General features: G+C 71.5%; 52 protein-coding genes (1 of these 52 cut by a window edge). 30 read left to right on the top strand and 22 right to left on the bottom strand.

Going from position 1 to position 56,129, the window contains the following annotated elements:
- Nucleotides 1-157 precede the first annotated feature (157 nt).
- Nucleotides 158-934 (top strand): DsbA family protein, encoded by a 777-nt coding sequence (locus JK359_RS31670; RefSeq protein WP_236678727.1) that lies wholly within the window; start codon nucleotides 158-160, stop codon nucleotides 932-934.
- 93 nt (nucleotides 935-1,027) lie between these two features.
- Here JK359_RS31670 and JK359_RS31665 read toward each other — a convergent pair whose 3' ends face one another.
- The 3 genes from JK359_RS31665 to JK359_RS31655 form a co-directional block, all read right to left on the bottom strand.
- Nucleotides 1,028-3,310 carry an ABC transporter permease gene (locus JK359_RS31665; RefSeq protein ID WP_201842918.1) on the bottom strand — a complete coding sequence of 761 codons (2,283 nt, stop codon included), beginning with the start codon at nucleotides 3,308-3,310 and terminating at the stop codon, nucleotides 1,028-1,030.
- A gap of 322 nt (nucleotides 3,311-3,632) precedes the next feature.
- On the bottom strand, nucleotides 3,633-4,385 hold the full coding sequence (locus tag JK359_RS31660; protein ID WP_201842916.1) for an ABC transporter ATP-binding protein: 753 nt from the start codon (nucleotides 4,383-4,385) through the stop codon (nucleotides 3,633-3,635).
- Complete coding sequence (locus tag JK359_RS31655) at nucleotides 4,382-4,897, bottom strand: PadR family transcriptional regulator (protein WP_201842914.1); 516 nt, start codon at nucleotides 4,895-4,897, stop codon at nucleotides 4,382-4,384. Before JK359_RS31655 ends, JK359_RS31660 begins: the two co-directional genes overlap by 4 nt.
- A gap of 134 nt (nucleotides 4,898-5,031) precedes the next feature.
- Between JK359_RS31655 and JK359_RS31650 the strand changes: the two genes are divergently transcribed.
- The 5 genes from JK359_RS31650 (at nucleotide 5,032) to JK359_RS31630 (ending at nucleotide 11,639) form a co-directional block, all read left to right on the top strand.
- The gene (locus tag JK359_RS31650; RefSeq protein WP_201842912.1) at nucleotides 5,032-6,303 is read left to right on the top strand and encodes an ABC transporter substrate-binding protein; all 1,272 of its coding nucleotides are present in this window, start codon (nucleotides 5,032-5,034) and stop codon (nucleotides 6,301-6,303) included.
- Nucleotides 6,304-6,434: 131 nt separating this feature from the next.
- Nucleotides 6,435-8,081, top strand: coding sequence for a glycoside hydrolase family 13 protein (locus tag JK359_RS31645; protein WP_236678726.1), 1,647 nt, complete (start codon nucleotides 6,435-6,437; stop codon nucleotides 8,079-8,081).
- 41 nt (nucleotides 8,082-8,122) lie between these two features.
- Entirely contained in the window at nucleotides 8,123-9,448 is a 1,326-nt protein-coding gene (locus JK359_RS31640) for an ABC transporter substrate-binding protein (protein WP_201842907.1), read from the top strand.
- Nucleotides 9,449-9,459: 11 nt separating this feature from the next.
- Nucleotides 9,460-10,803 carry an ABC transporter permease subunit gene (locus JK359_RS31635; RefSeq protein ID WP_201842905.1) on the top strand — a complete coding sequence of 448 codons (1,344 nt, stop codon included), beginning with the start codon at nucleotides 9,460-9,462 and terminating at the stop codon, nucleotides 10,801-10,803.
- Entirely contained in the window at nucleotides 10,800-11,639 is an 840-nt protein-coding gene (locus JK359_RS31630; RefSeq protein ID WP_201842897.1) for a carbohydrate ABC transporter permease, read from the top strand. Before JK359_RS31635 ends, JK359_RS31630 begins: the two co-directional genes overlap by 4 nt.
- Nucleotides 11,640-11,691: 52 nt before the next feature.
- Here JK359_RS31630 and JK359_RS31625 read toward each other — a convergent pair whose 3' ends face one another.
- The 6 genes from JK359_RS31625 to tkt form a co-directional block, all read right to left on the bottom strand.
- Nucleotides 11,692-12,183, bottom strand: coding sequence for a lamin tail domain-containing protein (locus JK359_RS31625; RefSeq protein WP_201842895.1), 492 nt, complete (start codon nucleotides 12,181-12,183; stop codon nucleotides 11,692-11,694).
- 183 nt (nucleotides 12,184-12,366) lie between these two features.
- Nucleotides 12,367-13,149, bottom strand: coding sequence for a 6-phosphogluconolactonase (pgl, locus tag JK359_RS31620; protein ID WP_201842893.1), 783 nt, complete (start codon nucleotides 13,147-13,149; stop codon nucleotides 12,367-12,369).
- A complete protein-coding gene (gene opcA / locus JK359_RS31615) occupies nucleotides 13,146-14,237 on the bottom strand; it encodes a glucose-6-phosphate dehydrogenase assembly protein OpcA (RefSeq protein WP_201842884.1) in 1,092 nt (363 codons plus the stop codon). The genes pgl and opcA overlap by 4 nt, the downstream gene beginning before the upstream one ends.
- Complete coding sequence (gene zwf / locus JK359_RS31610) at nucleotides 14,234-15,772, bottom strand: glucose-6-phosphate dehydrogenase (RefSeq protein WP_201842882.1); 1,539 nt, start codon at nucleotides 15,770-15,772, stop codon at nucleotides 14,234-14,236. Before zwf ends, opcA begins: the two co-directional genes overlap by 4 nt.
- A gap of 1 nt (nucleotide 15,773) precedes the next feature.
- Nucleotides 15,774-16,892 (bottom strand): transaldolase, encoded by a 1,119-nt coding sequence (gene tal / locus JK359_RS31605; RefSeq protein WP_201842873.1) that lies wholly within the window; start codon nucleotides 16,890-16,892, stop codon nucleotides 15,774-15,776.
- Between the two features lie 33 nt (nucleotides 16,893-16,925).
- A complete protein-coding gene (tkt, locus tag JK359_RS31600; protein ID WP_201842866.1) occupies nucleotides 16,926-19,013 on the bottom strand; it encodes a transketolase in 2,088 nt (695 codons plus the stop codon).
- Nucleotides 19,014-19,400: 387 nt separating this feature from the next.
- On the opposite strand from tkt, the gene JK359_RS31595 reads away from it, so the two are divergent.
- The 4 genes from JK359_RS31595 (at nucleotide 19,401) to JK359_RS31580 (ending at nucleotide 22,880) form a co-directional block, all read left to right on the top strand.
- Nucleotides 19,401-20,393, top strand: coding sequence for a heme o synthase (locus JK359_RS31595; protein ID WP_372445509.1), 993 nt, complete (start codon nucleotides 19,401-19,403; stop codon nucleotides 20,391-20,393).
- Between the two features lie 90 nt (nucleotides 20,394-20,483).
- Nucleotides 20,484-20,804, top strand: coding sequence for a hypothetical protein (locus tag JK359_RS31590; protein WP_201842858.1), 321 nt, complete (start codon nucleotides 20,484-20,486; stop codon nucleotides 20,802-20,804).
- Between the two features lie 172 nt (nucleotides 20,805-20,976).
- Nucleotides 20,977-22,098 (top strand): amidohydrolase family protein, encoded by a 1,122-nt coding sequence (locus tag JK359_RS31585; RefSeq protein ID WP_201842856.1) that lies wholly within the window; start codon nucleotides 20,977-20,979, stop codon nucleotides 22,096-22,098.
- A 44-nt stretch (nucleotides 22,099-22,142) separates the two neighbouring features.
- Complete coding sequence (locus tag JK359_RS31580) at nucleotides 22,143-22,880, top strand: nucleotidyltransferase domain-containing protein (protein WP_201842854.1); 738 nt, start codon at nucleotides 22,143-22,145, stop codon at nucleotides 22,878-22,880.
- 1 nt (nucleotide 22,881) lies between these two features.
- On the opposite strand, the gene JK359_RS31575 is transcribed toward JK359_RS31580, so the two are convergent.
- From JK359_RS31575 to JK359_RS31560, 4 genes are all read right to left on the bottom strand, one after another.
- Entirely contained in the window at nucleotides 22,882-23,892 is a 1,011-nt protein-coding gene (locus tag JK359_RS31575; protein ID WP_201842852.1) for a COX15/CtaA family protein, read from the bottom strand.
- Between the two features lie 92 nt (nucleotides 23,893-23,984).
- Entirely contained in the window at nucleotides 23,985-24,701 is a 717-nt protein-coding gene (locus JK359_RS31570; RefSeq protein ID WP_236678756.1) for an ABC transporter permease, read from the bottom strand.
- A 234-nt stretch (nucleotides 24,702-24,935) separates the two neighbouring features.
- Nucleotides 24,936-25,859: an ABC transporter ATP-binding protein gene (locus tag JK359_RS31565; protein ID WP_201842848.1), complete on the bottom strand. Its 924-nt coding sequence runs from the start codon at nucleotides 25,857-25,859 to the stop codon at nucleotides 24,936-24,938.
- A 31-nt stretch (nucleotides 25,860-25,890) separates the two neighbouring features.
- A complete protein-coding gene (locus JK359_RS31560; protein WP_201842846.1) occupies nucleotides 25,891-26,742 on the bottom strand; it encodes an AAC(3) family N-acetyltransferase in 852 nt (283 codons plus the stop codon).
- A 184-nt stretch (nucleotides 26,743-26,926) separates the two neighbouring features.
- Here JK359_RS31560 and JK359_RS31555 point away from each other — a divergent pair, with 184 nt between their 5' ends.
- The 8 genes from JK359_RS31555 to JK359_RS31520 are packed head-to-tail and all read left to right on the top strand — an operon-like array spanning nucleotide 26,927 to nucleotide 33,528.
- Nucleotides 26,927-27,661 carry a helix-turn-helix transcriptional regulator gene (locus JK359_RS31555; RefSeq protein WP_201842844.1) on the top strand — a complete coding sequence of 245 codons (735 nt, stop codon included), beginning with the start codon at nucleotides 26,927-26,929 and terminating at the stop codon, nucleotides 27,659-27,661.
- Nucleotides 27,658-29,079, top strand: coding sequence for a Fe-S cluster assembly protein SufB (sufB, locus tag JK359_RS31550; protein ID WP_201842842.1), 1,422 nt, complete (start codon nucleotides 27,658-27,660; stop codon nucleotides 29,077-29,079). Before JK359_RS31555 ends, sufB begins: the two co-directional genes overlap by 4 nt.
- Before the next feature lie 56 nt (nucleotides 29,080-29,135).
- Nucleotides 29,136-30,356 carry a Fe-S cluster assembly protein SufD gene (gene sufD, locus JK359_RS31545; protein WP_201842840.1) on the top strand — a complete coding sequence of 407 codons (1,221 nt, stop codon included), beginning with the start codon at nucleotides 29,136-29,138 and terminating at the stop codon, nucleotides 30,354-30,356.
- On the top strand, nucleotides 30,353-30,688 hold the full coding sequence (locus JK359_RS31540; protein ID WP_201842838.1) for a non-heme iron oxygenase ferredoxin subunit: 336 nt from the start codon (nucleotides 30,353-30,355) through the stop codon (nucleotides 30,686-30,688). The genes sufD and JK359_RS31540 overlap by 4 nt, the downstream gene beginning before the upstream one ends.
- A gap of 7 nt (nucleotides 30,689-30,695) precedes the next feature.
- Nucleotides 30,696-31,460: a Fe-S cluster assembly ATPase SufC gene (sufC, locus tag JK359_RS31535; RefSeq protein ID WP_201842836.1), complete on the top strand. Its 765-nt coding sequence runs from the start codon at nucleotides 30,696-30,698 to the stop codon at nucleotides 31,458-31,460.
- The gene (locus tag JK359_RS31530) at nucleotides 31,457-32,713 is read left to right on the top strand and encodes a cysteine desulfurase (RefSeq protein ID WP_201842834.1); all 1,257 of its coding nucleotides are present in this window, start codon (nucleotides 31,457-31,459) and stop codon (nucleotides 32,711-32,713) included. Before sufC ends, JK359_RS31530 begins: the two co-directional genes overlap by 4 nt.
- An 18-nt stretch (nucleotides 32,714-32,731) precedes the next feature.
- Nucleotides 32,732-33,199 carry a Fe-S cluster assembly sulfur transfer protein SufU gene (gene sufU / locus JK359_RS31525; protein ID WP_201842832.1) on the top strand — a complete coding sequence of 156 codons (468 nt, stop codon included), beginning with the start codon at nucleotides 32,732-32,734 and terminating at the stop codon, nucleotides 33,197-33,199.
- Nucleotides 33,196-33,528, top strand: a complete 333-nt coding sequence (locus JK359_RS31520) for a metal-sulfur cluster assembly factor (protein ID WP_031166063.1) — start codon at nucleotides 33,196-33,198, stop codon at nucleotides 33,526-33,528. Before sufU ends, JK359_RS31520 begins: the two co-directional genes overlap by 4 nt.
- Nucleotides 33,529-33,583: 55 nt before the next feature.
- Here JK359_RS31520 and JK359_RS31515 read toward each other — a convergent pair whose 3' ends face one another.
- Nucleotides 33,584-34,438, bottom strand: a complete 855-nt coding sequence (locus tag JK359_RS31515) for an AbfB domain-containing protein (RefSeq protein WP_201842830.1) — start codon at nucleotides 34,436-34,438, stop codon at nucleotides 33,584-33,586.
- A gap of 190 nt (nucleotides 34,439-34,628) precedes the next feature.
- On the opposite strand from JK359_RS31515, the gene JK359_RS31510 reads away from it, so the two are divergent.
- From JK359_RS31510 to JK359_RS31495, 4 genes are all read left to right on the top strand, one after another.
- Nucleotides 34,629-34,952: a DMT family transporter gene (locus JK359_RS31510; protein WP_201842823.1), complete on the top strand. Its 324-nt coding sequence runs from the start codon at nucleotides 34,629-34,631 to the stop codon at nucleotides 34,950-34,952.
- On the top strand, nucleotides 34,952-35,485 hold the full coding sequence (locus JK359_RS31505) for a TetR/AcrR family transcriptional regulator (protein ID WP_201842821.1): 534 nt from the start codon (nucleotides 34,952-34,954) through the stop codon (nucleotides 35,483-35,485). Before JK359_RS31510 ends, JK359_RS31505 begins: the two co-directional genes overlap by 1 nt.
- Before the next feature lie 63 nt (nucleotides 35,486-35,548).
- Nucleotides 35,549-36,535 carry a 2,3,4,5-tetrahydropyridine-2,6-dicarboxylate N-succinyltransferase gene (gene dapD / locus JK359_RS31500; RefSeq protein WP_201842819.1) on the top strand — a complete coding sequence of 329 codons (987 nt, stop codon included), beginning with the start codon at nucleotides 35,549-35,551 and terminating at the stop codon, nucleotides 36,533-36,535.
- 292 nt (nucleotides 36,536-36,827) lie between these two features.
- Entirely contained in the window at nucleotides 36,828-37,505 is a 678-nt protein-coding gene (locus JK359_RS31495; RefSeq protein ID WP_201842817.1) for an HNH endonuclease family protein, read from the top strand.
- Between the two features lie 184 nt (nucleotides 37,506-37,689).
- Here JK359_RS31495 and JK359_RS31490 read toward each other — a convergent pair whose 3' ends face one another.
- Nucleotides 37,690-38,196 (bottom strand): HAD domain-containing protein, encoded by a 507-nt coding sequence (locus JK359_RS31490; RefSeq protein WP_201842815.1) that lies wholly within the window; start codon nucleotides 38,194-38,196, stop codon nucleotides 37,690-37,692.
- A 138-nt stretch (nucleotides 38,197-38,334) separates the two neighbouring features.
- Between JK359_RS31490 and JK359_RS31485 the strand changes: the two genes are divergently transcribed.
- Together JK359_RS31485 and JK359_RS31480 are read left to right on the top strand one after the other, a co-directional pair.
- A complete protein-coding gene (locus tag JK359_RS31485; protein ID WP_201842813.1) occupies nucleotides 38,335-38,886 on the top strand; it encodes a SigE family RNA polymerase sigma factor in 552 nt (183 codons plus the stop codon).
- A complete protein-coding gene (locus tag JK359_RS31480; protein WP_201842811.1) occupies nucleotides 38,883-40,127 on the top strand; it encodes a YncE family protein in 1,245 nt (414 codons plus the stop codon). Before JK359_RS31485 ends, JK359_RS31480 begins: the two co-directional genes overlap by 4 nt.
- A gap of 108 nt (nucleotides 40,128-40,235) precedes the next feature.
- Here the strand turns inward: JK359_RS31480 and dapA are convergent, their stop codons facing one another.
- On the bottom strand, nucleotides 40,236-41,135 hold the full coding sequence (gene dapA / locus JK359_RS31475) for a 4-hydroxy-tetrahydrodipicolinate synthase (protein WP_201842809.1): 900 nt from the start codon (nucleotides 41,133-41,135) through the stop codon (nucleotides 40,236-40,238).
- Nucleotides 41,136-41,624: 489 nt separating this feature from the next.
- On the opposite strand from dapA, the gene JK359_RS31470 reads away from it, so the two are divergent.
- Complete coding sequence (locus JK359_RS31470; RefSeq protein WP_201842807.1) at nucleotides 41,625-42,044, top strand: phage holin family protein; 420 nt, start codon at nucleotides 41,625-41,627, stop codon at nucleotides 42,042-42,044.
- Complete coding sequence (locus JK359_RS31465; RefSeq protein WP_201842806.1) at nucleotides 42,041-42,574, top strand: DUF3618 domain-containing protein; 534 nt, start codon at nucleotides 42,041-42,043, stop codon at nucleotides 42,572-42,574. Before JK359_RS31470 ends, JK359_RS31465 begins: the two co-directional genes overlap by 4 nt.
- A gap of 54 nt (nucleotides 42,575-42,628) precedes the next feature.
- On the opposite strand, the gene JK359_RS31460 is transcribed toward JK359_RS31465, so the two are convergent.
- Nucleotides 42,629-44,455 carry a DUF8508 domain-containing protein gene (locus JK359_RS31460; protein ID WP_201842805.1) on the bottom strand — a complete coding sequence of 609 codons (1,827 nt, stop codon included), beginning with the start codon at nucleotides 44,453-44,455 and terminating at the stop codon, nucleotides 42,629-42,631.
- A 265-nt stretch (nucleotides 44,456-44,720) separates the two neighbouring features.
- Here JK359_RS31460 and JK359_RS31455 point away from each other — a divergent pair, with 265 nt between their 5' ends.
- The 4 genes from JK359_RS31455 (at nucleotide 44,721) to JK359_RS31440 (ending at nucleotide 50,753) form a co-directional block, all read left to right on the top strand.
- Nucleotides 44,721-46,148, top strand: coding sequence for a hypothetical protein (locus JK359_RS31455; protein ID WP_201842804.1), 1,428 nt, complete (start codon nucleotides 44,721-44,723; stop codon nucleotides 46,146-46,148).
- Between the two features lie 316 nt (nucleotides 46,149-46,464).
- Nucleotides 46,465-47,922, top strand: coding sequence for an alkaline phosphatase PhoX (locus tag JK359_RS31450; RefSeq protein ID WP_201842803.1), 1,458 nt, complete (start codon nucleotides 46,465-46,467; stop codon nucleotides 47,920-47,922).
- Nucleotides 47,923-48,429: 507 nt separating this feature from the next.
- Nucleotides 48,430-50,010 (top strand): TROVE domain-containing protein, encoded by a 1,581-nt coding sequence (locus JK359_RS31445; protein ID WP_201842802.1) that lies wholly within the window; start codon nucleotides 48,430-48,432, stop codon nucleotides 50,008-50,010.
- A 173-nt stretch (nucleotides 50,011-50,183) separates the two neighbouring features.
- A complete protein-coding gene (locus tag JK359_RS31440; RefSeq protein ID WP_201842800.1) occupies nucleotides 50,184-50,753 on the top strand; it encodes a TetR/AcrR family transcriptional regulator in 570 nt (189 codons plus the stop codon).
- 185 nt (nucleotides 50,754-50,938) lie between these two features.
- Here JK359_RS31440 and JK359_RS31435 read toward each other — a convergent pair whose 3' ends face one another.
- From JK359_RS31435 to JK359_RS31415, 5 genes are all read right to left on the bottom strand, one after another.
- Nucleotides 50,939-52,141 (bottom strand): TerD family protein, encoded by a 1,203-nt coding sequence (locus JK359_RS31435; protein WP_201842797.1) that lies wholly within the window; start codon nucleotides 52,139-52,141, stop codon nucleotides 50,939-50,941.
- A gap of 72 nt (nucleotides 52,142-52,213) precedes the next feature.
- Nucleotides 52,214-53,203, bottom strand: a complete 990-nt coding sequence (locus tag JK359_RS31430) for a zinc-dependent alcohol dehydrogenase family protein (protein ID WP_201842793.1) — start codon at nucleotides 53,201-53,203, stop codon at nucleotides 52,214-52,216.
- On the bottom strand, nucleotides 53,200-54,045 hold the full coding sequence (locus JK359_RS31425) for a carbohydrate ABC transporter permease (RefSeq protein WP_201842792.1): 846 nt from the start codon (nucleotides 54,043-54,045) through the stop codon (nucleotides 53,200-53,202). The genes JK359_RS31430 and JK359_RS31425 overlap by 4 nt, the downstream gene beginning before the upstream one ends.
- Entirely contained in the window at nucleotides 54,042-54,977 is a 936-nt protein-coding gene (locus tag JK359_RS31420) for a carbohydrate ABC transporter permease (protein ID WP_201842791.1), read from the bottom strand. The genes JK359_RS31425 and JK359_RS31420 overlap by 4 nt, the downstream gene beginning before the upstream one ends.
- On the bottom strand, nucleotides 54,974-56,129 hold the 3' portion of the coding sequence (locus tag JK359_RS31415) for an ABC transporter substrate-binding protein (protein WP_201842790.1). Its footprint extends 215 nt past the window's final position; the window shows 1,156 of its 1,371 coding nt (coding positions 216-1,371); the start codon falls outside the window, past its right edge; its stop codon occupies nucleotides 54,974-54,976. Before JK359_RS31415 ends, JK359_RS31420 begins: the two co-directional genes overlap by 4 nt.

The following is a 56,129-nucleotide window of genomic DNA, read 5'->3' as shown; positions in this document are numbered from 1 at the left end:
AGGTGCCCGGCCTGGACGCGTCGACGAAGGCGCTGGTCGCGAAGTACCGGGAGCTGCGCGGTCGTAGCTGAACCGTGCCGGGCCGCCGCGGCGGATCCCCTGTGCGATTTCCGTGCCGATCACCTAGGGTGCCCCCTGATCAGGGGAGGAAGCACGGATGATGCGCAGGGGGTTCGCCGCGGTCGTGGCGGTGGCCGTGGTGGGGATGCCGGCGGCGGGCTGCGGAGGCAGGGACCAGTCGCCGCACGAGGCGAAGGACGGCGGTCCGGCGGCGACGGCCAGGGCCGTGCGGGCTTACGCCGGACTGGCGGACGCGCCGGAGCGGCTGGGGAACGACGGCACGACCATCATGGTCGGGGACCCGGCCGCCCCGGTGACCGTGCATCTGTACGAGGATCCGCGGTGCCCGGTGTGCGAGGAGTTCGAGAGCACCGGGGGCGGCCCGGAGCTGCGCGCGGCGACGCTCCGGCGGGAGGCGAAGGCCCAGTACACCCTGGCCTCCTTCCTGGACGGCCGGCTCGGCGGCGCGGGGTCCGTGAAGGCGGTCAACGCCCTGCGGGCCGCGCTGGACGAGGGCAAGTTCGCCGAGTACCACGAGGTGCTCTACGCCAACCAGCCGGAGGAGAGCGTCGACGGGTTCACCGACGCGCGCCTGCTCGAGCTGGCGAAGCGGGTTCCCGGTCTGCGCGGACACGCTTTCGACTCGGCGGTGCGGACCATGAAGTACCGCTCGTTCGTCGCCTTGTCCGAGGAGGCGTACGAGGACGCGGGCGGGGCGCAGAACCCCAGAGGACCCGGCACCCCCACCGCAGAGATCAACGACGTCCGCATCCCGGCCCAGTACAACGGCGTGCTGTTCGACCGGAAGACTTTCGGTGGCCTGCTCACGGAGATCCGCAAGGACCCGGAGACCTGGCGGGCCATGTCCCCTTGAGCACGCCCCCCTGAACGCGTCCGCCGGGACTGCCCCGCACGTGTCTGCTGAGCCGGGCCGTGCAGATCGCCAGGGCCGGCCTGCCGCGCGGGTTCAGGCCACCGCGCTCAGCGTGTCCGCGAGGCGGCGGTGGGCGGCGCGGGCCGCGGGCAGTGCGGCCAGTGCCGCGGCACCCAGCACCGCGCCCGCGCCCAGCAGGAGCAGCAGCCAGGCGGAGGGGGACTGGGCGATCCCGGAGCCGATTCCGCTGGTGCTGCCCTGGGCGTCGATCAGCCGGCGGCCCAGCGGCAGGCCCAGCGCCGTGGCGGCGACGGCCGCCACCAGGGCCGTACAGCTCGTCGCCGTGACCGTGATCGCGGTGATCTGCCGGGGGGACATGCCGATCGCGCGCAGCGCCAGCACGTCCCGCTCGCCTTCCCGGACGCTGCCCCCTATCGCGGTGAGCAGCTCGACCAGCCCGATGAGGGCCAGCACGGCGATGAGCCCGGCGACCACCCCGCGCAGCGGCGAGAGCCCGTCGGCGGGGTTCGTCACGGGGTGCACGTCCAGGTGGCCACGGCCGGCCGCGGTGAGGGCGGCGCTCACCCGGTGCGGGTCGGCGCCGGGGCGCAGCCGCAGTTCGTGGAAGGCGGGGGACACGCCGGGATCGTTCTCGCGGAGGGTGTCCAGGGTGGTGGTCACGACCCGGCCGGCGTTGCGGGGTTCGATGCTGCGGCCCACGATGTGCAGGATCTGCGGACGGTCGCCGACCGTCATCCGCACCCAGTCGCCGACCCGCGCGTGCAGCAGGTCGAGCAGACCCTGGCCGGCCACCGCCTCGTCCGGGCCGCGTGCGGCGCGGCCCTCGGCGAGCGCGCAGGGATAGGGCTCGGCGCGGGTGCCGATGCCCCGCAGGGCGATCGTCCCGGTCTGGCCGGGGACCAGCGCGGCCACCTCGACGCCCGGGTAGGCGGCGCTCACCCGGGAGTCCCTGGTCAGCAGGGCCTGTACGGCGGACGCGTCGAGGGCACCGTCGGAGCGGACCGTGAGTGCCGTCGGCAGGCCCACCCGCTCGGGGCTGCTGTGGAAGCGGTCGATCGTGGTCCACGCGCTGAGCGCCACCACGATCAGCAGCAGCGGAAGCGTCAGCCGGGCCACGGTGGCCAGCGAGCGGCCGCGCCCCGTGAACGCCTTGTGGCAGCCGAGGACCAGCGCGGCCGGCAGGCGCAGACCGAGCGCCCGCCGGGCCGGCCCGGTCAGCCGGCCGCCCGCCGATGCGGCCGGGCGCGGCACCGGAACCGGTGGGACGCGCCCCGCCCGCCAGGCCGCGAGCCCGGTGGTCAGGCCGATGAGCAGCACCGCGCCGGCCGGCACCGCGGCAACCGCGAGGGTGTGCCCGGGCAGCCCCTGCCACACCCCCACGGCGTCCCCGAGCCGTCCCGGGACGCGGCTGCCCAGCGCTTCGGTGAGCGAAGCGGCGGCCACCGCGCCGAGCAGCGCGTACGCCAGATGCTGCAGCAGGAAGATCCGTACGACCTGGCCGGGCGTGAAGCCGATCGCCTTCAGCACCGACAGGTCCCGCAGGTGGCCGCGGATACGGGTGGCGATCGCGCCGTGCACCGCGAAGCCCGCGGCGATCAGCGAGCCCAGGCCGAACAGCCCGAGCACCTGACCGAGCAGCCGGTTGTCGCCCTGTGCCTCGGCGCGTGCCTGCTGCCAGGTGGAGACCTCGCCGACCGCGCCGGCGCCCAGCACGGTGACGGCGCGCTGCACCGCGTAGTCCGTGTCGGCCGGATCGCCGAGGCGCAGGCCGATGACCTGGCCGCCGGGCGCGCGCACCGCGGACGGCAGTGCCCACACCAGTCCCGGCTGCTCGCCGGGACGGTACGGGGGCTCGGCATTGTCCGCGATGCCCTCGACCGTCAGGGTGCGGGCGGTGCCGGGCAGTGTCAGGGTGTCGCCGGGCTCTGCCAGCAGGGCCCGGGCCAGGCTGCCCTCCAGCACCACACCGTCCGGGACGGCCGGGTCGAGCCAGCGCCCGGCGGTGAGCAGCGGCCGGCCGACGGAGGGCAGCCGCGTGGTGCCGCGCAGCTCGACGGAGGCGCGGGTGCCGCGGGCGGCGAGGGTGGCGGACTCGGTGCGGTAGGGGCCGGCGACGGAGGTGACGCCGTCCAGCCGGGCCAGGGAGCGGGCGTCGGCGGACGGGGTGGTGTGCAGCCACACATGGGCCCCGCGGGCCTCGGCGAAGGTCCGCTGCCAGGGGTTCGTGGCGTAGCCGAACAAGGCGGTGGCGAGCAGCAGCGAGGCGACGACACCGGCGGTCGCGAGCACCAGGAACAGTGCCTCGCCACGGTGCGTGCGCAGATCGGAGTGCGCCCAGCGCAGGGCAGCCCGCACCCGCCTCAGCCCCTCGACCCGTACGCCGCGGATTCACGGGCCCCGTGCACCAGGGCCGAACGGGCCCCGCACGCCACGGACGCGTGTGCCGGGCGCGTCCCGGAGGCATCCACCCGGCACGCCACCGACCCCCGCACTGCGCAGGTCATCGGAGTCCGCGCCGACCCCCGTACTGCGCATGCCATCGGAGTCCGCACCGGCCCCCGTACTGCGCATGCCATCGGCGTCCGCACCGACCCCCGCACCTCGCATGCCACGGACGCCCGCGTCGGCGGTGGTGTCGCGGGCCGGGGGCCGTGCACCCTCTCGGCGGGCCGTTCCATCAGTCCCTCAGCTCCAGGACCCCGGAGATGCCGGCGCGCCTGGACGGCACCGTGCCGTCCAGGGGTGCGTCGTCGGCTATGCGGCCGTCGAAGAAGCTGATCACCCGGTCGGCGGCGCTCGCCAGCCGGGCGTCATGGGTGACGAGGACGATGCTCTGGCCGCGCCCGTGGAAGCGGGACAGCAGCCGCATCACCTCGCGGGTGCCCTTGCTGTCCAGGCTGCCGGCCGGCTCGTCCGCGAGCAGCAGCGGCGGATGGTTGACCAGCGCCCGGGCCAGCGCGACCCGCTGCTGTTCGCCGCCGGACAGCTCGCCCGGCATGCTGCGCTCCTTGCCCTCCAGGCCCAGCTCGGCGAGGAGGGCCTCCCGCTCGGCGCGGGCCTGCTTCGGCGGGACGCCGGCCAGCAGTGCGGGCAGCTCGACGTTGTCCGCGACGGACAGGTTCGAGACCAGGTTGAAGAACTGGAAGACGATTCCGATGGACTTGCGGCGCTCCACGGCCCAGCGGGCCTCGCCGAAGGCGTCCGTGCACCGGCCGTCGAGCCAGATGCTGCCCTCGTCCGGCCGCTGGAGCCCGCCCAGCAGATGCAGCAGAGTCGACTTGCCGGCGCCGGACGGTCCGGTGATCGCCACGAACTCGCCGGGCGCCACACTGAGGTCGACCCCGCGGACGGCACGGGCGGGCGCGCCCTCGCCGTGGTGGGTCTTCACCAGGCCCTCGGCCCGCAGCACAGGAGGACGGCCTTCGGTCACTCCAGCTCCTCCAGTTCCTCCTGGCACCGCTCCAGCCAGTCGAGGTCGGCCTGCAGATGCAGCATCGCGCCCTCGATCAGCAGTTGGGCGATTCGGTTGTCCCGGCTCTCGGCCGCGGCCAGCTTCGACAGATTGCGCATGGTGTTGAGGTACTGGCGCCGCTGCCGGTTGATGAGGGCGATCTGGTCGGCGAGACCGGTCTGCGGGGCGACGGCGAGCTTCATGAAGAAGTCGTCCCGCACCCGCGGCTCGTCCTCGGTCTCCTCGAACCAGACGCGCAGCGCCTCACGTCCGGCCTCGGTGAGGTGGTAGACCTTCTTGTTGGGCCGGCTGGACTGTTCGACGTCCTCGCCCTCGATCAGCCCGGACTTCTCCAGACGGCCGAGGGTGACGTAGATCTGGCCGACGTTCGGCTGAGGGTACGCGGCACCCAGCAGTAGCTCAAGGTCTTGCTTCAGCTCGTAGCCGTGGGCCGGGCCGCGGGCGAGGAGTGCCAGGAGGGGCAGGCGCACTCGTGCTGTCCTCCTGTCTGCCGCATGTGCTCCAGGCCCTAGTATCGCGCATACCTAACGGGTATACATGGCCTCTGTCCTCGGACGAGGGCTGGGCGAGGGCGCCCGTGGTGCCGGTGTACAGGGAGGAACCTATGCGGTGGATACGCACCGCCGGTAGGGGCCTCCTCGTTCTCGCCGTGGTCATGAGCGGATACGTCGCCTCCGGCGCCCGCGCCGACGAGACCGCCCGGGGCGGCCGTGGTCCGCTCACCCTGGCCACCGCCGGCGATCTGACCGGTTACCTCGGCCCGCTGCTGCGGGGCTGGAACCGCAGCCACCCCGGTGAGAAGGTCACCCTGGTCGAACTGCCGGACTCCGCCGACGAGACCCATGCGCAGATGACGACCGACCTGCGCGGCGGTGACCGGGGCCGGTTCGACGTCCTGAACATCGACGTGGACTGGACCTCCGAGTTCGCGGCGGCCGGCTGGATCCGCCCGCTGCCCCGGGACCGCTTCCCGCTGGACGCCTTCCTGCATCCGGTCGTGGACACGGCGACGTACGACGGACGGCTGTACGCGGTCCCGTATGTCACGAATGCCGGACTTCTCCTGTACCGCAAGGACATCCTCGACAAGGAGGGCGTGCCCCCGCCGCACACCTGGGCGGAGCTGGAGCGCGACGCGAGGACCATCGCGCCGAAGTACGGGCTCGGCGGCTATGCGGGTCAGTTCCTGCCCTACGAGGGGCTCACGGTGAACGCGGCCGAGGCGGTGTACTCGGCCGGCGGCACCATCCTCGGCGGCGAGGGCACCCGCGTCACCGTCGACTCGGCCGCCGCCCGCGAGGGCATCGGCTTCCTCGCCCGCGGCATCCGCGAGGGCTGGATACCGCGGCAGGCGCTGACGTACAAGGAGGAGGAGTCCAAGCAGGCCTTCCAGGACGGCGGACTGCTCTTCCTGCGTAACTGGCCCTATGCCTACGCGGTCGCCGCGGAGAAGGGCTCCAAGGTCGCCGGCCGGATCGGCGCCGTGCCGCTGCCCGGACCCGGCGGGCCGGGTACGAGTGTGCTCGGCGGCTCCAATCTCGCGATCAATGCCCACGCCCGGCACCCCGACTCCGCCGCGCGTCTGATCGCCTACCTCACCAGCGGGCCCGTCCAGCGCCAGGTGCTCACCCGGGGCGCGCTGCCGCCCGTGCGCGCCGCGTTGTACGAAGATCCGGCGCTGGTGCGGCGGTTCCCCTATCTGCCGACGCTGCGCACCGCCGTCCTGACCGCGCGCCCGCGTCCCAAGAGCCCGCACTACGACCAGGTGAGCCTGGCCGTGCAGGCGGTCGTGCAGGACGCGCTCACCGGGCGGCAGACGCCCGGCCAGGCCGTGCGCCGGCTGGCGCGCGAGCTCGACGCCATCGCGCGCGGCTAGTTACATGTTAGGTAACGCCCCCATCACGACTGCGTTCACGTTGCGGCGATTTGCCCAAGTTTGTAACGCCAACTGACCAGTATCTTTCGTTCACTTCGTTGACACCTTCGCGCGCTGCCTACCTAACATGCATGCATAACAGCCCCCCTTCAGAGACAGGTTCCACAGGGTTGAACAGGCATCATTGGTGGCGCGACGCGGTGATCTACCAGGTCTACGTGCGCAGCTTCCTCGACAGCACCGGTGACGGCATCGGCGATCTGGCCGGTGTCCGGGCCGGGCTGCCGTACCTCAAGAAGCTCGGCGTCGACGGGATCTGGCTGAGCCCGTTCTACCCCTCGCCGCAGCACGACCACGGCTACGACGTGGCCGACTACTGCGGCGTCGACCCGCTCTTCGGTGACCTCGCCGAGTTCGACCAGCTGATGGCCGCCGCCCGGCGGCTCGGCATCAAGGTGCTCCTCGACATCGTCCCGAACCACTGCTCCAGCGAGCACCCCTGGTTCCGCGAAGCCCTGGCCGGCGCACCCGGCAGCCCGGCCCGCGAGCGCTTCCACTTCGCCGACGGGCGCGGCCCCGACGGCAGCGAGCCGCCCAACAACTGGCACGCCATGTTCGGCGGCCCGGCCTGGACCAGGGCCGCCGACGGCCAGTGGTACCTGCACATGTTCACGCCCGAGCAGCCCGACTGGAACTGGCGCAACCCGGAGGTCCCCGCCGAGTTCGACCGGGTCCTGCGCTTCTGGCTGGACCGGGGCGTCGACGGCTTCCGCATCGACGTCGCCGCCGGCCTCTACAAGCACCCCGAGCTGCCCGACTCCGACGACCCGGAGGCGGACGCCCGCACCCGCGACTCGGTCAACCCGCTCGCCTGGAACCAGCCCGAGGTGCACGAGGTGTGGCGCCGCTGGCGCTCCCTGTGCGAGGAGTACGCCGACCGCGACGGCCGCGAACGCCTCCTGGTCGGCGAGGTCTCCGTCCCCACCGCCCGTGAACACGCCCGCTACGTCCGCCCGGACGAACTCCACCAGGCGTTCTTCTTCGACCTGCTCGGCGCCCCCTGGGCGGCCGACTCCTTCCGCAAGGTCATCTCCGAGGCGATGCAGGACATCGCGGGCACCGGCTCGACGGTCACCTGGGTCCTCAACAACCACGACCAGGTCCGCACCGTCACCCGCTACGGCGAACCCGCCCCGGGAGGCAGCGGCCTCGGTACCGCCCGCGCCCGCGCCGCCGCCCTGCTGATGCTGGCCCTGCCCGGAGCGGCGTACATCTACCAGGGCGAGGAACTGGGCCTGCCCGAGGTCGTCGACCTGCCCGACGACGTGCTCACCGACCCGATCTTCCGGCGCACCGGCAGCCGGGCCCGGATACGCGACGGCTGCCGGGTGCCGCTGCCCTGGTCCGGACAGGCCTCCCCGTTCGGCTTCACCTCCGGCGCGGAGGGCGCCAAGCCCTGGCTGCCGCAGCCGGAGTACTTCGCCGAGTACGCCACCGACCGCGCACTCGCCGACACCCGATCGTTCTGGCACCTGTACCGGGACGGACTCCAGCTGCGGCACTCCCTGCCCCAGCTGGGCGAGGGCACGCTGCGCTGGCTGGACACCCCGCCGGACGTCCTGGCCTTCGCCCGCGGCGACGGCCTGGTCTGTGCCGTCAACTTCGGTACGGCCCCCACGCCCGCGCCGGTCTCCGGCACCCCCCTGCTCTCCAGCGGCCCCTGCCCGCCCGGCGTCCTGCCCGGCTCCACGGCCGCCTGGTGGCTGAACGACCTCTGAACCGACCCGTCAACGCCCATTCCCCCGAAGGGACATCAACGATGATGCGACGTCGTACGACCCTGCTCACCGGCTGCACCGCCCTCGTCCTCGCCCTCGGCGCCACCGCCTGCGGCGGCGGCCCGGTCTCCGCGGGCGGCGGTGACAAGGCGCTCAGCGGCCAGACCGTCACCGTGGCCGGCGTCTGGTCCGGCAGCGAGCAGAAGAACTTCCAGAAGGTGCTGGACGCGTTCGCCGAGAAGACGGGAGCCAAGACCCAGTTCGTGTCGACCGGCGACAACGTCTCCACGGTCGTCGGCAGCAAGATCGAGGGCGGCAACGCGCCCGACGTCGTGATGGTGCCGCAGGTGGGCGTGCTCCAGCAGTTCGCGCAGAAGGGCTGGCTCAAGCCACTGTCGCCGGCCGCACAGAAGACGATCACCGCCGACTACGCACCGGTGTGGAAGAAGTACGGCAGCGTCGACGGCACCCTCTACGGCCTCTACTTCAAGGCCGCCCACAAGTCGACGGTCTGGTACAGCCCCGACGCCCTCGCCCAGGCCGGCGTCAAGCCGCCGAAGAGCTACGACGACATGCTCAAGGCGGGGCACACCGTCTCCGACTCCGGCCTCGCCGCCTTCGCCGTCGCCGGACAGGACGGCTGGACCCTCACCGACTGGTTCGAGAACGTCTACCTCTCCCAGGCAGGCCCCGAGAAGTACGACGCCCTCGCCGCCCACAAGCTCAAGTGGACCGACCCCACCGTGGTGAAGGCGCTCACCACCCTCGGCAAGCTGTTCAAGGACAAGCAGCTCGTCGCGGGCGGTCAGAAGGAGGCCCTGAACACCGACTTCCCGGGCTCGGTGGAGAAGGTGTTCGGACCCGAGCCCGAGGCCGGCCTGGTCTACGAGGGCGACTTCGTCGCGGGCGTCGCCCACGACCAGTTCGGCAAGTCCATCGGCAAGGACGCGGACTTCTTCCCCTTCCCTGCGGTCGACGGCGGCACCGCACCCGTCGTCAGCGGCGGTGACGCGGCGGTCGTCCTCAAGGACGCCAAGAACGCCAAGGCCGGCATGAAGCTCCTGGAGTACCTGGCCACCCCGGAGGCCGCGGCCGTGTGGGCGAAGGCGGGCGGCTTCCTGTCCCCGAACAAGAAGCTGAACCTGTCCGCGTACGGCGACGACGTCACCCGCGCCACCGCCAAGTCCCTGGTCGGCGCCGGGGACTCGGTCCGCTTCGACATGTCCGACCAGGCCCCGGCGGCCTTCGGCGGCACCAAGGGCACCGGCGAGTGGAAGCTGCTGCAGGACTTCCTGCGCGACCCGTCCGACCCGAAGGGGACCGCGGCGAAGCTCGAAGCCGCGGCGGCCAAGGCCTACCAGGGCTGAGCGGCAGCACCATGACCGCCACCCTCGTGAAGGAACAGGCGGGCCCGCGGGCCGCCGGCGCGGCGCCCGTGCGCCGCCGTCGGCGGCGCGCCCGGCTGGCCGCCCTGCTCTTCGTCTTCCCCGCGCTGCTCCTGCTCGGCGCGCTCGTCGTCTACCCGGTGCTGTTCTCCGTCGGCCGCAGCTTCTTCGACGCGTCCGGCACCCGGTTCGTCGGCGGCGACAACTACACCGAGATGTTCCGCGACCCGGCCACCCTGAAGGCCATCCGCAACACCACCGTCTGGGTCGTCGTCGCCCCCGCCCTGCTGACCGGTCTCGGCCTGATCCTGGCCGTCCTGGTGGAGAAGGTCCGCTGGGCGACGGCGTTCAAGCTGCTGCTCTTCATGCCGATGGCCGTGTCCTTCCTCGCCGCCGGCATCATCTTCCGGCTCGCCTACGACGAGGACCCGGACAAGGGCGTGCTGAACGCGGCCGTCGTCTCCGTCCACGACGCCTTCAAGGGCACGTCCACCTACCCGACCGCCCGCGGCCGCACCGGGCTGCTCACCCAGGAACGCGACGGCTCGTACCGCACGACGGCCGCCGCGGGCGGGACGGTGACGCTGCCGATGGTCGGCGTCCTGCCGGGCGACCTGCCGCGCGGTGCCGCGCCCGCGGCGGCCGGGACCAAGGCGGCCCCCGGCGAACTGCGCGGAGTCGTCTACCTGGACTTCACCCCCGGCGGTGGAGGCAAGCAGGGCGAGGTCGACCCCGAGGAGAGCGGCCTGCCCGGCATGCGGGTCCAGGCGCAGCACGACGGGAAGACGGTCGCGAGCACGACGACCGCGGCCGACGGCTCCTTCCGCTTCTCCGGACTCGGTACGGGCTCGTACACGGTGAGGCTGCCCGCGTCCAACTTCGCGCCGCCCTACCAGGGCGTCTCCTGGCTCGGCCCGGCGCTCGTCACCCCGGCGATCATCGGCGCGTACCTGTGGATCTGGACGGGATTCGCGATGGTGCTGATCGGCGCGGGTCTGGCGACCCTGCCCCGGGAGACGCTGGAGGCGGCCCGGATGGACGGCGCGAACGAGTGGCAGATCTTCCGCCGCATCACGGTGCCGCTGCTCGCACCCGTCCTCACCGTCGTCTTCGTGACCCTCGTGATCAACGTGATGAAGGTCTTCGACCTCGTCTACATCATCGCGCCCGGACCCGTGCAGGAGGACGCCACCGTCCTCGCCACCCAGATGTGGCTGGTGTCCTTCGGCGGCGGCAACAACCAGGGACTCGGCAGCGCCCTCGGCGTGCTCCTGCTGCTCCTGGTGGTCCCCGCCATGGTGTTCAACGTCCGGCGTTTCAGAAGGAGTCAGCGATGAACGCGATCCGGCGCGGCCTCGGCAACGGCCTGGTGCAGGCCTTCCTCGTGGTGATCGGCCTCGTCTGGCTGACCCCGCTCGCGGGCCTGTTCCTCTCCTCCCTGCGCTCCGCCCAGGACTCGGCGAAGGGCGGCTGGTGGACGGCGCTGGCCGGCCCGGGCCAGCTGTCCTTCGACAACTACTCGGCGCTGCTGAAGAACGCCGGCATGACCCAGGCCTTCTGGAACACGGTCCTGATCTCGGTGCCGGCCACCACGCTCGTCGTCGTCATCGCGGCCCTCGCCGGATACGCCTTCGCCTGGCTGGACTTCCCGCTGCGGGAGCCGCTCTTCCTCCTGGTCGTGGCCCTGCTGGTGGTGCCGGTCCAGATCGGCCTGCTGCCGGTGGCCAAACTCTTCGGGCAGCTGGGCCTGTTCGGCACGATCCCGGGCGTGGTCCTCTTCCACGTGGCCTACGGCCTGCCCTTCGCCGTCTTCCTGCTGCGCAACTACTTCGCGGAGATACCGAAGGAGATGCTGGAGGCGGCACGGATGGACGGCGGCAGCGAGTGGCGCATCTTCACCCGGCTGGTCCTGCCCGTCGGCCGCCCGGCGATCGCCTCGCTCGCCATCTTCCAGTTCCTGTGGGTCTGGAACGACATGCTGGTCGCCCTGCTCTTCGCCGACAGCTCGTCCCAGCCCCTGACCGTGCAGCTCCAGTCCCAGATCCGCCAGTTCGGCAGCAACATCGACGTCCTGGCACCCGGCGCGTTCCTGTCCCTGATCGTGCCGGTGGCGGTGTTCTTCGCCTTCCAGCGGCACTTCGTGCAGGGGGTGATGGCGGGCTCGGTCAAGTGACCGAGCCCGCCGGGCCCGGACGTGACGTCCGGGCGCCGGCGGCGGGGCCGGATCAGCCGTGGAAGGTGATGTAGCCGTTGCCGTCGCGGTCGTTCTTCGACTTGCTGTAGGCGTGGGTGTCCGCGTGGGCGCCGGACGGCTTGTACAGGTAGACGGTGTCCTTGTCGTTGTTCCAGATGAAGTTGCAGTTCTGGCGGTAGACGACGTTCTTCGCGTCCGAGTCGGTGCCGTGGCCGCCGCGCAGCTTCACGTAGTCACCGGGCTCGAGGTAGTGGTTCGAGCGGAAGGTGAACGTGTTGCCGGTGGCGTCCTCGACGACGTACCCCTTGAGGTTCACCTTCGCGGTGCGCGAGTAGTTCTTGATCGTCAGGTACTCGCTCTTGCTGTTGCCCGTACGGCAGTTGTTCGAGTCCCGCCCCGGTGCGTCGTACTGGACGCCCGCGATTTTCAGGGCGGAGGAGTACTCGGCGGCCTGGGCCGGAGCGGCGGCGACGGCGAGCGTCCCGGCGGCGGCGGTCGCGGCCAGCGCGAAGCGTATACGCATGAGGTCCCCCCTCAGTGGTGCGATCAGTGCGCCCAGAGCTTACACAAAAGTTGAGTGTTGTATGAATGTTTCGTGGAAGTCGTGGAGGACTTGCTGAGGGGGAGTCAGCATCAGCACATACGACGAGGGCGGCAGGGAGTTCCCTGCCGCCCTCGTTCCTCAGCGGTTCAGCGGTTCAGCGGTTCACGCCGAAGCCGGCGGATACAGCGACCGCGGCAACTGCGAAGCCGCGGCGGCGTCCAGCAGCCACAGCGTGCGCGAACGGCCGTACGCCCCCGCTGCCGGCGCCTGGATCTCGCCCGCGCCCGACAGGGCGATGGCCGCGGCCTCCGCCTTGTCCTCGCCGGCCGCCAGGAGCCACACCTCGCGCGCCGCGCGGATCGCCGGAAGCGTCAGGGAGATCCGGGTCGGCGGGGGCTTGGGCGCGCCGTGCACCCCGACCACCGTGCGCTCGGTCTCCCGCACGGCCGGCAGCTCCGGGAAGAGCGAGGCCACGTGGGTGTCCGGGCCGACGCCCAGCATCAGGACGTCGAAGGTGGGCACCGAACCGTGGTTCTCCGGTCCGGCTGCCTTCGCCAGTTCCGCCGCGTACGCCTCCGCCGCGGCCTCGACGTCCTTGCCGTACGGGCCGTCGGAGGCGGGCATGGCGTGCACGCGCTCCGGGTCCAGCGGCACCGAGTCCAGCAGGGCCGCACGGGCCTGCGTGACATTGCGCTCGGGGTCGCCCTCGGGCAGGTAGCGCTCGTCGCCCCACCACAGCTCCAGGCGCGTCCAGTCGACGGCGTCCCGGGCCGGCGCCGCCGCCAGCGCGGCCAGCAGCCCGTTGCCGTTGCGGCCGCCCGTGAGGACCACGGACGCGGTGCCCCGGGAGGCCTGCGCGTCCACGATCTTCGTGATCAGACGGGCCGCGGCGGCCTGCGCCATCAGCTCCTTGTCACGGTGGACGACCAGCTGCGGAGTGCTCACTTCGCCGCCGCCTTCCTCGCCGGTGCCTTCTTCGCGGTCTTGGCGGCCGCCTTCTTCGCGGGCGCCTTGACGGCCTCCTCGACCGGCTCCGGCTCGGCGACCGGCTCGTGGGCGACGGGCTCGTGGGCGACGGGCTCGCCGGCCGCCGGCTGCTGCTCCGGAACCGTGTCCAGCCGCTCCACGCCGTAGCGCAGCGCCGACGCGTAGGTGTCGTCCGGGTCCAGCCGGCGCAGCTCCTCCGCGATCAGCTCGGCGGTGTCCCGCCGCTTCAGCGCCACCGCGCGGGCCGGCTGGCCCTCGATGGACAGCGTGGCCAGCGAGCCGTCGGCCCGGTCCAGCACGATCGGGCCCTCACTGGTGGCCATGCGGACCGCCGTCAGACCGGGCCCCGGCGACAGGGACCGCTTCACCGTCACGTCCAGCCGGTCCGCCAGCCACATCGCCAGCAGCTCGCAGCTCGGGTTGAACTCCTCACCCTCCACCTCGACACCCGTGACCTCACAGGTGACCTGGTCCAGGGCCGCCGCCAGCATCGAGCGCCACGGCGTGATCCGGGTCCAGGACAGGTCGGTGTCGCCGGGCGTGTAGGCCTCGGCGCGGGCCGACAGCTCCCGCACCGGCTGCTCGGCCGCGTAGGTGTCGGTGACCCGGCGCTGGGCGAGCGCGCCCAGCGGGTCCTTCGCCGGGTCCACCGGGGCGTTCACCGGCCACCACACGACCACCGGGGCGTCCGGCAGCAGCAGCGGCAGGACCACCGAGTCGGCGTGGTCGGCGACCTCGCCGTACAGCCGCAGCACGACCGTCTCGCCGGTGCCCGCGTCCGCGCCCACCCGGACCTCGGCGTCGAGACGCGAGGTCGTGCGGTCGCGGGCGTTGCGGGAGACCCGCTTGATGACCACCAGCGTGCGCGAGGGGTGCTCGCGCGACGCGTCGTTGGCCGCCTTCAGGGAGTCGTAGGCGTTCTCCTCGTCGGTCACGATGACGAGGGTCAGGACCATGCCCACAGCGGGTGTGCCGATGGCGCGGCGGCCCCGGACGAGCGCCTTGTTGATCTCTCCGGCGGTGGTGCCGGTCAGGTCTATCTTCATGGGCGGCGCCAGCTCCGTCCGTCTCGTGCGAGCATCTCGTCCGCCTCGGCGGGGCCCCAGGTGCCCGACTGGTACTGCGCCGGCTTGCCGTGCTTGTCCCAGTACGTCTCGATCGGGTCGAGGATCTTCCAGGACAGTTCGACCTCCTCCGTGCGCGGGAAGAGGTTGGCGTCGCCGAGCAGCACGTCCAGGATCAGGCGCTCGTACGCCTCCGGGCTGGACTCCGTGAACGACTCGCCGTAGGCGAAGTCCATGGAGACGTCCCGGATCTCCATCGAGGTGCCCGGCACCTTGGAGCCGAAGCGGACCGTGATGCCCTCGTCCGGCTGGACCCGGATGACGATCGCGTTCTGGCCCAGCTCCTCCGTCGCCGTGTGGTCGAAGGGGGAGTGCGGGGCCCGCTGGAAGACGACCGCGATCTCCGTGACCCGGCGGCCGAGGCGCTTGCCGGTGCGCAGGTAGAAGGGGACGCCCGCCCAGCGGCGGTTGTCGACCTCCAGCTTGATCGCGGCGTAGGTGTCGGTCTTCGACTTCGGGTCGATGCCCTCCTCTTCGAGGTAGCCGATGACCTTCTGACCGCCCTGCCAGCCCGCCGCGTACTGACCGCGCACGGTGCTGCGGCCCAGGTCCCTGGGCAGCCGTACCGCGCCGAGCACCTTCTCCTTCTCGGCGGCCAGCGCGTCCGCGCCGAAGGAGGCGGGCTCCTCCATGGCGGTCAGGGCCATCAGCTGGAGCAGGTGGTTCTGGATGACGTCCCGGGCGGCGCCGATGCCGTCGTAGTAGCCGGCCCGGCCGCCGATGCCGATGTCCTCGGCCATGGTGATCTGCACGTGGTCCACGAAGGACCGGTTCCAGATCGGCTCGAACATCGTGTTGGCGAAGCGCAGCGCCAGGATGTTCTGGACGGTCTCCTTGCCGAGGTAGTGGTCGATCCGGAACACCTGGTCCGGCTCGAACACCTCGTGCACGACCTTGTTCAGCTCCTCGGCCGACTCCAGGTCGTGGCCGAACGGCTTCTCGATGACCGCGCGCCGCCAGGAACCGCCCGTCTGGTCGGCCAGTCCGTGCTTCTTCAGCTGCTGGATGACCACCGGGAAGGAGCGCGGCGGCACCGACAGGTAGAAGGCGAAGTTGCCGCCCGTGCCCTGTGCCTTGTCCAGCTCCTCGATGGTGGCGCGCAGCCGCTCGAAGGCATCGTCGTCGTCGAAGGTGCCCTGCACGAAGCGCATCCCCTGGATGAGCTGCTGCCAGACCTCCTCACGGAACGGCGTGCGGGAGTGTTCCTTCACCGCGTCGTGCACGACCTCGGCGAAGTCCTCGTGCTCCCAGTCACGGCGGGCGAAGCCCACCAGGGAGAAGCCCGGCGGCAGCAGACCCCGGTTGGCGAGGTCGTACACCGCGGGCATCAGCTTCTTGCGCGACAGGTCGCCCGTGACGCCGAAGATGACCAGGCCCGACGGCCCCGCGATACGCGGGAGCCGTCGGTCGGCCGGGTCACGAAGCGGGTTCGCTCCGGAACCGGAAACGGGTGACAACTCAGCCCTCCGAAGGGGCGAGGCGCTCGAGCTCCGCCTGGGTGGACTTCAGCAGGTCGTTCCAGGACGCCTCGAACTTCTCGACGCCCTCGTCCTCCAGCACCTGCACCACGTCGTCGTACGAGATGCCGAGCTTCTCCAGCGCGTCCAGGTCGGCACGCGCCTGCTCGTAGGTGCCGGAGACGGTGTCGCCGGTGATCTCGCCGTGGTCGTCGGTGGCCTCCAGCGTGGCCTCCGGCATGGTGTTGACCGTGTTCGGCGCGACCAGCTCGGTGACGTACAGGGTGTCCGGGTACGCCGGGTCCTTCACGCCGGTCGACGCCCACAGCGGACGCTGCTTGTTGGCGCCCGCGTTCTCCAGCGCGCTCCAGCGGTCCGAGGAGAAGACCTCCTCGTACGCCTGGTAGGCGAGGCGCGCGTTGGCGACGGCGGCCTTGCCGCGCAGGGCCTTGGCCTCGTCGGTGCCGATGCCGTCCAGGCGCTTGTCGATCTCGGTGTCCACGCGGGACACGAAGAAGGACGCCACGGAGTGGATCAGCGAGAGGTCCAGGCCGCGCTCCTTGGCCTTCTCCAGGCCGGAGAGGTAGGCGTCCATGACGGCCCGGTACCGCTCCAGGGAGAAGATCAGGGTGACGTTGACGCTGATGCCGTGGCCGATCGTCGACGCGATCGCCGGCAGGCCCGCCCGGGTGGCCGGAATCTTGATCAGGGTGTTCGGGCGGTCGACGAGCCAGGCGAGCTGCTTGGCCTCGGCGACGGTCGCCTTCTCGTTGTGCGCGAGGCGCGGGTCGACCTCGATGGAGACCCGGCCGTCCTTGCCGTCGGTGGCGTCGAAGACCGGGCGCAGGATGTCGGCGGCGTCGCGGACGTCCGCCGTGGTGATCATGCGGATGGCCTCTTCGACGGTGACCTTGCGGGCGGCGAGGTCCGACAGCTGCTGGTCGTAGCCGTCGCCCTGGGAGATCGCCTTCTGGAAGATCGTCGGGTTCGTGGTGACGCCTACGACGTGCTGCTGGTCGATCAGCTCGGCGAGGTTGCCGGACGTGATCCGCTTGCGCGACAGGTCGTCCAGCCAGATCGCGACGCCTTCCTCGGAGAGGCGCTTGAGTGCGTCTGTCATGGAATTACATCTCCTACGTGTCGTATGTGAGCGTCAGCGCTGGGCGGCGGCGATGGATTCCCGGGCCTGGGCGGCCACGTTCTCGGCGGTGAAGCCGAACTCGCGGAAGAGCACCTTGCCGTCGGCGGACGCACCGAAGTGCTCCAGGGAAACGATGCGACCGGCGTCCCCCACGTACTTGTGCCAGGTCAGGCCGATGCCCGCCTCCACGGCGACCCGGGCCTTGACGGACGGCGGCAGCACGGAGTCCCGGTACCCCTGGTCCTGCTGCTCGAACCACTCCACGGACGGCATGGACACGACCCGCGTGGGAACGCCGTCGGCCTGGAGCTGCTCGCGCGCCTCGACGGCCACGTGCACCTCGGAACCGGTGGCGATCAGGATGACCTGCGCCTCGCCGCCCTCGGCCTCGAACAGCACGTAGCCGCCCTTGGCCGCGTCCTCGTTGGGCTCGTAGGTCGGCACGCCCTGACGGGTGAGGGCGAGGCCGTGCGGCTGGCCCTTGCCGAACTCCTTGGTCCAGCGCTTGAGGATCTCGCGCCAGGCGATCGCGGTCTCGTTGGCGTCCGCCGGGCGGACGATGTTCAGACCCGGGATGGCGCGCAGCGAGGCGAGGTGCTCGACCGGCTGGTGGGTGGGGCCGTCCTCGCCGAGGCCGATGGAGTCGTGCGTCCACACGAACGTCACCGGCAGGTGCATCAGGGCGGACAGGCGCACCGCGTTGCGCATGTAGTCGGAGAACACCAGGAAGGTGCCGCCGTAGACCCGGGTGTTCCCGTGCAGGGCGATGCCGTTCATCTCGGCGCCCATGGAGTGCTCGCGGATGCCGAAGTGGATGGTGCGGCCGTAGGGGTTGGCCTCCGGCAGCGGGTTGCCCTCGGGCAGGAACGAGCTGTCCTTGTCGATGGTGGTGTTGTTCGACCCGGCGAGGTCGGCGGAGCCGCCCCACAGCTCGGGGATCACCGCGCCGAGCGCCTGCAGCACCTTGCCGGACGCGGCACGCGTCGCGACACCCTTGCCGGGCTCGAAGACCGGGAGCTTCTCCTCCCAGCCGGTGGGCAGCTCACCCTTGCTGATCCGGTCGAACTCGGCGGCCCGCTCCGGGTTGGCGTCGCGCCACACCTGGAGGGACTTCTCCCACTCCCTCTTCGCCTCGGCACCACGCTCCAGCGCCTTGCGGGTGTGGGCGATGACGTCGTCCTCGACCTGGAAGCTCTGCTCCGGGTCGAAGCCGAGGACGCGCTTGGTGGCCGCGACCTCCTCGTCACCCAGCGCCGAGCCGTGCGCGGCCTCGGTGTTCTGGGCGTTCGGGGCCGGCCAGGCGATGATCGAGCGCATCGCGATGAAGGACGGCCGGTCGGTGACCGCCTTGGCCTCCTGGATCGCGGCGAAGATCGCCGCGGGGTCCAGGTCGCCGTTCTCCTGGGCCTCGACGCGCTGCACGTGCCAGCCGTAGGCCTCGTAGCGCTTGACGGTGTCCTCGGAGACGGCCGTCTCGGTGTCGCCCTCGATCGAGATGTGGTTGTCGTCCCACAGCAGGATGAGGTTGCCGAGCTTCTGGTGGCCGGCCAGCGAGGACGCCTCGGCGGAGATGCCCTCCTGGAGGCAGCCGTCACCGGCGATGCAGTAGACGAAGTGGTCGAACGGCGACTCGCCCTGCGCCGCCTCCGGGTCGAACAGGCCGCGCTCGTAGCGGGCGGCCATCGCCATGCCCACCGCGTTGGCCACACCCTGGCCCAGCGGGCCCGTCGTGGTCTCGACACCCTTGGTGTGCCCGTACTCCGGGTGGCCCGGGGTCTTGGAGCCCCAGGTACGGAAGGACTCCAGGTCCTCCAGCTCCAGGCCGAACCCGGCCAGGTAGAGCTGCGTGTAGAGGGTCAGGGACGAGTGGCCGGCGGACAGCACGAAGCGGTCGCGGCCGACCCACTCCGGGTCGGCCGGGTCGTGCCGCATCACCTTCTGGAAGAGGGTGTAGGCGGCCGGGGCCAGGCTCATCGCCGTACCGGGATGGCCGTTGCCGACCTTCTGTACGGCGTCTGCGGCCAAAACACGTGCGGTGTCCACGGCCCGCTGGTCCAGCTCGGTCCACTCAAGGTCTGTGGTGGTCGGCTTGGTGCTCACCCTGGGTCAGGGCTCCTCTCCACATGTCGGTCGCCGGTCGTCGGGGCATGCGCCCACCCGGCCGCCGGCGTGCTTCTGCCCACCGGCCGCTGTCGAGCCTACCCCCGTAAGGATGTGCGTTTTTTCGAGTGTTTCCAGACTGCCGGGACTCGCTCCGATCCGCCTCCCGACTGGCCGAGACGGCATTTGGCACATGAATACGGAGCCGCTCATCTGACTGCTCAATCGAGCCCTCGTGCGACCGATGAGCGACCCCCTGGGAGACCCCCGTCAACACGAGCCCACCCCCGCGAAGGCCGGGGTATGGGCAACGTCTAAAGTGGCGTGGTACGCGCGAGCCTTTACCGGTGTTTCACACGGGGGCTTGCTGGGATGTCTCTGTCAGGGGTGTGCGTGACGGCCGTCGAATCCCGTCCTGGGGCCACCTCCCAGGCCCTTAAGGCTCTGGGGGAGGGTGCCGCCCTCGGTGGTGCGAGCCAGGGCCCGGCTCATCGGCCGTTCGGGGCCCGTGCCAAGGCGTTCGTGGCGCTGACCAAGCCGCGGATCATCGAGCTGCTGCTCATCACCACCGTTCCGGTGATGTTCCTGGCGCAGCAGGGTGTGCCCGACCTCGGGCTGGTCCTGCTCACCTGCATCGGCGGCTACCTCTCGGCCGGCGGCGCCAACGCGCTGAACATGTACATCGACCGGGACATCGACGCCCTGATGGACCGCACCTCGCAGCGCCCGCTGGTCACCGGCATGGTCAGCCCGCGCGAGTGCCTGGCCTTCGGCATCACCCTCGCCGTCGTCTCGACGCTGCTGTTCGGGCTCGCCGTGAACTGGCTGAGCGCCTGGCTCTCCCTCGGGGCGCTCCTCTTCTACGTCGTCGTCTACACGATGCTCCTCAAGCGGCGTACGTCGCAGAACATCGTGTGGGGCGGCATCGCGGGCTGCATGCCGGTGCTGATCGGCTGGTCGTCCGTCACCAACTCCATGTCGTGGGCGCCGGTCATCCTCTTCCTCGTGATGTTCTTCTGGACGCCGCCGCACTACTGGCCGCTGTCCATGAAGGTGAAGGACGACTACGCGCGCGTGGGCGTGCCGATGCTGCCGGTCGTCGCCTCCAACAAGGTGGTCGCCAAGCAGATCGTCCTCTACAGCTGGGTGATGGTCGCCGTCTCGCTCCTGCTCACCCCGCTCGGCTACACGGGCTGGTTCTACACGCTGGTCGCCCTGGTGGCGGGCGGCTGGTGGCTGTGGGAGGCGCACGCCCTGCAGAACCGGGCGAAGGCCGAGGTGACGGGCGCGAAGCTGAAGGAGATGCGCCTGTTCCACTGGTCGATCACCTACGTCTCGCTGCTGTTCGTCGCGGTGGCGGTGGACCCCTTCCTCCGCTAGGGCCTGACCGGCGGGGCTCCCGGGGAGCGTGGTCAAGGCCACGCACCCCGCCCGTCGCCGTTTGATCTACCCGTCGGTAGCATCCTGACCATGGCAGACACGCAGCAGGTTGACGCGAGGGCCGAGCGCAAGGCGGCCAAGCTCGCCCGGGAGATCGACGCCTTCTCCAAGGCACACGGCGGCGCCGAGGGCCAGGTGGCCTACATCGGCCAGCGCGGCGCCCGCATCGTCCTCGTCGGCGAGGACGGCGGCTGGGGGGACCTGGTGGCCCCCACGTACGCCATCGCCGAGCAGGCGGTGGCCAAGTCCGGCATCACGCTCCACGAGTCCTTCGACGGCGAGTTCGCGGCGAAGGTGACGACGGGTTCGTACGAGTGGAAGCGGATGGCCGGCATCCAGGTAGGCGGCTGACCAACGCCCCGAACCGGCGCGGCGAGCCGCGCGGTCGACTCCGCACGGTCCCGACCCGCCGGAGAACCGCCGGAGAACCGCCGAAGAACCCGCAGTACCGTGCTCGACCGCGACCTCGGACCCCGTTCACCCGTTAGGCCGGTCGAAGCCAGCGCGCACGCGGGGAGCCGGAATGATCGAAACGCCGTCCCTCGTGGACCAGTACTGCCACGGCGTACTGCGCACCGAGCTGGGCCTCGGCACCTTCGAGGCCCAGCTGGCCCGCACCGAGGGACCCCCCGCGCCGGGCACCACCCTCTTCGACACCCAGACCGGCTTCGCCGTGCGCCGCTGGTGCCCGCCCCTGCTCGGCCTCGAACCGCACTGCCCGCCGGCCCGGTATCTCGCCCGGCGCCGCGAACTGGGCGTCCTGGAGGCGGGCCGCAGGCTGCTGCGCGGCAGCGGCATCACCACGTACCTGGTCGACACCGGACTGCCCGGCGACCTCACCGGCCCCGCCGAACTGGCCTCCGCCGGCGCCGCCCGCGCCCATGAGATCGTCCGCCTGGAACTGCTCGCGGAGCAGGTCGCCGACACCTCCGGCACGGTCGAGTCGTTCCTCGCCAACCTCGCCGAATCGGTGCACGGCGCCGCCGGCAACGCGGTCGCCTTCACCTCTGTCGCGGGCCTCAGACACGGCCTCGCCCTGGCACCGGAACCGCCCGGGCCGGGGGAGGTGCGGGGCGCGGCGGGCCGGTGGCTGGCCGGGCGGCGGGTCGGGGGCGCGCTCACCGACCCCGTGCTGCTCCGCCATCTGCTGTGGATCGCGGTCGCGTCCGGACTGCCCCTGCAACTCCACGCCGGCCTGGGCGAACCCGGCTCCCGCATCGACCGCACCGACCCGGTGCTGCTCACGGACTTCGTCCGGGCCACCGCCGGCCTGGGCACCGACCTGGTCCTGCTGCACAGCTACCCGTACCACCGCCACACCGCCCACCTGGCCGGTGTCTTCCCGCACGTCTACGCCGACTCGGGCGCCGCGCTCATCCGCACCGGCGCCCGGGCGGCCACGGTCCTCGCGGAGATCCTGGAGCTGGCCCCCTTCGGCAAGATCCTCTTCTCCAGCGGCGCCCACGGCCTGCCCGAACTGCACGTCGTCGGCGCCCGCCTCTTCCGCGAGGCCCTGGGCCGGGTCCTGGGCGACTGGGTCGCCGAGGGCGCCTGGGCGCTGGAGGACGCCCAGCGGGTGGCCCGCCTGATCGCGGCGGACAACGCGCGACGGGTGTACGGGCTGAAAGACGGGTGCACGGGCTGAAACGAGACCTGTACCGGAACGCGCCGGCTGTACAGACTGAGCCAATGCCTACCGACACGCTCGTCGCCCGCTTCCTGCGCGAACTGTCCGCCCTCAAGCCCCTGTCGGTGTGGGCGCACGGCTCACTGGCCGGCGGGGACTACCAGGAGGGCCGCAGCGATCTGGACCTCATCGCCGTTCTGCCCGGGCGCGTCGGCCCCCGGCAGGCCTGGCAGGTTGCGGTGGCGCACCACCGACTCCGCGCGGAACCGCTCGCAGGGAAACTCCACTGCAGCTACCTCACCCCCCACACGCTCGCCGGCCCGGACCGCTCGCACCTGACCTGGGCGCACGGCGGGCTGACGCGTCGCCCGGTCACCCCCGTCACCCGCCGCGAGCTGCACGACTTCGGCCTGGTCCTGCACGGCGAGGCGCCCACCGGACTGCTGCCGCCGGTAACGGGCCGGCAGCTCCGCGACTTCGTCGTACGGGACCAGCGGGACTTCTGGCGGCCGGCGGTGCGCAGACGGCGGCAGTGGCGGCAGGACGCCTGGGTCGACCTGGGCCTGCTGACCTTCGCCCGGGCCACCGTCACCCTGCGGGACGGACGGCTCGTCTCCAAGCGGCAGGCGCTCGCCGAACTGTCCGCCCTGGGCGCGCCCGAGGAGGTCGTCGCGGACATCGCGCGACGCCGCTACGAGGATCCCGCCCCGGCCGACGGCGCCTGGCTCGTCCGCCGCGCCGAGCTGACCCGCGCCTACCTCGGTCCGGCGATCGACGCGCTGGTCACCGCCTACGGGTGAGTCAGGCGGACGCGCGCACCGTCGCCTCGGCCGCGGGGCCGGGCAGTTCCAGGCCGGACTCCGGGCGCTCACGCAGCGAGAGCAGGACGCGCAGGGTGCCGATCCAGATCAGGCAGGAGCCGAGCATGTGCAGGGCGACCAGGACCTCGGGCAGGTGGGTGAAGTACTGCACGTAGCCGATCACGCCCTGGGCGAGCAGGACCAGGAACAGCTCCCGGGTCCGGGCCAGCGGGCCCTTCGGCGCGTCGACCGCCTTCAGCACGAACCACAGCGCGAACGTCAGCGTCACCACGATCCAGGCGAGCACCGCGTGCAGCTTGGCGACCGTCTCCCAGTCGATGTGGATGCGCTCGACCTCGCTGGAGTCACCCGCGTGCGGGCCGGCGCCGGTCACCACCGTGCCGACCGCGATGAGCAGCACGGACGCGGCCACCAGGAACCACACCAGCTGCTGCACGGCCTTGCCGACCAGCGGACGGGGGGCCGCGTCGCCCTCCCGGGTGCGCTGCCACATCACCGTCGCGACGGCGATCAGCGCCGTGGAGAGCAGGAAGTGGGCGGCCACCGTGTACGGGTTGAGGCCGACCAGCACCACGATGCCGCCGAGCACCGCGTTGCCCATGACGACCCAGAACTGCGCCCAGCCCAGCCGGGTCAGGCCGCGCCGCCACGGCTTGCGGGAGCGGGCCGCGACGATCGCCCAGCCGACGGCGGCGCACAGCACGTAGGTCAGCATGCGGTTGCCGAACTCGATGATCCCGTGGAAGCCCATGGCCCGGGTGGTGGTCAGCGAGTCGTCGGTGCAGCTGGGCCAGGTCGGGCAGCCGAGGCCCGAGCCGGTCAGGCGGACGGCGCCGCCCGTGACGACGATGACGACCGACATCACGAGTGCGGCGAGAGCCGCCCGCCGGACGGTCCGGGGGTCCGGGGTCCAGCGGTCGGCGATGAAGGCGAGCGGGTTGCGCAGGGCCGCTACGGCATCGGCGCGGTTAAGCTTTGGCACGTGCACCATCGTAGGCCGCCGCTTGTGCATGCGTTCACGAGGGTCACTCCTGCGCGCCTGTGCCGTGCCGCCCGCGTCCGGGACGCGGGCGGCACGCGAGGTCACTCCCAGCGGAAGAACTTCCCGGCGGCGGCCAGGGCCACCACCGCCCACACCGCGAGGACCCCCAGGTCGCCCCAGGGGGTCCCGGCGCCGTGCTGGAGCACGTCCCGCAGGCCGTCCGAGAGCGCGGAGATCGGCAGCAGGCCGAGGACGTGCTCACCGGCCGAGCCGAACTTCTCCAGTGGCACGATCACCCCGCCGCCCACGAGCAGCAACAGGAAGACCAGGTTGGCGGCGGCCAGCGTGGCCTCGGCCTTCAGGGTGCCGGCCATGAGCAGGCCGAGCCCGGAGAAGGCGGCCGTGCCGAGGATCAGCAGGAGCAGGACGGCGGCCGGGTTGCCGTGCGGGGACCAGCCGAGCGCGAGGGCGATCACGGTCAGCAGGAGGACCTGCAGGACCTCCGTGACCAGGACCGACGCGGTCTTCGCGGCCATCAGGGCCCAGCGGGGCAGCGGCGAGGAGGCGAGCCGCTTCAGGACGCCGTAGCGCCGCTCGAAGCCGGTCGCGATGGCCTGCCCGGTGAACGCCGTCGACATCACGGCCAGGGCCAGGACGCCGGGGGCGAGGAAGTCGACGGCCTCGCCCTTGCCGGTGTCCACGACGTCGACCGAGCTGAAGAGCACCAGCAGCAGCGTCGGGATGACGACCGTCAGCAGCAGCTGCTCGCCGTTGCGCAGCAGCATCTTCGTCTCCAGGACCGCCTGCGCCGCGATCATGCGGGGGAGCGGGGCGGCTCCGGGCTTGGGCGTGTAGGTACCCGCGATGGTCACGAACGCAACTCCTTGCCGGTCGGCTCCAGGCTGTGTCTTCCCGGGGGGCGACCCCCGGACCCCCGGCCGGTTCCTGTGCGAGCCGGATTCATGAGCGCAACTCCTTGCCGGTCAGCTCCAGGCTGTGTCGTCCCGGGGGGCGACCCCCGGACCCCCGGCCGGTTCCTGTGCGAGCCGGATTCATGAGCGCAACTCCTTGCCGGTCAGCTCCAGGAAGACGTCTTCCAGGGTGTGGCGTTCCACCGAGATCCGGTCCGGCATCACGCCGTGCTGGGCGCACCACGAGGTCACCGTGGCCAGCAGCTGGGGGTCGACCTTGCCGACCACCCGGTAGGCGCCCGGGGTCAGCTCGGCGGCCGTGCAGTCGGCCGGGAGCGCCTTGAGCAGGGAGCCGACGTCCAGGCCGGGGCGGCCGGTGAAGCGCAGCGTGTTCTCGGCGCCGCCCTTGCACAGCTCCTCCGGGGAGCCCTGGGCGATGACCCGGCCGCCGTCGATGATGGCCACGTCGTCGGCGAGCTGCTCGGCCTCGTCCATGTGGTGCGTGGTGAGGATCACCGAGACGCCGTCGGCGCGCAGGTCGCGGACCAGGTCCCAGGTGGCCCGGCGGGCCTGCGGGTCGAGCCCCGCGGTCGGCTCGTCCAGGAACACCAGCTCGGGGCGGCCCACGACGGCCATGGCGAGCGCGAGCCGCTGCTGCTGGCCGCCGGACAGCCGGCGGTAGCCCGTCCGGCCGCAGGAGCCGAGGCCGAGCCGTTCGACGAGGGCGTCGACGTCCAGCGGGTGCGCGTGCAGCTTCGCCACGTGCCGCAGCATCTCGTCCGCGCGGGCGCCCGAGTAGACACCGCCGGACTGGAGCATCACCCCGATGCGGGGCCGCAGCTCGGCCGACTGCCGTACCGGATCCAGACCGAGGACGCGCACCGTGCCGGAATCCGGCTTCCGGTACCCCTCGCAGGTCTCGACCGTGGTCGTCTTCCCCGCCCCGTTGGGGCCGAGTACGGCCGTCACACCGGGCTGGGCCACCAGGTCGAGGCCGTCCACCGCGGTCTTCGTGCCGTACCGCTTCACCAGGGCCTGGGCCTGGACCACGGGCTCACTTCGCATGAGCCAAGAGTCTAGGTACGCCGTCCGGCTCTCAGGCGCGGGGGTCCCCCCGCTCGAGCGGAGCCGGGAGCGGGGGAGGGGGCGGGAACTCCTCCTCCCGGGGGCGGTGCAGCGGCAGCCACCGCTCGGCGTAGGCCACCGCGTCCGCCACCGGGAACAGACGTGCGTCGGCCGCACCCACCTTGCCGCGGACGACGGGCCGGTCCCGTTCGAAGTCGTGCCCCAGCTCGTCGAACCGGTCCGAGGTGATCGAGACCTCGACGACCGTCTCCCAGCCGCCGCCGGGCGCGGGCCGGCCGACCTGGACGCGCGGCGCCGGTATCCGGTACTCGGCCAGGTGGAAGGCGGTGCAGGAGTCGTAGCCCGCACCGAGGAGCAGCACCCGGGCGCCCATCCGTTCCAGCCGGGCCAGCGGGCTGCGCTCGCCGAGCCGGCAGTCGGTCGCGTGCCCGTCGGTGACGAGCTTCGCCTGCGGGCCGACCGCGGCGAAGGAGGTCTGCGGGTGGGCGCTGCGCAGGGCGCCCGGCCAGGTCCGCACGGTCTCCGGGACGACGCCGACCCCGCGGGTGGGGGTGATCAGCGGGTCGTACGGGGGCATGGTGGCGCGGATCCGGTCCCACCACTCCTCGGGCACCGGCGGACTGCTCCAGACGGCCGGGTCGGACTGGTCGCCGGTCTGGGTGGGGACGACGAGCGTGCCGGACGGGCCGAGGGCGTCGAGGATTCCCTGGACGACGGCGACCGCGCCTCCGTTCACCCAGCCGAGGGAGCTGAGCGAGGAGTGCACGAGGAGCGTCTCACCGGTCTCGACGCCGAGCAGACGCAGCTGGGTGGCGACGGTGTCCCGAGTGACAAGAGGGCCGGTCGGAGGGGGTGCGGACATGCTTCGGGAGTCTTCCTGACGGGGCCCTCGGGCGCCACCGGTTTGGCCGCGCGGCGCCCCTCGGATGATCGATCAGAAGATCGTTTGCGCAGGTCAGATTAGGTATGCCTAAGTGACGCAGGGCACCGCGCGGTGATCCGGACGGCGCTTGTCAGGCCCTGAGGAATTACGCAACAATGGCGTTGTGAAAAACGTCGGCGAGGCTCGGGAGACTCCCACGGGGGCCCCTCAGGAGGAACTCGCGACCGGGGAGCGGTCCACCCGCAACCGGGTCGCGCGGTCCATCCTGGACCACGGGCCGTCGACCGTCGCAGAACTCGCCGGCCGGCTGGGACTCACCCAGGCGGCCGTCCGGCGTCACCTGGACGCGCTGGTCGCGGACGACGTCGTGGAGGCACGCGAACAGCGGGTGTACGGCGCGCGCACGCGCGGCCGGCCCGCCAAGGTCTTCGCGCTCACCGACTGCGGCCGGGACGCCTTCGACCAGTCGTACGACAAGCTCGCCGCGGACGCGCTCCGCTGGATCGCCGAGCAGGGGGGCGGCCCCGAGGCGGTCGCCGCCTTCGCCCGCGCCCGGATCGCCGCCCAGGCGACCGAGTACCGCAAGGCGATCGAGGCCGTGACCCCGGACAAACGCGCGGAGGCGCTGGCCAAGGCGCTGAGCGTGGACGGGTACGCTGCCACCGCGCGCAGCGCACCGGTCGGCGAACAGCTGTGCCAGCACCACTGCCCGGTCGCCCACGTCGCGGAACAGTTCCCGCAACTGTGCGAGGCCGAGACGGAGGTCTTCGCCGAGCTGCTGGGTACCCATGTCCAGCGACTGGCGACCATCGCGCACGGCGACGGCGTCTGCACGACGTTCATCCCCAAGATTTCCACTGACGCACCTGCAAGCACGGCCGGGAGGAACCCCGCATGACTCTCCCCACGGAGACTGCTCACCCCGAACTCGAGGGCCTGGGCAAGTACGAATACGGCTGGGCCGACTCCGACGTGGCCGGTGCGTCCGCGCGCCGTGGCCTGAGCGAGGACGTCGTCCGCGACATCTCGGACAAGAAGTCCGAGCCCGAGTGGATGACGAAGCTGCGTCTCAAGGGCCTGAAGCTCTTCGAGAAGAAGCCCATGCCCAACTGGGGCTCGGACCTCTCGGGCATCGACTTCGACAACATCAAGTACTTCGTGCGCTCCACGGAGAAGCAGGCGGAGTCCTGGGAGGACCTGCCCGAGGACATCAAGAACACCTACGACAAGCTGGGCATCCCGGAGGCCGAGAAGCAGCGCCTCGTCGCCGGTGTCGCCGCCCAGTACGAGTCGGAGGTCGTCTACCACCAGATCCGCGAGGACCTGGAGGAGCAGGGCGTCATCTTCCTCGACACCGACACCGCCCTGAAGGAGCACCCGGAGCTCTTCAAGGAGTACTTCGGCACGGTCATCCCCGCCGGTGACAACAAGTTCGCGTCGCTGAACACCGCCGTGTGGTCCGGTGGCTCCTTCATCTACGTGCCGAAGGGCGTGCACGTCGAGATCCCGCTCCAGGCCTACTTCCGGATCAACACGGAGAACATGGGCCAGTTCGAGCGGACGCTGATCATCGTCGACGAGGGTGCCTACGTGCACTACGTCGAGGGCTGCACCGCGCCGATCTACAAGTCGGACTCGCTGCACTCCGCTGTCGTCGAGATCATCGTCAAGAAGAACGCCCGCTGCCGCTACACGACCATCCAGAACTGGTCGAACAACGTCTACAACCTGGTCACCAAGCGCGCCGTGGCCTACGAGGGCGCGACCATGGAGTGGGTCGACGGCAACATCGGCTCCAAGGTGACGATGAAGTACCCGGCCGTCTACCTGATGGGCGAGCACGCCAAGGGCGAGACCCTCTCCATCGCCTTCGCGGGCGAGGGCCAGCACCAGGACGCGGGCGCCAAGATGGTCCACATGGCGCCGAACACGTCGTCCAACATCGTCTCGAAGTCGGTCGCGCGCGGTGGCGGCCGCACCTCCTACCGCGGTCTGATCGAGATCGGCGAGGGCGCCCCGGGCTCGAAGTCCAACGTGCTCTGCGACGCGCTGCTGGTCGACACGATCTCCCGCTCGGACACGTACCCGTACGTCGACGTCCGCGAGGACGACGTCTCCATGGGCCACGAGGCCACCGTCTCCAAGGTCTCCGAGGACCAGCTCTTCTACTTGATGAGCCGCGGTCTCTCCGAGGACGAGGCGATGGCGATGATCGTGCGCGGCTTCGTCGAGCCGATCGCCAAGGAACTGCCCATGGAGTACGCGCTGGAGCTCAACCGGCTGATCGAGCTGCAGATGGAAGGCGCGGTCGGCTAGCCGCCATCGCCCCACCATCAAGCCACTGACCTGAGAAAGCGAGCAATACGACAGCCATGGCTGAGGCTCAGAACTCCCCCACTCTCGGCTCCGCTCGAGCGGGGGGACCCCCGCCCGTGGGCTCCACCACCGCGGGCTCGATCGCGGTCGCCGCGGAGTCGACCGTCGTCTCGCGCATGAGCGCGCCCCCGTCCTTCGACGTCGCGGACTTCCCGGTCCCGCACGGCCGTGAGGAGGAGTGGCGGTTCACCCCGCTGGAGCGGCTGCGCGGCCTGCACGACGGCACCGCCGTCGCCACGGGTGACGGCGTGAAGGTCGACGTCCAGGCCCCCGCGGGCGTCACCGTCGAGTCGGTCGGCCGCGACGACGCGCGGCTCGGCAGGGCGGGCACCCCGGTGGACCGTGTCGCCGCCCAGGCGTACACCGCCTTCGAGCAGGCCTCGGTCGTGACCGTCCCCAAGGAGACCGTCCTCACCGAGCCGATCCGCATCGCCGTGCACGGCCAGGGCGGCACCGCCTTCGGCCACCAGGTGATCGAGCTGGGCGCCTTCGCCGAGGCCGTCGTGGTCATCGACCACACCGGCGACGCCGTCCTCGCGGCCAACGTCGACTACCTCCTCGGTGACGGCGCCAAGCTGACCGTCGTCTCCGTCCAGGACTGGGACGACAAGGCCGTCCACATCGCCCAGCACAACGCGCTGGTCGGCCGGGACGCGTCCCTCAAGTCCGTGGTCGTCACCTTCGGCGGCGACGTGGTGCGTCTGCACCCGCGCGTGGAGTACGCCGGCCCCGGCGGCGAGGCCGAGCTGTTCGGCCTGTACTTCACCGACGCGGCCCAGCACCAGGAGCACCGCCTGCTGGTCACCCACAACGCCCCGCACTGCAAGTCGAACGTCGTCTACAAGGGCGCGCTCCAGGGCGACGACGCGCACGCGGTCTGGATCGGCGACGTGCTCATCGAGGCCGCGGCCGAGGGCACGGACACCTACGAGATGAACCGCAACCTGGTCCTCACGGACGGGGCGCGCGTCGACTCGGTGCCGAACCTGGAGATCGAGACCGGCGAGATCGTCGGCGCCGGCCACGCCTCCGCGACCGGCCGCTTCGACGACGAGCAGCTCTTCTACCTGATGGCCCGCGGCATCCCGGAGCAGGAGGCCCGCCGTCTGGTGGTCCGCGGCTTCTTCGCCGAGCTGGTCCAGCAGATCGGTGTCGCCGACATCGAGGAGCGCCTGCTCGCCAAGATCGACGAAGAGCTGGAGGCTTCGGTCGCATGACGTCGATCGACCGTGCCCGTTTCGTCCGGGCCTGCGGGCTGAGCGAGCTGGAGGAGGACACCCCGAAGCGGGTGGAACTCGACGGCACGCCGGTCTCGGTCGTGAAGACCGAGGGCGAGGTGTTCGCGATCCACGACATCTGCTCCCACGCGAACGTCTCCCTCTCCGAGGGAGAGGTGGAGGACTGCCAGATCGAGTGCTGGCTGCACGGCTCCGCCTTCGACCTGCGCACCGGCAAGCCGTCCGGCCTCCCCGCGACGCGCCCCGTCCCCGTATACCCCGTCAAGATCGAAGGGGACGACGTTCTCGTCTCCCTCACCCAGGAGTCCTGAGGCACCCATGGCAACGCTTGAAATCCGAGACCTGCACGTCACCGTCGAGGCCGACAACGCCACGAAGGAGATCCTCAAGGGCGTCGACCTCACCGTGAAGCAGGGCGAGACGCACGCCATCATGGGCCCCAACGGCTCCGGCAAGTCGACCCTCGCCTACTCCCTGGCGGGTCACCCGAAGTACACCGTCACCGGCGGCACCGTCACCCTCGACGGCGAGGACGTCCTGGAGATGTCCGTCGACGAGCGCGCCCGCGCCGGCCTGTTCCTGGCGATGCAGTACCCGGTCGAGGTCCCCGGCGTCTCGGTCTCCAACTTCCTGCGCACCTCCGCCACCGCCATCCGCGGCGAGGCCCCCAAGCTGCGCACCTGGGTGAAGGAGGTCAAGGAGGCCATGGAGCGCCTCAACATGGACCCCTCCTTCGCCGAGCGCAACGTCAACGAGGGCTTCTCCGGCGGTGAGAAGAAGCGCCACGAGATCCTCCAGCTCGAGCTGCTCAAGCCGAAGATGGCGATCCTCGACGAGACCGACTCCGGCCTGGACGTCGACGCGCTCCGCATCGTCTCCGAGGGCGTCAACCGCGTCCGCGAGACCGGCGAGGTCGGCACCCTGCTGATCACGCACTACACGCGCATCCTGCGCTACATCAAGCCCGACCACGTCCACGTGTTCGCCGGCGGCCGCATCGTCGAGTCCGGCGGCCCCGAGCTGGCGGACAAGCTGGAGAACGAGGGCTACGAGGCATACGTGAAGGGTGGCGCATCCGCGTGACACAGCTGCCGGGCCTCCTCGACACCGAGGCGATCCGCAAGGACTTCCCCGTTCTGGACCGTCAGGTCCACGACGGCAAGAAGCTCGTGTACCTGGACAACGCGGCGACCTCGCAGAAGCCGCGCCAGGTGCTGGACGCCCTGAGCGAGTACTACGAGCGCTACAACGCCAACGTCCACCGCGGTGTGCATGTGCTCGCCGAGGAGGCCACGGCGCTGTACGAGGGCGCGCGCGACAAGGTCGCCGCGTTCATCAACGCGCCCAGCCGCGACGAGGTGATCTTCACCAAGAACGCCTCCGAGTCGCTGAACCTCGTGGCGAACATGCTGGGCTGGGCCGACGAGCCCTACCGGGTGGACCACGAGACCGAGATCGTCATCACGGAGATGGAGCACCACTCCAACATCGTGCCGTGGCAGCTGCTGGCGCAGCGCACGGGCGCGAAGCTGAAGTGGTTCGGCCTGACCGACGACGGCCGGCTCGACCTGAGCAACATCGACGAGGTCATCACCGAGAAGACGAAGATCGTCTCCTTCGTGCTGGTGTCCAACATCCTCGGCACGCTCAACCCGGTCGAGACGATAATCCGGCGTGCTCAGGAGGTCGGTGCCCTCGTCTGCATCGATGCCTCCCAGGCCGCTCCGCACATGCCACTGGACGTGCAGGCCCTGCAGGCCGACTTTGTGGCCTTCACCGGCCACAAGATGTGCGGCCCGACCGGCATCGGCGTCCTGTGGGGCCGTCAGGAGCTGCTGGAGGACCTGCCCCCCTTCCTGGGCGGCGGCGAGATGATCGAGACCGTCTCGATGCACTCCTCCACCTACGCCCCGGCACCCCACAAGTTCGAGGCGGGCACGCCCCCGATCGCGCAGGCGGTCGGCCTGGGCGCGGCGATCGACTACCTCCAGTCGATCGGCATGGACAAGATCCTCGCCCACGAGCACGCGCTCACCGAGTACGCGGTGCAGCGGCTCGCCGAGGTGCCCGACCTGCGGATCATCGGCCCGACGACGGCCGAGGACCGGGGCGCCGCGATCTCCTTCACCCTCGGGGACATCCACCCGCACGACGTGGGCCAGGTGCTGGACGAGCAGGGCATCGCGGTCCGGGTCGGTCACCACTGCGCGCGTCCGGTCTGCCTCCGCTACGGAATTCCTGCGACCACGCGAGCGTCGTTCTATCTGTACTCCACGCCGGCCGAGATCGACGCACTGGTCGACGGCCTGGAGCACGTACGGAACTTCTTCGGCTGAGAGGCGTGAGCTGACACAGTGAAGCTGGACTCGATGTACCAGGACGTCATCCTGGACCACTACAAGAACCCGCACGGGCGTGGTCTGCGCGATGGCGACGCCGAGGTGCACCATGTGAACCCGACGTGCGGCGACGAGATCACCCTCCGCGTGAAGTACGACGGCGCGAGGATCGAGGACGTGTCGTACGAGGGTCAGGGCTGCTCGATCAGCCAGGCCAGCGCGTCCGTACTCAACGAGCTGCTGGTCGGCAAGGACCTGTCCGACGCGCAGAAGATCCAGGAGACCTTCCTGGAGCTGATGCAGTCCAAGGGCAGGATCGAGCCGGACGACGCGATGGAGGACATCCTGGAGGACGCGGTCGCGTTCGCCGGTGTCTCCAAGTACCCCGCCCGGGTCAAGTGCGCCCTCCTGAGCTGGATGGCGTGGAAGGACGCGACGGCCCAGGCGCTGGGTGGCGCCGACGCCGAAAGGAAGACGGCATGAGCGAGACCGCTGAGATGAAACCGGCCTCGGAGGAAGAACTCCGCGAGGCGCTGTACGACGTCGTCGACCCCGAGCTGGGCATCGACGTCGTCAACCTCGGCCTGATCTACGGCATCCACATCGACGACGCGAACATCGCGACGATCGACATGACCCTGACGTCGGCGGCCTGCCCGCTGACGGACGTCATCGAGGACCAGGCCAAGTCCGCCACGGACGGCCTGGTCAACGAGCTGCGCATCAACTGGGTCTGGATGCCGCCGTGGGGTCCGGACAAGATCACGGACGATGGCCGGGAGCAGCTCCGGGCGCTCGGGTTCAACGTCTGAGAACACTGTGCGCGGGAAGCGGCGGCACCCCTCGGGTGCCGCCGCTTCCGTGTGCTCAGGGCGCCCCGTCGACCAGCAGGAACGCCGAGTCCGCCCGGTAGGAGCCGGTGTCGCGGTACGGGTCCAGCCGCAGCCCGGAGTTCTGGTGGCGCAGGAAGCGGCCGGGGTGGGCGGCCGATTCCAGCGCGGTCGCGCCGGTGAAGGCGGAGGGGTGGGGGCAGAAGGTGGCGTCCCGGGCGAACGGGCGTGAGCCGTCGTCGTGTCCGGCGCGCAGCACGGAGTTCCGGGTGCGCAGGTACCGCCCGTCGGCCGTGGCGAAGGAGTAGCAGTGGGCGTCCGCCAGACCCTTGACCAGCTTGAAAGTGGCGGCGCGGCGGCCGGCTGCCGAGGTGACCGGGCCGAGCCGCACGTCGTCGCCGCCGAGGCGCCAGTAGCCGTCGGGCCGGTTGAGGGAGCGGACGGCGGTCGCCCGGCCCGTGGCCTGAGGTGAACTCCGTCGTGGGAAAGGCCGCTTCGCGGTCGTCGGGGTCGGCTGGGCGGTGGGGATCACGGGGGACTCGACGGCCCTCGGAGCCGTCGGCGACGCGGGACCGCCGCGCTTTCCGGGGGCGTTCGCCCGCGCCGACGGGGAGGCCCCCGGCGGGGAGTCGTCCGACGGGGAGACGGAGGGGTGCTCACCGGGGCCGCCGTCGGCGGGAGCCGCGTTCGCCGTGGGCGCCCGGTGCGCCTGTGGGGTCGCCCGCGTCTGCGGGGCTCCGCCGTGCACGGCCATCGCGGTGACACCGGCGGCGACGGCCGCCAGGGCCAGCACGCCGGCCGGCCGGAGTATCCGTCTCCTGGCCGGCCGGGTGGCGGCGTTCCTGGGGTCGCCGTCCGGCTGCTGCGGGACGAGGGGGCTGTTCTCGGGCATGCGTGGTTCTCCGTCGCCGCCGGGCGGCAACCGGGGCGTGTAAGGGGGAGGCGTGTGTGCCGTGGTGCCGGGGGGTGGACGCTAGTGAACCCGGCGCCGGACGAGGGGTGTTTCCGCTCCGACTCTGACCCGAAAGTGTGACTTTCTCATTGTGTACATCCGTACGCATCCGGTGTGTACGCTTGTACGCATGGGATATCTGCTGCTCGCCGGCGCCATAGCCGCCGAGGTCGCCGCGACGACGGCGATGAAGTACACCGAGGGATTCAGCAGGCTCTGGCCCTCCCTCCTGACGGCGCTCGGCTACGTCGTCTCCTTCGCGCTGCTCGCCCAGACCCTGAAGACCGTGCAGATCGGCACGGCGTACGCCATCTGGTCCGGGGTGGGCACCGCGGCCATCGCCGTCCTCGGCCTGCTGCTGTACGGCGAAGGGCTGAGCCTGACCAAGGTCGCCGGGATCGTGCTGATCATCGGCGGAGTGGTGGTCCTGAACCTGGGCGGGGCGACGCACTGATGCCCCGCCGATTCGACCCCGAGCGCCGGCAGCGGATCATCGACGCGGCGATCCGCGTGGTCGGCCGGGACGGCATCGCCGGGCTGAGCCACCGTACGGCCGCCACCGAGGCCGACGTACCGCTCGGCTCCACGACGTACCACTTCGCCACCCTGGAAGAGCTGCTGGTGGCCGCGCTGCGGCAGGCGAACGAGGGCTTCGGCCGGGTACTGGCCGAGCGCCTGCCCGAAGACGCCCGGGGTGATCTCGCCACGGAACTCGCCCGGGCCCTCGGGCAGTGGCTGGGCGGCGACCGCACCGGCGTGGAGCTGGAGTACGAGCTGTACCTGGCGGCCCTGCGCCGCCCCGCGCTGCGTCCCGTCGCCGCCGAGTGGACCGAGCAGGCGGCCGCGCTGCTGGCCCGGCGCACCGACCCGGTCACGGCACGCGCCCTGCTCGCGCTGATGGACGGCATCTGCCTGCAGGTGCTGCTGACGGGCGGTTCGTACGACGAGGAGCACGCGCGCGCCCTCCTGGCTCGGCTGATCCCCTGAACCCCGCCCGGCACGTGAGACGCGGTTCGCCCTCACCACCCCGCCCACGTTAGGTTTTCTCCCATGACCGAGTCTGCAACCCGTACCACCGGCGCCGTCGCCGCCGGCCTCGCCACGATCGCCTCCGACGGCACCGTTCTCGACACCTGGTTCCCGGCCCCCGAGCTGGTCGAGGAGCCCGGCCCGGCCGGCACCGAGCGGCTGTCCGCCGAGCAGGCGGCGGAGCTGCTGGGCGGCGGCGCGACCGCGGCGACCGGCCCGGACACCCGCCGGGGCGTCGAGGTGGTCGCGGTGCGCACGGTCATCGCCTCGCTCGACGACAAGCCGCTCGACGCGCACGACGTCTACCTGCGCCTGCACCTGCTCTCGCACCGCCTGGTCAAGCCGCACGGGCAGAACCTGGACGGCATCTTCGGCCACCTCGCCAACGTCGCCTGGACCTCGCTCGGCCCGGTCGCCGTGGACGACGTCGAGAAGGTGCGCCTGAACGCCCGCGCCGAGGGCCTGCACCTGCAGGTGACCTCGATCGACAAGTTCCCGCGCATGACGGACTACGTCGCCCCCAAGGGCGTCCGCATCGCCGACGCCGACCGGGTCCGCCTGGGCGCGCACCTCGCCGAGGGCACGACGGTCATGCACGAGGGCTTCGTCAACTTCAACGCCGGCACCCTCGGCACGTCGATGGTCGAGGGCCGGATCTCCGCGGGCGTCGTGATCGGCAACGGTTCCGACATCGGCGGCGGCGCCTCCACGATGGGCACCCTGTCCGGCGGCGGCAACGTGATCATCTCCATCGGCGAGCGCTGCCTGATCGGCGCCGAGGCGGGCGTCGGCATCGCGCTCGGCGACGAGTGCGTGGTCGAGGCCGGCCTGTACGTCACCGCGGGCACCCGCATCACCATGCCCGACGGCCAGATCGTCAAGGCCCGCGAGCTGAACGGCGCCTCCAACATCCTCTTCCGCCGCAACTCGGTCACCGGCACCGTCGAGGCCCGCCCGAACAACGCGGTGTGGGGCGGCCTGAACGACATCCTGCACAGCCACAACTGATCATGGGTGGCCGTGACCTGCGGCCGCCTCCTCGATCAACGCCCTGACCTGCTGCCGAGCTGTCGGCAGTTGTCGGCGTCGGTCATCTATGAGCGCCCTTCCGCGGCCACAGGACGGCCCGGGAGGGCGCTCGTGCGTCCAGCGTGCCTATGCGTACCCCCTAGTGGGCCGTGCGGCGACTACTCCGACACGCACAGGTGGCACACCTACCAGGTGAACGCACGCACCTGTTCGGCTCATTCGTTCGAGTCGAATCCCATGATTGAAGTACTTTCAGTCAATCCTGCGGTGCGTGATCAGCAACCTCAGGCGCGTCGCGATTGCGGCCGCACTTGTCGCCGTGCCCCTCGTGGCACCCACGCCGGCCCACGCGCGTGATCGGTCCGTCCCGAGCTACACACTGCCGATGTCGGCCGCGGTCCATGTCCTTCCCCTCGCGGCGGAAGTGCGGGACGGCTACCAGCGCACCAGCTTCAAGCACTGGAACGCGGGCCAGAACCCCACCGACGGATGCAACACACGAGCGGAGGTGCTCATCTCCGAGGCCGTGGACCCGCCGCAGGTCCTCCCCGGCTGCAAGCTCTCAGGGGGGCGATGGTGGTCGTACTACGACGCCAAGTGGCTGACCCCCGCGTCCGCTTTGGACGTCGACCACATGGTGCCGCTGGCCGAGGCCTGGGATTCCGGGGCGTCGCAGTGGACCGCTCAGCGGCGTGAGGCGTACGCCAACGACCTCGCCGTCCCGGCCTCCCTGGTCGCTGTCTCCGCGGCCTCGAACCGCAGCAAGGCGGACCAGGACCCGGCCGAGTGGCTGCCGCCGGCCGTCGACGTCACCTGCCGATACACCTCCGAGTGGGTCGCGACCAAGCTCCGCTGGGGACTCACCGTCGACGCCGTCGAACGCGAGGCACTCACCCAACTCGCGGAGGCGTGCCCCGGCACCACGGTGACCTTCGAGCCCGCTCCCTAGCGCGGTGGCCTCGCCTGCGAACGGGGCGGGGCCACCAAAGGGGGCGGACCAGCCCCCTGACCTGCACCGCAATCAGAACCGCCACAACTGACGTACGACGTCCTCCGGAGCGCCCCTCGCCGTCCGGGCAGGGGTGCTTCGCCGTGTCCGGGAGGGATCCCGGTCGTGCGGGCGGGGGCGTCGGTCAGAGGGGCTGGGGCGTGGTGAAGGCTCTCAGGGCCGTGAAGTCGGAATCCCGGAGGCCGATGCGCGGGTCGACGTGATGCAGGAGGGCCGGGGCGGGGTGGTGCGCCGTCACGTACGCGAGGTCCGCCCGGCTCTGCTCGTCGTCCACCCAGGCGAACGGGCGGTCCCCGGCGTACGCCATGATCGCCTCCGTCTTCCAGTGGACGCCGTCCGGGCGCTCGGCGAACAGGCCCCTGCCGAAGTCGACGTACGGCAGTGCGGGCAGGCCCAGCACCGGGGCGATCCAGGTGTTGGCCTCGGCCATCCAGCTCGTCGCCCAGCACAGCTCGTAGCCGAGCCGGAGCAGGGCCGGGCCGTGGTCCGGGTTCAGCCAGACCCGCAGGGGGCGCCGGTACCCGAGCGGCACCCGGATCGTCGTGTAGCCCTCCGGCCGGTGTTCCGGCCGGGCCGCGTACGGGTTGAGGGGGCCGTCCACGTCGAGGAACAGCAGGGGGCGGCGGCTCATGCAGTCACCGTAGGGCAGGCGCGTCCGCCGGGCCCGGAGATTTTTTCCGGGGGCAGGCATAGTGACGGGCCGGTACGCACGTCAGGAGGAGTGCAGGGCCCGGACAACAGGTGGGGCCCGGGGGAAGAGAAGGTGACGATGGATGCCGAAGCGCAGGAGAGTTTCCGGGAGTTCGTGGCCGGCAGGTCGTCCGCGCTGCTGAAGACCGCCGTCCTGCTGACCGGCGGGGACCGCCACGCCGCCGAGGATCTGCTGCAGAACGCGCTGGTCAAGGCGGTCGGGCGGTGGCACCGGATCGACGAGCCGGAGGCCTACGTCCGGCAGATCCTGTACCGGCAGCAGATCAGCCGCTGGCGGCTGAAGTGGCGGCGCCGCGAGGTCGTGGTCGCCGAGCCGCCGGAGGGCGGTCAGGCCCCGGACACCGCGGGCGCCGCCGAGACGCGGATGGTGCTGCGGACTGCACTGTCCCGGCTCACCGCGCGCCAGCGCACCGTGCTGGTGCTGCGCTACTTCGAGGACCTGCCGGAGGCCGAGGTGGCCCGCATCCTGGGCTGCTCCGTGGGCACCGTACGGTCCACCACCCACCGCTCGCTGGCCCGGCTCCGCGAGCTGGCGCCCGAGCTGGCGGCGGTCGGCCCCCGGCCGCAGCGGCCGTCCCGTGACTTCTCGCCCGTGGAGGTGCGTTCGTGAACGTGGAGGAACTCGTGCGCGAGACGCTGCGGGACCAGGCCGACGGCCAGCCGCCGGCGCCGCCGGGACTCGCCGACCGGGTGCTCGGGGCGCACCGGCGCCGCCGGAACCGCAGGCTGGCGTCCGTCGCCGCGGCCACCGCCGCCGTGGTCGCGATCGCCGTGGGCGTGCCGTTGCTGGACTCCGCCACCGGGACGGACGCGCGGCCGTCCGGGGCGCTGGACTCGGGTGGGGTCCGGGCCCACCCGGACCAGTCACCGCCGCGCGACCGGATCGGGGCCGGGGACACCGTGCTCGCCGCCTACTACACGGCGGAGTTGCAGCAGCGCACCGACGAGCGGGGTGTGGCGGCGCGTACCTACTGGCTGCTCGACCCCAGGACCGGGAAGTACAAGAAGGACGCACGTTGGTCCTTCGTCACGGTCGCCCCCGGCCTGAAGACCGCCGCCGTGCTGGAGCGGAACCTGCCCGCCCACCGGATCGGACTGCTCGACCTCGCGACGGGGGAGGTCGAGCGGTGGATCCCGGTCCGGCACGGCGTCGGCGGGCTCGCGTTCTCGTACGACGGCACCCGGCTCCTCGCGACGACGTACGGCGAGAACCCCGACCTGCGGGTCAAGGAGAGGCTGCACGACGAGGACGGCAGGACGACGTGGATGTGGGGGGTCAGGTTCGGTGACTCGAGCCGGTCCGGGTTCTACGACCTCGACGTGGCCTCCGGCGCGGGTTCCTGGAGCCCGGTCGCACCGGACCGCGACCTCAACCCCCGCGCGGACTTCGCCTACAGCCGCAACGCCCGGTCCGTGTACGCGCAGTACATCGGCGGCCGGGACGGTCTGCAGCAGTTCTACGACCTCGAGGGCCACAAGACCGTGCCGCCCGCGGACGAGAAGTTCCTGCGGTCCGACGTGCCCGCGCGGCTGTCCCCGAGCGGCAGGCTCGCCGCCCTCGGCCTGACGAAGGAGGTCGCCGGGAACCCCGGCAAGTCCTACTCCTCCGTCCGCGATCCCCGTACGGGCAAGGAGATCACCAAGGTGCGCGGAGGCCACCTGCTCGCCTGGGCCGACGACAAGCACCTGATTGCCTGGGAACGGGTGACGAGTCTGGAGGAGGAGTACCGTCCCCGGCTCGTGCTGGTCACGATCGGCAGCGACGAGGTCGTACCGCTGAGCGGCGTCCGGGAGCCCGACAAGCCCGGCGCCCTGCGGGAGTCGTGGCAGCCGGTCTTCGCCCGACGCTGACCGGCGCGCGCTGACCGGCACGTGCTGATCAGCTCGCGGCGACTGGCTCGCGTCGACCGGCTCGCGTCGGGATCGCGGCGACCGGTACGTGCTGACCGGGACACCTGATCAGTTCGCGGTGAGTGCCTCGTACCGCGCCAGCAGCCCGTCGGCCGTCTCCCGGCCGGCGGGCAGCAGCGGTGCGCGCACCGGCCCGGCGGGCAGCCCGAGGCGGTCCAGGAGGGCCTTCGCGGTGACCGTGCCGGGCAGGCCCGAGTCCATCACCGCCTCGATCAACGGCATGGCCGCCAGCTGGAGTTCCGTCGCCCGCGCGGTGTCACCGGCGTCGAACGCGGCCAGGATCGAGGCCATGTGCGCCGGTGCGGCGTTCGCGACCGTGCTCACACAGCCCGCCCCGCCGACCGCGTACAGCGCCAGCACGTGCTCGTCGCAGCCCGCGTAGTACGCCAACTCCGTCTGCCCCAGCACCTTCTGGATGCCGAGGAAGTCGTAGGAGCAGTCCTTGACGGCCACGATCCGCGGGTGCTGCGCCAGACGGATCATGGTGTCCGGTTCGATCCGGGTGCCGGTGCGGCCCGGGATGTCGTAGAGCATCACCGGCAGTTCGCCCGCGTCGGCGACCTGGCGGAAGTGGGCGGCCACCGCCTCCTGTGGGGGCCGGCTGTAGTAGGGCGTCACGACCAGGAGGCCGTCGGCGCCCGCCTTGCCGGCCGCGAGCGCCAGCTCCACCGTGTGCCGGGTGTCGGAGGTGCCCACGCCCGCGACCAGCGTGGCCCGGTCGCCGACCGCCTCCCGTACGGCGGCCACCAGCCGGGTCTTCTCCTCGTCGGTGGTGGTGGGGGACTCGCCGGTGGTGCCGCTGAGGACCAGGCCGTCGCAGCCCTCCGCCACGAGCCGGGCGGCCAGCCGCTGGGCGCCCGGCACATCCAGCGCGCCGTCCTCGGTGAAGGGTGTGATCATCGCGCAGAGGGCGCGGCCGAAGGGTGCGGGCTTGCGGGTGCTCGTCATGGGAGTAGTCTCGGCACCACTTCGATGAAGCTCTACTTAATTCTTCTACCGAGTATCCCTAAGCATTGCTAACCTCTTCGGGATGTGATCGACGGTCCGGTGTCCGACTCGGCCGTTTATGCGTCACTATGGCCGGAGGGTCACCGACGCCAGGTCATGGGAGGTGGGTGCCATGAAGCTCGGCAAGGCACTGGCCGCCGGGGTCGCCGTGGTGCGGCCGCTCGGCTGAGGGTGCTCGCGGCAGCCGTCGCGGTACCGGCGCCGGCCCCGCCGGGTCGAGGCCTGCCGCAGGGCCGCCGGGTTGAGGCCCACCGCAGGGCTGGGCGTGCCCGAACTCCTTGCCGGGGCCGCCTAATTGCGGGCGCGTCCCGACTGGTTCCAGACCCAACTCGCCCGCCTCGGCGAACGCGGCGCCGGAGGCGGTGAGCACGGCTAAAGACCTTCGGCCCGGGTACCCGGAGGTTCCGCGCAGAGAGGAGGCGGAACACCGTGACCGTGACCCCGCAGGCACGGCCCGCCGCCGACGGGCACCCCTCCACGGGCGAACTCGTCGGCCGGGCCACCGAACAGCTCTCCCGGCTCCTGCGCCAGGAGGTGGCCCTCGCCAAGGAGGAGCTGACCGAGAAGGGCCGCCGTGCCGGGCGTGGCGGCGGCCTGCTGGGCGCAGCGGGTGCCGTCGGGTACGTCGGCCTGTTCGCCCTGGCCGCAGCGGCCACCGCCGGACTCTCCCTGACCCTGCCCGTGTGGGCGGCGGCACTCGTCGTGGCCGCGGTCTATTTCGCCGTGGCCGCCCTGCTGGCCGCGGCCGGACGCGCCCAGCTGCGCCGCGCCGCCCCACCCGCACCCGAGCAGACGCTGGGCAGCGTCAGGGCGGACGTCGACGTGATCAGGGAAAGGGCACACCGATGAAGCACAGCAATCCGCACGGCTCGGGCGCCAAGGGCCCCGACGAGCTGCGGCAGCAGATCGAACACACCCGGAGCCAGCTCGGTGACACCGTCGCCCAGCTGGTGGACCGGGCCGATGTGAAGGGCCGGGCCCGCGCCCGGGCCGCCGACCTGAGGGACAAGGCCGGCGCCATGACCGTGCAGCTGCGCGCCAGCGCCGCCCACGCGGGCCACGGGGTGCAGGACCGGGCGGCCAAGGCCGGGCACGTGATGCAGGACCGCGCCGTGCGGGCCGGCCACGACGCGCAGGAACGGATGGCGAAGGCCGGACACCTGGTGCAGGAGCAGGCCGGCCGGGGCGGGCACGCCCTGCAGGACCGGGCGGCACAGGCCGGTCACGCCGTCGAGCACGACGTGCGGGTACCGCGGCCGGTGCGGTCCGCCGTGGGCGCCGCGATGCGCCACCCGCGGCCGGTACTGATCGTGGGTGCGGCGGGCGCCTGCGTCGTCGGCGCGGCCGTGATCTGGCGCCGTATCGACCGGCGCCGGTGACGACGCAACGGCGGGGCCGGCCGGGCGCAGCGCCCGGCCGGCCCCGCCGCCGTGTCACGGACGGAACCGCAGCACCTGCGGGTCGTGGTCACTGATCTGGTCGCTGAACTCCGAGTTGATGTGCACGCTGTCGTACTCGAAGTCGCAGCCGCGCCGGATCGACGGGCTGATCAGGATCTGGTCCAGGACCTGCTGGTTGCCCTGGTAGTCGTAGGTGTAACGCTCGCGCTTCGGCAGCGACTTGATCGCCGACCACAGCTCGCCGTCACCCTCGAGGATCTGCGTGGTGCCGGAGAACTCGAAGTCGTTCATGTCGCCGAGCGCGATGACGTCCGCGTTCTTCTGCACGGACAGGATGTCCTTGACGAACGCGTTCACCGCGGTCGCCTGGGCGTGCCGCTGGATCTCCGAGCTGCGCACCGGCGGCTGGTACTGCGAGGTCAGACCCTGGTCGCCACCCTTGGAGTTGAGGTGGTTGGCGATCACGAAGACCGTCTTGCCGCGGAAGGCGAACTCGCCGGCCAGCGGCTTGCGGCTGCTCTTCCAGGCCGCGTTCGCCGGGTCGATCCGGCCCGGGGAGGCCGTCAGCCGGGCCTTGCCGTGGACCTTGGTGACGCCGACCGCGGTGGTCGAGTCGCCGCCGGGACGGTCCACGAAGGACACCCGCTCCGGGTTGAACAGGAACACCTGGCGGATGTTGCCGCCGGGCTCGCCGCCGTCCTGGTCGTTGACCGGGTTGACCGAGCGCCAGTCGTACGTGGGGCCGCCCGCCGCGACGATCGCGTCGATCAGCTTGTGCACGGTCTGGTCCGCGTCGACCGTGCCGTCGTCCTTGGCGCCGTTGTTGTCCTGGATCTCCTCCAGGGACACGATGTCCGGCGACTGCAGGTTGTTCACGATCGCGGAGGCGTGCTTGTCGAACGTCGGGTCCGACGGGTCGAGGTTCTCGACGTTGTACGTCGCCACCGCCAGCTCACGGCCCGACTGCTTCTGCGTCGTCTCGCGCTCCAGGCCGGCGCTGTCCAGCGTGCCGAGCTTGCTCGCGACGAGGGTGTAGCCGCCGAACTGGTTGAAGTCCAGCGGGCCGGTGGTGGTGCCCTCCAGCGTGTCGCCGACGTTCGCCTTGGGGAAGTCGGCGGTGGAGCCCAGCGACTGGACCTGCAGCCGGCCGGTGTTCTGGGACTCGTAGGAGCCGTACACCGTGCCGCCGCGGCGGCTGCGGTGCTCCCACGGCTTCACCGTGACCCACAGCTCGCTGTAGGGGTCGGTCGCGGTGACCACACGGACGTCCTCGACCTGGACGTTCATGCCCTCGAGGGACTCGTAGTAGTCCAGGGCGTACGCCGAGGGGTCCAGGGTCAGGCCGTTGACCGAGCCGGCGGCGGCCGTGTCGCCCTGCGGGGCGTACTCGTCCGGCACCGCGTCCTCGTCGACGGTGACCGGCGCCGGGACCGCGTTGCCGGTGGAGACGGTGGTGACGGTCGGCTTGGTGATCTCCGTCAGCGACTGGTTGCCGGACGAGGCGCCGCCCGGGACGTACTCGGAGACCGTGCCGGTCACCTTCACCGCGTCGCCGACCGCGGCCTTGGGGGCGGAGCCGGTGAAGACGAACACGCCCTCACTGGTGGCCGGGTTGTCGTCCGGGGCCGCGTCCTGGATCCAGAAGCCCTTGGAGGAGCCGTAGGTGCGCGTGGCCGTGACGACACCCTCCACGTCGGTCACCTTCTGGCCGGCCAGCGGCGATATTCGGGTCGTGCCCTGGATGTCGTGGATGCGCACCGAGTCGGCGTGCGCGGGGGACGTGAGGACGACGGCGGACGCCGCGCTGCAGACGGCGGCGACGGTGAGCGCGGCGAGGCGCGCGGAAGACCTGCTCGGCAAGGGTTCCCTCCGGGGACGTGCGTGAGCGCCGGGACGAGGGTGGTACGGGAGCGTGCGGGGCTCGTAGCCCTCTGTGACACGCATAGAGCCGAGTGAACAGTTGTCCCCCCAACTTCTACGCGCGTCAATCTCCTGCCTGGCCCTACGAGTTGTCAAGGTTTCGGCCATGTACGGACGCTTGCCGGGAGATGAACCGGGTGGCATGGGTGGAAATCCGTCTAGGCTGAGCGGTTGAGTCCGTTCACGGTCCGAGGAGAACCAGCCGATGTCAGACAGCTCCCCCCTGCCGCCCGTACGGCTGCACCCCGAAGCGGAGCTGGCGCGCGCCGCGCTGTCCACGCCGTTGCTGTCCCGGGCCGCCCGCCTCGCCCGCTGGGCCGGGCCCGACACCCGCGTGGACGCCGGCGGCGGCCTGGCCGAGGAGCAGTTGCCGGCCGCCGCGGAGCTGCTGGGCCTCGCCGGCGACGACGCGGCCGCCTACGCCAGCGAGGCCTGGCGGGTCGCCGTGGACGCCGGTCTGGTCGAGATCGTGGACGAGGAGGCCGGCACCGTCAGGGCGGGGGAGGAGCTGACGCTGCTCACCGGCGGCTCCCCGCGGGACGTGCTCACCGTCTGGCTCAGCGCGCTGGAGACGGTCGTCGCCGACGCGAGCGTGCCCGACCTGGACGACCTGGTCGACGCGCTGGACGAGGGCGGCGAGGTCGATTTCGCGTCACTCGACTGGGACCCGGAGGCCGAGGCGGAGTTCCTCGACGGCGTCCTCGGCAACCTCTACCTGCTGACCGCCAGTGAGGACGGCCCCGGGGGTGACGCCGTCCCGCTGCCCGCCCTCGCCGCCTCCATGATCGTGCCCGACGACATGGGCGAGCCCACCAACGACGTCCTGGAACAGGTGTCCGACGCGATGATGCGGCTGGACGACCAGTTCCGGATGCTGGAGCCGGTCGGGCTCGTCGAGTACCAGCCGGTCGACGAAGGGCTGATGGGCGACGCCGGCGAGGAGCCCGCCGCACCGGTGGACGACACCGACGTCTCCCGCTACGGCATGGTCCGGCTCACCCCGCTCGGCGTGTACGGGCTGCGGGCGCGGCTGCTGGACGCCGGGTTCACGGCGCCGGCCGTCGGTGAACTGGCCGACAAGGGCGCGGACGTCCTGCTCGACGGCACCGCCCGGTTCGGGCAGTCCGCCGCCCGCGCGGAGACCGAGCAGTGGCTCGCCCGCCGCGAACCACTCGCCTCCGCACGGGAGTTGCTGACCGCGGCCCGCGGCGCGGACGCCGGTGCGCCGTTGCGCAGGCTGCGCTGCCAGCAGGCGCTGTCGCTGATGGGCACCGAGGCGGAACCCGCGCTGCGGGAGGTCCTCGCCGACCCCGAGCTGGGCGGGCTCGCCCGGGTGTGGCTGAGCGAGCGCGGCGCCGCCGGGGTCCCGGCACCCTCGCAGGACATGGTGTTCTGGCTGACCATCGACACGGTGGCCGCACAGCTCCAGGCCGAGGGCAACTCGGAGGAACTGCAGGCCCTGGTGGAGGGGCTGGCCGCGCAGCACAGCGGGTTCTTCGCGGCGGCCTGGCGGGTGGACCACCCCGCCACCGCGGACGTGCTGGAGGCGATGGGACGCCTGCACCCGGACAAGAAGGTGGCCAAGGAGGCCCGGAAGGCGGCGTTCAAGGCACGGTCGCAGCAGGGCGGCTGAGCGGCGCACGGGCACGCGGGCCCGGGGGAGCGGCGGGCCGGGTTCCGGCTCCGGGAGACGCGGTGGGCGCGGTGCCGGCCGGACGGGTGAGCGGCGGGCGCGGTCCCCCGGCCGGCCGCGAGCCTGGCCGGCTACAGCCGTGTCGCGAGGTGACGGTGTTTTTGGTGGTCATGGTCCGGTGCATACGGATTCATGGAACAGGAGCCTCGGTGGTAGCCCGGTGTTCAACTCCCGTTCAGCAGTGGGCGGGAGCGTGTGCGCCGAACCGAGGCCCCCCACCCTCCACGGCACTTCCACCGTCGTCACAGGAGACACCATGTCGCTCACCCGCAGGGACTTCGCCAGAAAATCCGCGATCACCGGTGCCGGGGTCGCCCTGGCGGGCAGCGTCGGCGCCCTCGCCACCGCGCCGAACGCCCTTGCAGCCACGGAGACCGAGGGCGCCGAGGCCGAGTCCGCACTCGGGGGCCACCATCACCACCACGGTGTCGGCTACGGCCCGCTGATCGCCGACCCGGACGGCATCCTCGCCCTGCCCGCCGGCTTCACCTACGAGATCATCACCTACAGCGGCAGGACCAAGCTGGAGTCCGGTGAGTTCACCCCCTCCAACCACGACGGCACGGCCACCTTCGACGGCCCCCGCGGCGCCACCCTGCTCGTCAACAACCACGAGCTGAAGGGCCCGCGCGCCAACTGGAAGTACCCGGTGCCGCTGACCGAGGGCCTGGTCTACGACCCCGCCGCCTCCGGTGGCTGCACGGTCGTCGAGGTCCGCCGCGGTCACGTCGCCGAGTGGGTGGGCATCGCCGGCACCTCGCAGAACTGCGCGGGCGGCCGCACGCCGTGGGACACCTGGCTCACCTGCGAGGAGACCGAGGACAAGGCCGGCAAGAACGGCATGACCAAGGACCACGGCTACGTCTTCGAGGTCGACCCCGAGGACCGCCGGGCCAACCGCGACCCGAAGCCCCTCAAGGCGCTCGGCCGCTACGCCCACGAGGCCGTCGTCGTCGACCCCAAGCGCGGTCACCTCTACCTGACCGAGGACGCGGACACCCCGAACGGCCTGCTGTACCGCTGGACCCCGCCGGAGGGCTTCCGCCACGGCCGCGGCAAGCTGCGCACCCTCGCCGACGACGCGGGCGTGCTCCAGGCGTTCAAGTGCTTCGACTCCGGCGGCAAGTTCGTGGACGACCTGTCCCGCGCCACCAGGATCGGCACCGTCTACGGCGTCGACTGGGTGGACGTCCCCGACCGTGACGCCAAGACCGTCTCGGTGCGCAAGCAGTTCACCGACGGCCAGGTCACCCGTGCCCGCAAGCTCGAGGGCATGTGGTGGGGCGACGCCGGTGTCTACATCGTCTCCTCCTTCGCCCGCCAGGAGAGCCCGGTCCAGCACGACGGCCAGGTCTGGTTCTACGACCCCAAGCGCCGCACGCTGACGCTGAAGGTCCTGCTCGGCGTGAACACCGACCCGTCCCAGGACGGCGCCTTCGACGGCCCGGACAACATCACCGTCTCCCCGTACGGCGGCCTGGTCATCGCCGAGGACGGCGAGGGCGTCCAGCACCTGTTCGGCGCCACCGAGAGCGGCCGCACGTACCCGATCGCCCGCAACGAGCTGAACATCGGCACCGAGGAGGAGCCGGAGTTCAGCGAGTTCACCGGCGTCACCTTCTCCCCCGACGGCCGCACGCTGTTCGCCAACATCCAGACCCCGGGCATCATGCTCGCCATCACGGGTCCCTGGAAGCGTCAGAAGTGCGACTGATATCCGGTCGGTGATTAATTCGCTCGCTCGTCCCGCGGCCCCCTCCTAGAGTTGTCCTCGTCCAGGTGCGACAGGCAGGACCTACTTCCACTCTTAATGGGGAGGCCGCGGGTTCGAATCCCGCCACCGGCTCCGACAGGCCGGTGTAGCTCAGGGGCAGAGCACCACGTGGTTCCGCCGACCTCGATCTCTGGACACCGAACTTCATGCACCTCCCGGTGCGCAGGCTGCGGTTACTTCTTTTGCAAAGAGAATCCGGAACCGCCGCCGAACTGATCTCGGGAGGCGCAGCACATGGTGGGTGCCCGGTGCGCAGGCAGCGGATACTTCAGGGATCTGGTCCTTGGGAACAGGGGTGCGGGTTCGAATCCCGTCATCGGCTCGCGGCCGGTGTGGCGGAAAGGAAGACGCGCCAGATGATAAGTCCCGTCGCCGACTCCTGATCTCGGGCACCCTCCTTGTGCTGTGCTTCCCTCCGAAACTCCAGTGAATTCGGGGGAATTCGCCATGGCGCGATTCAACAGAAAGTCCGCCCGCGCGCAGCCCACTTCGCGGGTCACCTCGACCGGGCGGGTGCTGCGTACGTACGAGGGCGGCCGCGGCCAGGAGCGTGACGCGCGCTCCGAGCTTTTCCTGCTCGCCGTGTCCCACTTCGCCACGGGCACCTTCTACGAGCGCGCCGAGGACCGCGACGACCGGTTCACCCGTCTCCTGCGCGGCCTGGCCGTCAGCGACCCGGACTGGACGGCCGCCCTGCTCGGCTGGCTGCGCGGTGACGGGAACATGCGCACGGCCTCGATCGTCGGCGCCGCCGAGTACGTGCACGCGCGCCTCGCGGCCGGCGCGACCGGCGGCCCGTCCAACCGGCAGGTCGTGGACTCGGTGCTGCAGCGCCCGGACGAGCCCGGCGAGCTGCTCGGGTACTGGACGGCGACGTACGGCCGCGCGATCCCCAAGCCGGTCAAGCGCGGTGTCGCCGACGCCGTACGACGCCTCTACCACGCCAAGTCGCTGCTGAAGTACGACACCGCGTCCAAGGGCTACCGCTTCGGCGACATCCTCAACCTCGTGCACGCGGCACCGGACCCGGACCGGCCGTGGCAGGGCGAGCTGTTCCGGTACGCCCTCGACCGGCGCCACCACCCGGACACCGCCGAGCCGCCCGCGGCGCTGCCGGTGCTCACCGCGCACCGCGAGCTGATGGCGCTGCCCGTGGCGCAGCGGCGGGCCGTGGTCACCTCGCCCGGCGGTGCCGAGCGGCTCGCGGCGGCCGGGATCACCTGGGAGGCGCTGGCCGGCTGGCTGCAGGGGCCGATGGACAAGGCGGCCTGGGAGGCCGTGATCCCGTCCATGGGCGCGATGGCACTCGTCCGCAACCTGCGCAACTTCGACGAGGCCGGGGTCTCGGACGAGGTCGCCGCACAGGTCGCGGCGAAGATCAGCGACCCGGAGCAGGTGCGCCGTTCGCGGCAGTTCCCGTTCCGCTACCTGGCGGCCTACCAGCACGCGCCCTCGCTGCGCTGGTCCTACCCGCTGGAGCAGGCACTCGGCCACTCGCTGGCCAACGTGCCCGCGCTGCCGGGCCGGACGCTGGTCCTGGTGGACCGCTCGGGCTCGATGTTCTGGTCACAGGTGTCCCAGCGGTCGCAGCTCAACCGGGCGGACGCGGCGGCGGTCTTCGGTACGGCGCTGGCCCTGCGGGCGGCGGACGCCGACCTGGTCCAGTTCGGCTCGACCAGCGACCGGGTGCCGTTCCGTAAGGGGGAGTCGGTGCTGCGGGTCCTGGAGCGCTTCGGCGACCTGGGCGGCACCGACACGACCGAGGCGGTGCGCCGGCACTACCGGAAGCACGACCGGGTGCTGATCGTCACCGACGAGCAGTACGCCCCGCACCGCAACGGCGGGCCGACCGCCCAGATCCCGGACCGTGTCCCGGTGTACACCTGGAACCTGGAGGGCTACCGGGCGGGCCACGGGCCGTCCGGCACCGGGAACCGGCACACCTTCGGCGGGCTCTCGGACGCCGGCTTCCGCATGGTCCCGCTGCTGGAGAACGGCCGGGACGGCCACTGGCCCTGGCTCACCTGACCGTCCCACCGCGGCGGCGACGGGCTGCCGCCCACCCGGCGGCTGTCCGCCGGCGATCCGCCGTCTGTCCGCCGGGTCCGGCGGTGACGTGCAGGGGCCCGTACTCGGGGGCTGTCTCCGTTCCGTGCTCGGTATGGTGCGGAGAGAGTCCCCGGTTCGCGAGGAGAGAGCGGATGACGCAGGGCAGGCCCATGCGCGCGGACGCCCGGCGCAATTACGAGCGGCTGCTGAAGGTGGCGGCCGAGGCCTTCGCCGAGCACGGGGAGAACGCGTCGCTCGACGACATCGCCAAGCGGGCGGGCGTCGGCTCCGGCACGCTCTACCGGCACTTCCCGACCCGGCAGGCGCTGCTGGAGGCGGCCTACGTGGAGCGGATGGAGGCGCTGGGGGCGCGTGCCGGCGAACTGGCGAAGGAGCTGCCGGCGGGTGAGGCGCTGCTGGAGTGGCTGTACGAGCTGGCCGTCGGGACCGTGCAGGTGCGGGGCATGAAGGCCCTGCTCGGCTCGGCCGTGACGGACGGCGGTGCGGCGGCGACGACGGTGTGTGCGACCACGGTGAAGGGCGCGGTGACCCGGCTGGTGGAGGCGGCGCAGGCGGAGGGCACGCTGCGGGGGGACGTGGAGCCGATCGAGGTCCTGCGTCTGGCGCACGGAGTGGCCTCGGCGGCGGAACTGGCGGGCACGGGGGAGCGGGGGATCCGCCGCTACCTGGCCCTCCTGACCGAGGGACTGCGGACCCCCTGAGGGAGCCGCTCGCGCCCCGCGAGGGGCGCGGGGAACCGCACGAGCACTCCCGCACGGTGCCGCAGTCGACGGCGGACGCGCCGCAGGGGGCGCGGGGAACTGCGCGAGAGGCCCGCACGGTGCCGCAGCCGACGGCCGGCCGCGGCCACGACGGCGGGCCCCGGCGCGGCTCCGGCACCCGTGGGCTACAGGGCGCGAGCCCCCGGCTGCACCATGTTCCGTACGGTGCGGGCCTTGACGAACTCGCCCATCGCCGTCATGTCCCACTCGCCGGAGAACTGACGGATGAGCTTGGCCATCATCACGCCCGTCTGCGGCTCCGCGCCGGTGAGGTCGAAGCGGACCAGTTCCTCCCCCGTCGCCGCGTCGACCAGGCGGCAGTACGCCTTGGCGACCTCCGTGAACTTCTGCCCGGAGAAGGAGTTGACCGTGAAGACCAGACCGGTGACGTCCTGGGGCAGGCGGCCGAGGTCGACCACGATCACCTCGTCGTCACCGCCGCCCTCACCGGTGAGGTTGTCGCCGGAGTGCTTGATCGCGCCGTTCAGGATCGTCAGCTTGCCGAAGTAGCAGCTGTCGATGTGGTTGCGCTGCGGCCCGTAGGCGATGACCGAGGCGTCCAGGTCGATGTCCTTGCCGCGGAACGCGGGCTCCCAGCCGAGGCCCATCTGCACCTGGGACAGCAGCGGCCGGCCGCCCTTGACCAGGGAAACGGTCTGGTTCTTCTGCAGGCTCACCCGGCCCTTGTCCAGGTTGATCTTCCCGGCGCCCGGTACCGGAGCCGGCGGGGCGGCCGGGGCGGGCGGTGCGACCGGGGCCTGGACGGCCGGGGCCGGCGGCGCTGCGGGGGCCGGCGGCGCGGCCGGCTGCTGCGGGGCCGCAGGGGCCGCGGCGGGCTCCTCCACCGTCACGCCGAAGTCCGTCGCGATGCCCGCCAGCCCGTTGGCGTACCCCTGGCCGACGGCGCGGGCCTTCCACTGGCCGTTGCGCCGGTAGATCTCCACGACCACCAGCGCGGTCTCCGTGCCGAGTTGCGGCGGGGTGAACGTCGCCAGGGGCGTGCCACCGTCCGCGTCCCGGATCGTGGCGGTCGGCTCGATGCCCTGGAAGGTCTGGCCGGCCGCGTCCGGGCTGGCCGTGACCACGATCTTCTCGATGTCCGGCGGCACGGCGGTGGTGTCCACCGTGATCGCGTCCGGTGCCGCGCCGCCGCCGGAGGTGTACGTCACGCCCGGGCCGGCGGGCTGGTTGTAGAAGATGAAGTCGTCGTCGGAGCGCACCTTGCCGTCGGCGGTGAGCAGCAGGCCCGACACGTCGAGCCGCACCGGAGCGGAGACGTCCACCGTCACGCGGGCGGCCGACAGAGGGATGTTCGAGCCTGGGGTCATAGCTGTCATGCCGGGTGAACGAACGACACCGCTTTACCGTTCCCTTACCGACGAGCGGCCCCCCCGATCGGCTCAGGGCACCACCACGATCTTCCGGCCCACCCCCGCCGCGAACTGCTCCAGCGCCTGGGGGTAGCGCTCCAGCGGGAACCGGTCGCTGATGAACACGTCGGGGTCCAGGACACCGTTCGCGAACAGCTCGGCCGCCCGCTCGAAGCTGTGCAGCACCGCCATGGAGCCGGTGATGGTGATCTCCTGGTTGTAGATGCGGTACGGGTCGACGGTGACGCGCGTCGCGTAGTCGGCCACCCCGAACTGCAGGAACGTGCCCGCCTTGGCCACCCGGTCCAGGCCGTCCTGGATCGCGGCCGCGTTGCCGGTCGCGTCCACGACCACGTCCCAGCCCTGCGGCCGCTCCAGTTCGTCGGCGTTCGCCGCGGACGCCGAGACGCCGAGCCGGCGGGCCGTCTCCAGGCGGGCCGGGTTGACGTCGACCACGTCCACGCCGGCCGCGCCCGTCCGCTTGGCCAGCTCCAGCATCATCAGGCCCATGGTTCCCGACCCGTAGATCAGGACGTGGGCCCCCAGACGGGACCGCAGGACGTCGTAGCCGCGTACCGCGCACGACAGCGGCTCCACCAGGGCGGCGTCCTCGGTGCGCACGTGGTCGGGCAGCTTCACGCAGTTGGCCACCGGCGCGACCGCGTACTGTGCCGCACCGCCCGCCGTGGTCACGCCGATCGCGGCCCAGCGCTCGCAGAGGTTGTTGTGACCGGTACGGCAGTACCGGCACTCGTAGCAGTACAGGGACGGATCCACGGCCACCCGGTCGCCGGCCGCCACCTCGGTGACCCGGCTGCCCACGCCGGCCACCGTGCCGGCGAACTCGTGCCCGGGGACGATGGGCAGCTTCGGCGCGAACTCGCCCTTGAGGATGTGCAGGTCGGTGCCGCACAGACCGCACGCCGCGACCTCGACGACGACCTCGCGGGGCCCCGGCGTGGGGTCGGGGACCTCGGCGACGACGGCGCGGCCCACGGACTCGATCACGGCGGCCTTCATTTCACGGCTCCCAACGACAGGCCCTGGACCAGCTTGTCCTGGGCGGCGAACCCCGCGGCGAGCACCGGCAGGGAGATGACGAGCGACGCGGCGCACACCTTGGCCAGGAACAGGCCCTGGCTGGTGATGAAGCCGGTCAGGAAGACGGGGGCGGTCTCGGCGACCACGCCCGTCAGGACCCGGGCGAACAGCAGCTCGTTCCAGCTGAAGATGAAGCAGATCAGGGCGGTGGCGGCGATGCCGGGCAGGGCGATGGGGGCGACCACGCGCGCGAGGACCGTCGGCAGGCGGGCACCGTCGATCTGCGCCGCCTCGATGACCGCCACCGGCACCTCGGCGAGGAACGACTGCATCATCCACACCGCGATCGGCAGGTTCATGGAGGTGTAGAGGACGACCAGGAGCCAGATGTTGTCGAGCGTCCCGGTGTTCTTCGCGAAGAGGTAGACCGGCAGCAGCCCGGCCACCACCGGCAGCATCTTCGTGGACAGGAAGAAGAACAGGACGTCGGTCCACTTCCGCACCCGCCGGATCGACAGCGCGTAGGCCGCCGGCAGCGCCAGCAGCAGGACGAGGACCGTCGAGGCCACCGACGCCACGGCGGAGTTGACGAGCGCCGGCCAGGGACTGGCGCCACCGCCCGTCCCGAAGAACTCGCGGTAGCCGTCGAGGGTCAGCGACGCGGCGAAGGACGGCGGGCTGGTCGCCGCGTCCGCCTCGGAATGGAAGGACGTCAGTGCCATCCAGGCGATGGGCAGGAAGAAGGCGATGCCGACCAGCCAGGCCGCCAGGCCGAGGCCCAGGCCCCGGTGCTTCCTGGCGCGTACGGCGATGAGGCTCATGCGCGGGACACCTCCTCGCGGAACAGGGACGACACCACGCGCAGGGCGAAGGTCGCGATGACGATCGAGCCGATGACGACCAGGACGCCGGCGGCCGAGGCGAGGCCGTTCTCATGGGCCTGGTAGAAGCTCTGGTAGACGGTGTAGGGCAGGTTGGCGGTGCCGAGGCCGCCGGAGGTGATCGTGAAGACCGCGTCGAAGTTCTGCACGACGTGGACCGAGCCGAGCAGAGCGCCCAGTTCGAGGTAGCGGCGCAGGTGCGGGAGCGTCAGATGGCGGAAGACCTGCCAGTCGTTCGCGCCGTCCACCCGGGCGGCCTCGATCTGCTCGGGGTCACGGCTCTGCAGACCGGCGAGCAGGATCAGCATCATGAACGGCGTCCACTGCCACACCAGGGAGGCCTCGACCGCGAGCAGCGGCGTGCCGGAGATCCAGTCGGGCCGGGGACCGCCGGCGTAGTGCAGCAGGCCGTTGAACAGGCCGTACTCGGGGTTGTAGAGGACGTGCTTCCAGAGCAGGGCGGCGGCGACGGGGACGACGAGGAACGGTGCGATCAGCAGGGTGCGCACGACGCCCCGGCCGGGGAACCGGCGGTCCAGCAGGAGGGCGAGGACCAGGCCGAGGACCAGGCTGGCCAGGACCACCGTCGCCGTGAGCAGCACGGTCGTCCACACCGAGTGGCGCAGGTCCGCGTCGGTCAGCACCTGGCGGTAGTTGTCGAGGCCGGTGAAGCGGCGGGCCTGGGGGTAGAGCGCGTTCCAGTCGAAGAAGGAGATCACCAGCGTGGCCACGAACGGCAGCTGGGTCACGGCGATCATGAACAGGAGGGCGGGCATGAGGGGGGCCCGGGTGGCCCAGGCGCGCAGGCGGGCGGAGGGTGGCCGCGTGGCGCGTTCCGGTGCGGTCGTCAAGGGGGCTGTCGTCGCGGTCATCGTCCCTCGTACTCCTCGGAGATCTTCTCGGCGAGCTGCTGGGACTTCTCCAGGGCCGCGTCGACGGACTGGCGTCCGGCGACGGCCGCGCTGATCTCCTGGGAGACCTTGGTGCCGAGATCGGTGAACTCGGGGATGCCGACGAACTGGATGCCGGGCGCGGGGCGCGGCTGCACGCCGGGGTCGTCGGGCCGGGCGGTCTCGATGGCCTCCCTCGTCATGTCCTGGAAGGCGGCGGCCGTCTTGCGGTACTCGGCGTTCGTGTACGTCGACGCCCGCTTGCCCGCCGGGACGTCGGACCAGCCGCTGGTCTCGCCGACCAGGTGCTCGTACTCCTTGCCGGACGCCCAGGACACGAACTTCCAGGCCTTGTCCGGATTGCGGGAGGCCTTCTGGATGCCCCAGGCCCAGGTGTAGAGCCAGCCGGAGGACGGGGTCTTCTCGACGGGAGCGGGCGCGTAGCCGAGCTTGCCCTTGACCGGGGAACCCTTCGCCTCCAGCAGGCCGGCCGCGGAGGTGGCGTCGTACCACATGGCGACCTTGCCCTGGGTCATGTTGTTGAGGCATTCGGCGAAGCCCGACTGGGCGGCGCCGGATTCGCCGTGCTCCCGTACCAGGTCGACATAGAACTTCGTCGCCTTCTTGAACTCGGGGGAGTCGAGGCGTGCCTGCCAGTTCTTGTCGAACCAGGTGCCGCCGAAGGTGTTCACCACCGTGGTCAGCGGCGCGATCATCTCGCCCCAGCCAGGCAGTCCGCGCAGGCAGATGCCCTTCATGCCGGGCCGGGCGCCGTCCGCCCGGGCCGCGAGGTCGGCGACCTGCGCCCAGGTCGGATGCGCCGGCATCGTCAGGCCCTCCGCCGCGAACACGTCCTTGCGGTACATCAGGAAGGACGACTCGCCGTAGAAGGGCTGACCGTAGAGCTTGCCGTCGGAGGCGGTCAGGGACCGGCGCATGGGCGGCAGGACGTCCTGCTCGTCGTACGCGGCGTCCTCGGCGACGTACGGGTTCATCTCGTGCAGCCAGCCGTTGCGGGCGTAGATGGGTATCTCGTAGTTGGAGAGCGTGGCGACGTCGTACTGGCCGGCCTGGTTGGCGAAGTCCTGGCTGATCTTGTCGCGCACGTCGTTCTCGGGCAGGACCGTGAAGTTG

The sequence above is a fragment of the Streptomyces actinomycinicus genome, from assembly GCF_016741775.1.
Taxonomy (GTDB): domain Bacteria; phylum Actinomycetota; class Actinomycetes; order Streptomycetales; family Streptomycetaceae; genus Streptomyces; species Streptomyces actinomycinicus.
This window is presented reverse-complemented; position numbering and strand designations above follow the sequence as displayed.

What these genes read in the sequence shown, in the direction of transcription:
- JK359_RS31520 (WP_031166063.1), top strand. Translation starts at nt 33,196, where the DNA reads ATGAGCGAGACCGCTGAGATGAAACCGGCCTCGGAGGAAGAACTCCGC.
- JK359_RS31430 (WP_201842793.1), bottom strand. Translation starts at nt 53,203, where the DNA reads ATGAAGGCCGCCGTGATCGAGTCCGTGGGCCGCGCCGTCGTCGCCGAG.
- JK359_RS31590 (WP_201842858.1), top strand. Translation starts at nt 20,484, where the DNA reads ATGGCAGACACGCAGCAGGTTGACGCGAGGGCCGAGCGCAAGGCGGCC.
- JK359_RS31425 (WP_201842792.1), bottom strand. Translation starts at nt 54,045, where the DNA reads ATGAGCCTCATCGCCGTACGCGCCAGGAAGCACCGGGGCCTGGGCCTC.
- JK359_RS31630 (WP_201842897.1), top strand. Translation starts at nt 10,800, where the DNA reads ATGAACGCGATCCGGCGCGGCCTCGGCAACGGCCTGGTGCAGGCCTTC.
- JK359_RS31435 (WP_201842797.1), bottom strand. Translation starts at nt 52,141, where the DNA reads ATGACCCCAGGCTCGAACATCCCTCTGTCGGCCGCCCGCGTGACGGTG.
- JK359_RS31465 (WP_201842806.1), top strand. Translation starts at nt 42,041, where the DNA reads ATGAAGCACAGCAATCCGCACGGCTCGGGCGCCAAGGGCCCCGACGAG.
- JK359_RS31515 (WP_201842830.1), bottom strand. Translation starts at nt 34,438, where the DNA reads ATGCCCGAGAACAGCCCCCTCGTCCCGCAGCAGCCGGACGGCGACCCC.
- JK359_RS31645 (WP_236678726.1), top strand. Translation starts at nt 6,435, where the DNA reads ATGCATAACAGCCCCCCTTCAGAGACAGGTTCCACAGGGTTGAACAGG.
- dapA (WP_201842809.1), bottom strand. Translation starts at nt 41,135, where the DNA reads ATGACGAGCACCCGCAAGCCCGCACCCTTCGGCCGCGCCCTCTGCGCG.
- JK359_RS31485 (WP_201842813.1), top strand. Translation starts at nt 38,335, where the DNA reads ATGGATGCCGAAGCGCAGGAGAGTTTCCGGGAGTTCGTGGCCGGCAGG.
- JK359_RS31490 (WP_201842815.1), bottom strand. Translation starts at nt 38,196, where the DNA reads ATGAGCCGCCGCCCCCTGCTGTTCCTCGACGTGGACGGCCCCCTCAAC.
- sufB (WP_201842842.1), top strand. Translation starts at nt 27,658, where the DNA reads ATGACTCTCCCCACGGAGACTGCTCACCCCGAACTCGAGGGCCTGGGC.
- JK359_RS31640 (WP_201842907.1), top strand. Translation starts at nt 8,123, where the DNA reads ATGATGCGACGTCGTACGACCCTGCTCACCGGCTGCACCGCCCTCGTC.
- JK359_RS31565 (WP_201842848.1), bottom strand. Translation starts at nt 25,859, where the DNA reads ATGCGAAGTGAGCCCGTGGTCCAGGCCCAGGCCCTGGTGAAGCGGTAC.
- JK359_RS31505 (WP_201842821.1), top strand. Translation starts at nt 34,952, where the DNA reads ATGCCCCGCCGATTCGACCCCGAGCGCCGGCAGCGGATCATCGACGCG.
- JK359_RS31560 (WP_201842846.1), bottom strand. Translation starts at nt 26,742, where the DNA reads ATGTCCGCACCCCCTCCGACCGGCCCTCTTGTCACTCGGGACACCGTC.
- JK359_RS31445 (WP_201842802.1), top strand. Translation starts at nt 48,430, where the DNA reads ATGGCGCGATTCAACAGAAAGTCCGCCCGCGCGCAGCCCACTTCGCGG.
- JK359_RS31455 (WP_201842804.1), top strand. Translation starts at nt 44,721, where the DNA reads ATGTCAGACAGCTCCCCCCTGCCGCCCGTACGGCTGCACCCCGAAGCG.
- JK359_RS31670 (WP_236678727.1), top strand. Translation starts at nt 158, where the DNA reads ATGATGCGCAGGGGGTTCGCCGCGGTCGTGGCGGTGGCCGTGGTGGGG.
- JK359_RS31450 (WP_201842803.1), top strand. Translation starts at nt 46,465, where the DNA reads ATGTCGCTCACCCGCAGGGACTTCGCCAGAAAATCCGCGATCACCGGT.
- JK359_RS31575 (WP_201842852.1), bottom strand. Translation starts at nt 23,892, where the DNA reads ATGGTGCACGTGCCAAAGCTTAACCGCGCCGATGCCGTAGCGGCCCTG.
- JK359_RS31510 (WP_201842823.1), top strand. Translation starts at nt 34,629, where the DNA reads ATGGGATATCTGCTGCTCGCCGGCGCCATAGCCGCCGAGGTCGCCGCG.
- JK359_RS31585 (WP_201842856.1), top strand. Translation starts at nt 20,977, where the DNA reads ATGATCGAAACGCCGTCCCTCGTGGACCAGTACTGCCACGGCGTACTG.
- sufD (WP_201842840.1), top strand. Translation starts at nt 29,136, where the DNA reads ATGGCTGAGGCTCAGAACTCCCCCACTCTCGGCTCCGCTCGAGCGGGG.
- tal (WP_201842873.1), bottom strand. Translation starts at nt 16,892, where the DNA reads ATGACAGACGCACTCAAGCGCCTCTCCGAGGAAGGCGTCGCGATCTGG.
- opcA (WP_201842884.1), bottom strand. Translation starts at nt 14,237, where the DNA reads ATGAAGATAGACCTGACCGGCACCACCGCCGGAGAGATCAACAAGGCG.
- JK359_RS31440 (WP_201842800.1), top strand. Translation starts at nt 50,184, where the DNA reads ATGACGCAGGGCAGGCCCATGCGCGCGGACGCCCGGCGCAATTACGAG.
- JK359_RS31635 (WP_201842905.1), top strand. Translation starts at nt 9,460, where the DNA reads ATGACCGCCACCCTCGTGAAGGAACAGGCGGGCCCGCGGGCCGCCGGC.
- dapD (WP_201842819.1), top strand. Translation starts at nt 35,549, where the DNA reads ATGACCGAGTCTGCAACCCGTACCACCGGCGCCGTCGCCGCCGGCCTC.
- sufC (WP_201842836.1), top strand. Translation starts at nt 30,696, where the DNA reads ATGGCAACGCTTGAAATCCGAGACCTGCACGTCACCGTCGAGGCCGAC.
- JK359_RS31420 (WP_201842791.1), bottom strand. Translation starts at nt 54,977, where the DNA reads ATGACCGCGACGACAGCCCCCTTGACGACCGCACCGGAACGCGCCACG.
- JK359_RS31625 (WP_201842895.1), bottom strand. Translation starts at nt 12,183, where the DNA reads ATGCGTATACGCTTCGCGCTGGCCGCGACCGCCGCCGCCGGGACGCTC.
- JK359_RS31650 (WP_201842912.1), top strand. Translation starts at nt 5,032, where the DNA reads ATGCGGTGGATACGCACCGCCGGTAGGGGCCTCCTCGTTCTCGCCGTG.
- JK359_RS31580 (WP_201842854.1), top strand. Translation starts at nt 22,143, where the DNA reads ATGCCTACCGACACGCTCGTCGCCCGCTTCCTGCGCGAACTGTCCGCC.
- JK359_RS31570 (WP_236678756.1), bottom strand. Translation starts at nt 24,701, where the DNA reads ATGATCGCGGCGCAGGCGGTCCTGGAGACGAAGATGCTGCTGCGCAAC.
- JK359_RS31540 (WP_201842838.1), top strand. Translation starts at nt 30,353, where the DNA reads ATGACGTCGATCGACCGTGCCCGTTTCGTCCGGGCCTGCGGGCTGAGC.